Origin of the sequence: Streptomyces nymphaeiformis (genome assembly GCF_014203895.1) — a bacterium.
Lineage (GTDB): Bacteria > Actinomycetota > Actinomycetes > Streptomycetales > Streptomycetaceae > Streptomyces > Streptomyces nymphaeiformis.
In genome coordinates this window covers 229,438-284,990 of sequence record NZ_JACHJY010000005.1, presented here as the reverse complement: position 1 = coordinate 284,990, position 55,553 = coordinate 229,438, and the positions used below count along the sequence as shown (strand labels likewise).

Genomic DNA, 55,553 nt, shown 5'->3' with positions numbered 1-55,553 from the left:
CACACCATGCAGGTCGAGCGCGACGGCAAGATCATCAAGACCATCCCGATCAGCGCGGGCGCGCCGTCCACGACGACGTACAACGGGCAGATGGTCATCAGCGAGAAGTACAAGGTGACCCGCATGAACGGGGCCACCGTGGGCTTCGGCGGCGAGTACGACATCAAGGACGTGCCGCACGCGATGCGCCTGTCCAACTCGGGCACCTTCGTGCACGGCAACTACTGGGGCTCCCCGGGGATCTTCGGCACCACCAACACCAGCCACGGCTGTGTCGGCCTGCAGGACGCGCGGGGCGCGGGCGACAGCTCGATGCCGGCGGCCTGGTTCTACGACCGCTCGCTCATCGGTGACGTGGTCGTCGTGAAGAACTCCAAGGACAAGCAGATCCAGCCGGACAACGGCCTCAACGGCTGGAACATGGACTGGTCGGAGTGGATCGCCTAGTCGTACGCGACTGAGCGCGGGCCCGGTGCTGTGAGCAACAGCACCGGGCCCGTCGGCGTTAACGGACACTAACCTTTCCCCATGACTGTGAACCTCGAAGTCGCCGAAGGCGTCGGCACGATCCGCCTCGACCGCCCCCCGATGAACGCCCTGGACATCGCCACCCAGGACCGGCTGCGCGAGCTGGCCCAGGAGGTGACGGACCGCGACGACGTGCGGGCCGTGGTCCTCTACGGCGGCGAGAAGGTGTTCGCGGCCGGCGCGGACATCAAGGAGATGCAGGTCATGGACCACGTGGCCATGGTCAAGCGCTCGCGCGCGCTCCAGGACGCCTTCACCGCCGTCGCCCGCATCCCCAAGCCGGTCGTCGCCGCGATCACCGGGTACGCGCTCGGCGGCGGCTGCGAGCTCACGCTCTGCGCCGACTACCGCATCGCCGCCGACAACGCCAAGCTGGGCCAGCCGGAGATCCTGCTCGGCCTCATCCCCGGCGCGGGCGGCACCCAGCGCCTGTCCCGGCTGATCGGCCCCTCCAAGGCCAAGGACCTCATCTTCACCGGCCGGATGGTGAAGGCCGACGAGGCCCTGACGCTCGGTCTGGTCGACCGGGTCGTCCCCGCCGCCGAGGTGTACGAGCAGGCGCACGCCTGGGCCGCCAAGCTGGCGCAGGGCCCGGCCGTCGCCCTGCGGGCCGCGAAGGAGGCGATCGACCAGGGTCTGGAGGCCGACATCGACACCGGTCTCGCCATCGAGCGGACCTGGTTCTCGGCCCTGTTCGCCACCGAGGACCGCGAGACCGGGATGCGCAGCTTCGTCGAGGAGGGCCCCGGGAAGGCGAAGTTCGCCTGACGATCCTTCACGGGTGGGGGCCGATTCCATCGGAACGGCCCCCGCGGAAGGCTCGTTGCCTCCATGATGGGGGGCATGGCGGGCCTGGAGGGTAGGGAACAACCGCGGCAGCGCGCGAGCGCGGCCGCGCCGCGGTGGTCACCGGCCGTGGACGACGAACAGGCCGCCGAGCAGGTGGAGTTGTACGGCAACCCGGCCGAGGAGGACGTCCGGCTGCCGTCCCGCCCGGAGTCCGCGTGGGTGGCCCGCAGGCTCGCCAAGGACGTCGTGCTGCGGCAGTGGGGCCTCGGCCCGCAGCTCGCCGAGCACGCGGTGCTCCTCGTCTCGGAGCTCGTCGGGAACGCCGTCCGGCACACGGGGGCCCGTGTCTTCGCGCTGCGGTTACAGCGGCGCCGCGGCTGGATCCGGATCGAGGTGCGCGACCCCTCGCGGGGGCTGCCCTGTCTGATGCCGGTGCACGAGCTCGACATCAGCGGCCGCGGCCTCTTCCTCGTCGACAAGCTCGCCGACCGCTGGGGCGTGGACCTGGCGCCGCGCGGCAAGACGACCTGGTTCGAGATGCGGGTCGTGGACCGCTCCTGACACCGCCGCCCCGAGCCGCCCCCTGATGCACGGAAGCCCCCGTGCGCCTGTGGTGAGGCGCTTGGGGGCTTTCGTGTGGTGCGCCGTGGACGGGGGGGTGTATCCACGGCTGCTATGTCGACCTGGCCCGGGTCAATGGGGGTCGTGTCTCCGACTATGGCAGACAGGGGGCCTTGCCGCCAAAAGTCCCTACCTGGGCAAGATGGGTTAAAAGCGGACAGTTCGATGATGAATCGTTGGTGACGTGCAGCACCCACCTTGTAAACAGTGAATGGCTATGCGGTTCATCGGGTGTTTCCCGGGCTCGTCCGTATGCTGGACGGCTGGAGTGGCGCCGCAAACGTCCTGAATTGGCCTAATCGTGACCAATCGGGCGACATCCCTCTTAAATGGTCGCGTGAAGCCGACCGACCGCCGAGGAGCCCTCCGCGCGGGCGCGGCCGCAGCCCTCGCGGGAGCCCTCGCCACCGCCTGCGGCACGGAACCCCGCCCCGCCCCCGTCGCCGGGCACCACCCCGCCTCCGCGCCCGCCTCCGCCGCCGGGCACCACCCGGCCCCCGCGCCGGTCGCCGCCCCGGCGCCCCGCCGCTTCCCCGGGCAGCCGGACGAGATCACCCACGGCCCCCGCGACCGGCCCCGGGTCGCCCTCACCTTCCACGGCCAGGGCGACCCCGCCCTCGCCGGCCGGCTCCTCGCCCAGGCCGAGAAGGCCGGCGCCCGCGTCACCGTCCTCGCCGTCGGCGGCTGGCTCGACGAGCACCCCGACATGGCCCGGCGCGTCCTAGACGGCGGCCACGACCTCGGCAACCACACCCAGCACCACATCGACGTCAACGCCATGACCGAGGACGCCGCCCTCGCCGAGATCGAAGCCTGCGCCGCCCGGCTGCGCCGGCTCACCGGCTCCGTCGGCACCTGGTTCCGCCCCTCCCGCACCCCGCACGCCGGCCCCGCCGTCCTGCGCGCCGCCCGGCGTGCCGGATACCCGCACGTCCTCTCGTACGACGTCGACTCGCTCGACTACACCTCGCCCGGCGCCGCGGCCGTCGTCCGCAACGTCACCGGGACGGTCCGCGCCGGATCCGTGGTCAGCCTGCACTTCGGCTACCCCGACACCGCCGTCGCGCTGCCCCTCCTCCTCGCCGAACTCGACCGCCGCGGCCTGAGCGCGGTCACCACCACGGAGCTGCTGAGCTGATGGCACACCTCGACAAGAGATCCCGGATCCTCCTCGCCGCCGCCCTCCTCGTCGGCCTCGCCGGCTGCGGCGGCGCGAACCACCCCGAGGGCGCCGCCCCCGTGAAGAAGGCCGCCGCCCCCGCCGTACCCAAGAAGGCCACCGTCCCCGCCGGGCTCCCCGGGATGCCGCCCCTGCTCGACCCGCACGACGTCTACGCCGCCGACCGGCCGAACCGGCTCTCCCCGGTGGTGAAGAACTTCCCCTCCCGGGTCTACGTCCCCAACACCAACTCCAACACCGTCTCCGTCATCGACCCCGCCACCTACCAGGTCGTCGAGACCATCCCGGTCGGCCTCCAGCCCCAGCACGTCGTCCCCTCCTGGGACATGAAGACCCTCTGGGTCAACAACGACCGGGGCCACACGCTCACCCCCATCGACCCGGCCACCGGCGTCGCCGGCAAGCCCGTCGAGGTCCACGACCCGTACAACCTCTACTTCACGCCGAACGGCAAGTACGCCGTCGTCATGGCCTCGCTCGACCGCGAGCTCGTCTTCCGCGACCCGCACACCATGGAACGGAAGAAGTCCGTCCCCGTCAGCTGCTACGGCGTCAACCACGCCGACTTCTCCGCCGACGGGCGGTACTTCATCGTCTCCTGCGAGTTCTCCGGCGAACTCCTCAAGGTCGACACGGAGAAGATGGAGGTGATCGGCCAGCAGAAGCTGCCCTTGGAGGGCGCCATGCCGCAGGACGTGAAGATCTCCCCGGACGGAAAGACCTTCTACGTCGCCGACATGATGGCCCACGGCATGTGGGTCCTGGACGGCGAGAAGTTCACCACCCCCACCCTGCTCCCCACCGGCAAGGGCTGCCACGGCCTTTACATCAGCCGCGACTCGCGCGAGATGTACGTCTCCAACCGCGGCGAGGGCACCGTCTCCGTCTTCGACTTCCAGCAGAACAAGCTCACCAAGAAGTGGAAGCTCCCGAACGGCGGCTCCCCCGACATGGGCGGGGTCTCCGCCGACGGCAAGGTCCTGTGGCTCTCCGGGCGGTACGACGCCGAGGTGTACGCGATCGACACCACGACCGGCAAGCAGCTCGCCCGCATCCCCGTCGGCAGCGGCCCCCACGGCCTCGCCGTGTACCCCCAGCCGGGCCGCTACTCCCTCGGCCACACGGGCATCTTCCGGTAGCGGCTCAGCCGGCGATCAGGAGCGCCTCGGAGGCCACCGGGCGGTAGCCCGCCGCCTGGAAGACCCGGACGCTGCGGGCGTTGCCCGGGGACTGCTGGGCCCACACCACCTCGCCCGGGGTGAGGTGGCGCGCCGCCGTCGCCAGGGCCCGGCCCAGGCCCCGGTGGCGCACCTCCTCGTCCACCTCGATCGCCGCCTCCCAGCGGCCCGCGACGCCCCGTCCCAGGACGAGGACCCCGCCGTCGGCCGCCCACACCCGGACGTCGTCGCGGAACTTCAGCGCCCGCGCCACCCGGGGGTGCTCCGGGTCGTCGATCTCGCGGAGCTCCAGCGGGGGAGGGCCCGGCAGCGCGTCCGCCACCGTGAGCAGGTCGATGGTGTTCATGTGGCGGCCGGTGCGGGCCATCAGGGCGAGGAGGAAGGCCGGGTTCATGCTCGCGGCGAGCGGATCGCTCGACGTGGCCGCCAGCCGGTCCCGTACCCACTCCGGGTCGGCGTCCGTGAAGACCACCGAGTGGGCGGTGAAGGCGAGCACCCCCGCGTCCCGGGGGCCCGGCTGCGGCACCACCGTCGTCGAGCCGTCCGGGGGCGGGAACGCCCCGCGTGCCGCCGCCGCCAGGATCCGTGCCACCTCGTCGTTCATGCCCCCATCATCCTGCAGCGCGCGGCCAGCTAATCTGACCCCCGTCAGAAAAGCACCAAGAAGGGGCGGACGCAGTGGCGGACATCGACTCGGCACGCACGGCATTCAACAAGTTCGACGTGGACGGCGACGGTTTCATCACCGCCGCCGAGTACAAGCACGTCATGGCGCAGCTGGGCGACTTCCACGTCACGGAGTCGGTCGCCGAGGCGCTCATCAAGCAGCGCGACGACAACGGCGACGGCGTGCTGTCCTGGGACGAGTTCTGGGCGCACTACAGCAAGGCCTGAGCCTGACCCCGTGGGTCCGGGTGGGCGGAGCGACCTGAGTCGCCGCCCGCCCGGACCTCGGTGTGTCCCCCGCGTCAGCCCCGCAGGGTGACGTGGAAGGACGTGCCCCAGAGCACGAGCGCCGCGCCCAGGCCCACCACCGCGCGTACGGTCTCCGCGCCGGCGCCGGCCGCGAGGGCGGCGAGCCCGACCGGGATGAGCTCCGGCCGTCCCGAGGCGTTCGACGCGGCGATCACGGCGAAGACCGCGACCAGTCCGGCCGCGTCGACCAGACCGACCCCGCGGTTCCATTTCTCCGGCAGCCGTACGGTGCGCGTCACCGGCCCGGCGGTGCCCCGGAACGCCCGCTCCGCCGCGGCGATCGTCACCGCGAGCGCCACGACCGTGACCGGTGTCGCGAAGGACGTCCCCGAGCCGCCCGCGAGCGCCCAGACCAGGCCGAAGACGGCGAGGACGAGCCCGCCCCGACGCCGCGGGGTCCGCGTCGGACCGACGCACGAGGCGTCCACGTGTTCGACGGTCATGGCGCGGACACTACAGCGGAAACCCGACGGCCGAGCCGGTTTCCGGCGACCTCCGACGGATTGGCCTAGACCTATTGTGCGCCACTGTCCGTGACGGTACGGTCATCCACGGCTGCGCAGCCGGACTTTCCGCACCACATCGCATCGTCACGCACTCCGCCGGGGCATCCCGGCGTTTTCAGGAGGCAATGCCATGTACCGCCGCACCGCAGCCGTTCTCGCCACCGCCGTGTCCGCCGGAGCCCTCGCGCTCGGCGCCGCCGGCGCCGCCCAGGCCAGCCCGGGCCCGGGCTACTACGCGAACAGCTCCTACACCTCGTACGCCGACTGCCAGGCCGCGGGCCGGGCCGGCTACCGGACCTGGGGCCCGATCTTCTCCTGCGAGCCCTTCAGCGCCGACCGCCAGGACATCATCGTCCTCTGGGTCCGCGGCTGAGCGTCCGCACAGGGGAACGGCCCGCCCCGGGACTCCGGGGCGGGCCGTTCCGTGCGGGGTCTCAGCACTCGATGATGTTCACCGCGAGACCGCCGCGGGCGGTCTCCTTGTACTTGACGCTCATGTCGGCGCCCGTCTCCTTCATGGTCTTGATGACCTTGTCGAGGGAGACCAGGTGGCTGCCGTCGCCGCGCATCGACATCTTCGCCGCCGTGACCGCCTTGACCGACGCCATGCCGTTCCGCTCGATGCACGGGATCTGGACGAGGCCGCCGACCGGGTCGCAGGTCAGGCCCAGGTTGTGCTCCATGCCGATCTCGGCCGCGTTCTCCACCTGCTCCGGGGTGCCGCCGAGGACCTCGGCGAGCGCGCCCGCCGCCATCGAGCAGGCCGAGCCGACCTCGCCCTGGCAGCCGACCTCGGCGCCGGAGATCGAGGCGTTCTCCTTGAAGAGCATGCCGACCGCGCCCGCCGCGAGCAGGAAGCGGACGATGCCGTCCTCGTCGGCGCCGGGCACGAAGTTCATGTAGTAGTGCAGGACCGCCGGGATGATGCCGGCCGCGCCGTTCGTCGGGGCGGTGACCACCCGGCCGCCCGCCGCGTTCTCCTCGTTCACGGCCATCGCGTACAGAGTGATCCACTCCATCGCGTGCGCCGTCGGGTCGCCCTCGGAGCGCAGCTTGCGGGCCAGGGTGGCGGCGCGGCGGCGGACCTTCAGGCCGCCCGGCAGGATGCCCTCGCGGGACATGCCGCGCGCGACGCAGGCCTGCATGACCCGCCAGATCTCCAGGAGGCCCGCGCGGATCTCGTCCTCGGTGCGCCAGGCCTTCTCGTTCTCCAGCATCAGGGAGGAGATCGACAGGCCGGTCTCCTTGGCGAGGCGGAGCAGCTCGTCGCCGGTGCGGAAGGGGTACTTCAGGACGGTGTCGTCCGGGATGATCGGGTTCTCGCCGGCCACCGCGTCCCCGTCGACGACGAAGCCGCCGCCGACCGAGTAGTACGTCTTCTCCAGGACGAGCCCGCCCTCGGCGTCGTACGCGAAGCACGTCATGCCGTTGGCGTGGTACGGGAGCGCCTTGCGGCGGTGCAGGATCAGGTCGTCGTCGAAGGAGAACGGGATCTCGTGGGCGCCGAGCAGGTTGATCCTCCCGCTCGCCTTGATCCGCTCGAACTCGTCGTCGGCGGTCTCCACGTCGACGGTGCGCGGCGAGTTGCCCTCCAGGCCGAGCAGGACCGCCTTCGGGGTGCCGTGGCCGTGGCCGGTCGCGCCGAGCGAGCCGTACAGCTCCGCTCGTATCGCCGCCGTGTGGGCGAGCAGGCCCTCGTTCTTCAGGCGGCGGGCGAACATCCGGGCAGCCCGCATCGGGCCCACCGTGTGGGAGCTCGACGGACCGATGCCGATCGAGAACAGGTCGAAGACCGAGATGGCCACGGAAGGACTCCTTGTGGGGGCTAGACGCCGTTGTCTGCCGGGGTGGAGCAGAAAGGCTGAGCATGGATCGGGGCACCACGCTCACTGTCCAGTGTGCGTGGTGCCCCGGAGCTTCGTCCGAACGAAACCGGAACTAAAGCGTACGAAATTACTTCAGGCCGGGGTACAGCGGGTGCTTCTCCGCCAGAGCGGTCACCCGGGCCTTGAGGGCCGCGGCCTTGTCGGCGTCGAAGCCCGGCTTCAGGGTCTCGGCGATGACGTCGGCGACCTCGGCGAAGTCCTCGGCCTGGAAGCCGCGGGTCGCGAGGGCCGGCGTGCCGATGCGCAGACCGGAGGTGACCATCGGCGGGCGCGGGTCGTTCGGAATGGCGTTCCGGTTGACCGTGATGCCGACCTCGTGGAGACGGTCCTCGGCCTGCTGGCCGTCGAGCTCGGAGTTGCGCAGGTCCACCAGGACCAGGTGCACGTCCGTGCCGCCGGACAGGACGGAGACACCGTGGGCGGTGACGTCGTCCTGGACCAGGCGCTCGGCCAGCGCGCGGGCGCCGTCCAGGGTGCGCTGCTGGCGCTCCTTGAACTCCTCCGAGGCCGCGACCTTGAAGGAGACGGCCTTGGCCGCGATCACGTGCTCCAGCGGGCCGCCCTGGAAACCGGGGAAGACCGCGGAGTTCAGCTTCTTCGCGAACTCCTTCTTCGCCAGGATGATGCCGCCGCGCGGGCCGCCGAGCGTCTTGTGCGTGGTGGAGGTCACCACGTCCGCGTACTCGACCGGGTTCGGGTGCAGACCGGCGGCGACCAGGCCCGCGAAGTGGGCCATGTCGACCCACAGGTAGGCCTCGACCTCGTCGGCGATCCGGCGGAACTCGGCGAAGTCCAGCTGGCGCGGGTAGGCGGACCAGCCCGCGATGATCACCTTGGGGCGGTGCTCCTTGGCGAGGCGCTCGACCTCGGCCATGTCGACCAGACCGGCCTCGTCCACGTGGTACGGGACCACGTTGAACTGCTTGCCGGAGAAGTTCAGGCGCATGCCGTGGGTGAGGTGGCCGCCGTGCGCCAGGTCGAGACCCAGGATCGTGTCGCCGGGCTGGGCGATCGCGAAGAGGGCGGCCTGGTTCGCCGAGGCGCCGGAGTGCGGCTGCACGTTGGCGTACTCGGCGCCGAACAGGGCCTTGATCCGGTCGATCGCGATCTGCTCGGCCACGTCGACGTACTCGCAGCCGCCGTAGTAGCGGCGGCCCGGGTAGCCCTCGGCGTACTTGTTGGTGAGGACGGAGCCCTGGGCCTCCATGACCGCGACCGGAGCGAAGTTCTCCGAGGCGATCATCTCGAGGGTGGACTGCTGACGGTGGAGCTCGGCGTCGACGGCGGCGGCGACGTCGGGGTCCAGCTCGTGGAGGGGAGTGTTCAGAAGCGACATGAATCGATCCCTAGGGGGTCTCGGGCCCGGTCTCAGTTCCCGGCGGTGAGCTCGGTGTACTGGTCGATGGAGAGCAGGTCCTTCGGCTCCTCGGAGATCCGGACCTTGAACAGCCAGCCGCCCTCGAACGGAGCGGTGTTCACCAGGGAGGGGTCGTCCACGACGTCCTGGTTGGCCTCGACGACCTCGCCGGAGACGGGGGAGTAGAGGTCGCTGACGGACTTGGTCGACTCCAGCTCGCCACAGGTCTCACCCTCGGTGACGGTCTCGCCGACCTCGGGGAGCTGGGCGTAGACGACGTCACCGAGCGCGTTGGCCGCGAACTCCGTGATGCCGACCGTCGCGACGCCGTCGACGGCCTCCGACAGCCACTCGTGCTCCTTGGTGTAGCTCAGCTGCTGGGGGTTGCTCATGACCTGATTCTCCTGGATCGGGGGAGTGCTGATGAACGTGGGTCTTACGGGGTGAGACGAGGAGTGAGACGACTTCGTCACTTCTGGCGCTTGTAGAACGGCAGCGCCACGACCTCGTAGGGCTCGTGGGTGCCGCGAATGTCCACACCGACGCCTTCGGTCCCGGGCGTGGCGTGGGCCGCGTCCACGTACGCCATGGCGATCGGCTTTCCGAGGGTCGGGGACGGGGCGCCGGAGGTGACCTCGCCGATGACCACGCCGTCCTTGACGACGGAGAAGCCGGCGCGCGGGACGCGGCGGCCCTCGGCGATCAGGCCGACGAGCTTGCGCGGCGGGGCGGTCTCGGCGCGCTCGGCGGCCTTCTCCAGCGCCTCGCGGCCGACGAAGCGGCCCTCGTTGGTCGTCTTCTCGAACTTCACGACGCGGCCCAGGCCGGCGTCGAAGGGGGTGAGGGCGGTGGTCAGCTCGTGGCCGTACAGCGGCATGCCCGCCTCCAGGCGGAGCGTGTCACGGCAGGACAGGCCGCAAGGGATCAGGCCGACGCCCTCGCCCGCCTCGGTCAGCGCCTTCCAGACGCCCTCGGCGTGCTCGGGCTTCAGGAACAGCTCGAAGCCGTCCTCGCCGGTGTAGCCGGTGCGGGCGATCAGCGCGGGGACGCCGGCGACCGTGCCGGGCAGGCCGGCGTAGTACTTCAGACCGTCCAGGTCGGCGTCGGTGAGCGACTTCAGGATGCCGGGGGACTCCGGGCCCTGGACCGCGATCAGGGCGTAGGCGTCGCGGTCGTCGCGGACCTCGGCGTCAAATCCCCCGTTATCTGCCGCGCGGGCGATCAGGGCGTCCAGGACGACCTGGGCGTTGGAGGCGTTGGCGACGACCATGTACTCGGTCTCGCCGAGGCGGTAGACGATCAGGTCGTCGAGGATGCCGCCGTCCTCCTGGCAGATCATCGTGTAGCGGGCGCGGCCGTTGCCCACGGTCGAGATGTTGCCGACGAGGGCGTGGTCGAGGAGCTCCACGGCCTGCGGGCCCGTGACGGTGATCTCGCCCATGTGGGAGAGGTCGAAGAGGCCGGCCTTGGTGCGGACGGCGTTGTGCTCGTCGCGCTCGCTGCCGTAGCGCAGCGGCATGTCCCAGCCGGCGAAGTCGGTCATGGTCGCGCCCAGCGAACGATGCAGGGCATCGAGGGCGGTCAGGCGGGGGGCAGTGCTCATGGGGTGGCTCCCGGGTCCCAAGGGCGTGATCGGTGACGAAAACACATGACGGGCGAGGACGTCCTCCCCATCTGTCATGGAACCTGAGAGGTTCACCGAGGGCATCCCGGCGCCGAGGAAACGGCGCCGAGTGGTCGGCTTGCACCTTGGGTGGGGACACACGGGGTGTCCCGCTTTTCAGATCTGCCTCATCCACGCGGTACGGGGCCTGAGAGATTCAAGGGAGGGTCTTGCTCCTTCGGCGCCCGGACGCGCTCGGCGGTCCGGAACTCTCCCGCGCGGATTCGAGCGGCCGGTATGCGGTTGTACGGCGACTGTGCGCGCCTGGCGCGCACATCATCGCACGCGGTGTCGGCGGGGCAAATCGCTTGTGCCGCATTACCGTTTCTTTACACTTCTTGGGCAAGGGTCTCCTCAAGTCTCCTGAGGCCCGACAGGGGGAGAGCGACGATGATCCAGCACACCGGCGCATATGCGGCGAGTACCGGCATACCGTCCCAGCGGGCCCGCGCCCGGAGCCGCGGCCGCCTTCTGCGGGACCTGCGCGAGCGCGGCGGCCGAGGCCCCCGCACCCTCACCTTCGCCGCCGGCGACCTCGTCGTCGTCTCCGGGCTGCCCGGCAGCGGCAAGTCCACCCTGATGAAGCGCGCCGCCCAGGGCAGCGGCATCGACTCCCAGGACGCCCGCGAGCGCTGGGAGGCCCGCATGCCGCGCCTCCTCCCGTACGCCGTCTACCGCCCCCTCGTGCGGATCGCCCACTACGCCGGACTGCGCCGCGCCCTGCGCTCCGGCGCGAGCCTGATCGTCCACGACTGCGGCACCCAGTCCTGGGTGCGGGGCTGGCTCGCCCGCGAGGCGCGGCGGCGCGGCCGCGCGCTGCACCTGCTCCTCCTCGACGTCACCCCGGACACCGCGAAGGCCGGCCAGCACGCCCGGGGCCGGGGCGTCTCCGCGTACGCCTTCGCGCGGCACCGGCGGGCCGTCGGCCGGCTCCTGCGGGCCGCGGAGTCCGGCACCCTGCCGCACGGCTGCGCCTCGGCGACCCTCCTCGACCGGGACGCCGCCGACGTCCTCCGCAGGATCGGCTTCCGGCAGGCGGCCTGAGAGGCCTCCGGCGGGCGGACCGGGAGACCTTCCGGCGGGCGGCCCGGGAGGCCCGGGAGCGTCCCGCGGGTGTCCCGGGACGCCCGTACCCTTCCCTTCTGGCCACGGCGGTGCCACGGCGGCGTTAGGGTGCTGCCGGGCGGCCGGTGCGGCAGGCCGTGCGAGAAGGGGAAACGCGACCGTGGACGTGACGTGGCCGGGCAACGAGCTGGAAGAGGTCCTTGCCGCCTCCCTGGGCAACCCCGAGGCCGGGGGACGCCTCGTCGAGGTGCTGGGCCGCAGCCAGGTCTGGGTGCCCCTGCCCAACGGCGGCGGCCCCGACAGCCAGGGCCTCGACCTCGCCACCATGGAGATCGAGGGCGCGGCCTTCGTCCCCGTCTTCAGCTCCGAGCAGCAGTTCCTCGCCTGCGTCGGCGACCACATGTCGTACACCGTCGCCCCCGCCCGTGACTTCGCCCGCGGCCTGCCCCCGCAGCTCGGCATCGTCGTGAACCCCGGCGGCACCGTCGGCGTCCCGCTGCCCCCGCCCGCCGTCGCCGAGCTCTGCCGCGTCGGCCGCACCCCGCTCGACGGCCCCGCCAGCGGCGGCCGCGTCCGGCTCTTCGAGCCCGACTGGCAGGACGACCCGGTCGACTTCCTCACCGCCGCCTCCGCCGAGTTCGAGGCCATCGGCACCGTCGCCACCGCCCGCCGCGCCCTCGCCAGCGTCGAGGGCACCGAACCGGCCCTCTTCATCGGCGTCCAGCTCTCCCACTGGGAGGGCGCCGACCGCACCGCGCCCCTGGACGCCCTCGGCCGCGCCCTCGGCAAGGTCGAGGTCGCCTGGCCGGTCAACCTCATCCTGCTCGACATGGCGCAGGACCCGGTCGGCGACTGGATGCTGGAGCGGGTGCGCCCCTTCTACCAGCGCGCCGCCGTGTGACCGGCCCCCTGTTTAAGCTGAACTGACCGAGTCGCTGAACTGACCGCGGCGCTGGAAGACGTACGCGGTGGACGGAAGAGGGGCGGGACCCAGGGTGAGCACGACCGCTGCGGCCGGGGGACGGGTCGAGCACACGCTGCGCCAGGTGGCACCCGGACGCTACGACGCGTACGAGCAGCTGCTGCACGCCCTCGCCGACGGCGAGCTCTGGATGCTGCTGTGGCAGGGCGCCCCCGGCTCCCCCGACGCCCAGTACGGGAACATGGAGGTCGACGGCTTCGGCTACGCGCCCTGCGTGACCTCCGCCCAGGAGCTCGCCGCCTCCGGCTGGAACCGCGCCCACGAACTCGTCACCGGCCGCGACATCGCCCGCGCCCTCTACCCCGACCGCTGGGGCGTCTGGCTCAACCCGCACGCCCCCGGCGGCGGCCTCGGCATCCCCTGGGCCGACCTGCGCCGGATCGCCACCGGTCTGGACCGGATGCCCGCCGGGCCGCTGCGCGTCACCGAGCCCGCTCTGGAGATCCCGCAGTTCTACGCCCTGCTCACGCAGAACGCCCACCGCACCCCGACCGTCCGCGCGCTGCGCCGCGGGTGGGTGCAGCCGGCGCTCGGCTCCCCGTACCTCGCCATCGGTCTCGACCTGTACGACACGTCCCCGGCGGCCGTCGACCAGGTCCGCTCGATGATGCGCCAGTCGATCGGCGCCGTCCCCGACGGGCTGCCCGTCTCGACGGTCGCGCTCTCCGACGCGTACGACCCGGTGGCGCTGTGGCTGCGGGCGAACGCGCGCCCGTTCTACGACCGCGAGGCGCACGCCGGGCGCGGCTCCGCCGCCGTACCGGGGTACGGATATCCGCCACCGGCGCCGTCCGGATACTGAGACGCCCCTCGTGTCCCACTTGTCGGCAAAGGCCTCCGGAGTCCGCTCCGGAGGCCTTCATTCACCCCAATTCGACAGCTCGCGACACCAGTTGAGCGACATGTCCGATTGCGGGCGAGAGGGACCCGGTTGGTCCGCTCAGGTGATCACGACGTCCGGATAACGGAAGTCGCAGCACCGCATCACGTTTGAGCAAACATTGCCCTTCAGGTCTGGCGGGTGATCGCAAGCGCATTGAAGACTCCCCGGAACACAGGACGTTCGACTCCTTTCGAGCCGATGTCCAGCAGGTTGTTCCACCGAGCCGCTACCCGCGGCGGGCAAGGGCCGGCTACCGGCGGCCGAGAGGGGTCCTCACCACGATGACGGCACCACTGCACGAGGCGAGTGCGGGCGAGGCGACCGCCACCGTCGACGGCGCGCCCGACGCATCCGGCACTCCGGGCGATTCCGGCACGGGCGGCAAGACGATCGAGGGGCGCTCGCCCTGGAAGATCGCCTGGACCCGCCTCAAGCGCGACAAGCTGGCCCTCGCGGGCGCGTTCGTCGTCGTCTTCCTGATCCTCGTCGCGATCTTCGCGCCGGTCATCGTGAGCCTCCTGGGCCACCCGCCGGACGAGTTCCACGAGGACCAGATCGACCCGCTGTTCGGCACGCCGATCGGCTCCTGGGGCGGCGTCAACGGCGACTTCCTCTTCGGCGTCGAGCCGGTCAACGGCCGCGACGTCTTCAGCCGCGTCGTCTACGGCGCCCGGATCTCGCTGCTCGTCGCCTTCCTGGCGGCGGTCTTCGCGGTCTTCCTCGGCACCGTCCTCGGCGTCATCGCGGGCTACTTCGGCGGCTGGGTCGACGCGGCCCTCAGCCGGATCATGGACGTGATGCTCGCGTTCCCGCAGCTGCTCTTCACGATCGCCCTGGTCTCGGTGCTGCCCAACGAGTTCCTCGGTCTGGACGGGTCGGGCGTCCGCATCGCCGCACTGGTCCTGGTGATCGGCTTCTTCGGCTGGCCGTACGTCGGCCGCATCGTCCGGGGACAGACCCTCTCGCTGCGCAACCGCGAGTACGTCGAGGCCGCCCAGAGCCTGGGCGCCGGCCGCTTCTACATCCTGCGCCGCGAGCTGCTGCCCAACCTGATCGCCCCGATCATGGTCTACGCGACCCTGATGATCCCCACCAACATCCTCACCGAAGCGGCGCTCAGCTTCCTCGGCGCGGGTGTGAAGCCTCCCACCGCTTCCTGGGGCCAGATGCTGTCGACGGCCATCACCACCTACGAGTCGGACCCCCTGTTCATGGTGATCCCCGGCCTCGCGATCTTCATCACCGTTCTGGCGTTCAACCTCTTCGGCGACGGCGTGCGCGACGCGCTCGACCCGAAGGGCTCCCGCTGACCGTTCGCCGACGACACGCAAGACCCGCCCCTGCCGCTGGCGACAGGAGGCCCATCCCCAATCGGCGGACCGCCGTAACGGCCGCCACTATCCCGGAGGTTGCTGGACCCATGCTGAAGAGCTCTCAGCGCAGAATCGCCGCGGGCGCGCTGCTTGCCGCGGCCACGATGGTCGTCACGACCGCGTGTGGCGGCGGCAACGGCGACGGTGGCAGCAAGGGCGCGGCCGGCGCGGCCGGCTTCAACGCCGCGGTGAACAAGGTCGCCAACGCCTCCGACAAGAAGGGCGGCGAGCTGAAGTTCATCGGCTCGCAGGAGGCCGACTCGTGGGACCCGCAGCGCGGCTACTACGGCTTCGTGTGGGACTTCGCCCGCTACTACACGCGCCAGCTCGTCTCCTTCAAGGCCGTGCCGGGTGCCGAGTCCACGGAGCTGGTCCCGGACCTCGCCACCGACGCGGGCAAGGTCTCGGCCGACGGCCTCACCTACACGTTCACGCTGAAGGACGGCGTGACGTGGGAGGACGGCAAGCCGATCACCTCCAAGGACATCAAGTACGGCATCGAGCGCATCTGGGCCCAGGACGTCATCTCCGGCGGCCCGATCTACCTCCAGCAGGTCCTCGACCCCAAGGGCGAGTACAAGGGTCCGTACAAGGACACCACCACGGACAAGCTCGGCCTGAAGGCGATCGAGACCCCGGACGACAAGACCATCATCTTCAAGCTGCCGGTCGCCAACGGCGACTTCCTGCAGATGCTGGCCATGCCCGCCGCCTCCCCGGTCCGCCAGGACAAGGACACCAAGGCCAAGTACGGCCTGAAGCCCTTCTCCTCCGGCCCGTACAAGTGGCAGTCGTACACGCCGAACAAGTCGATGAAGCTCGTCCGCAACGACAAGTGGGACGCGAAGAGCGACACCATCCGCAAGGCGCTCCCGGACACCATCAGCGTCACGTTCACCACGAACGCCGACGACATGGACAACCGTCTGGTCGAGGGCGAGTACGACCTCGACCTCAACGCGACCGGTGTCGGCGCCGCCGCCCGCCAGAAGGTGCTCCAGCAGCACAAGGGCAACGTCGACAACCCGCAGACGGGCTTCATCCGCTACGCGGTCTTCCCGCAGACGGTGATCTCCAACGTCGAGTGCCGCAAGGCCATCATCTACGCGGCCGACTCCAAGTCCCTCCAGACCGCCCGTGGCGGCCCGCAGGCCGGTGGCGACATCGCCACCAACATGCTGCCGCCGGCGATCAAGGGTGCCGACCCGAAGGCCGACCCGTACGGCAAGCTCGCGGGCGCCCCCGACCTGGCCAAGGCCAAGGAGGCGCTGAAGAAGTGCGGTAAGCCGAACGGCTTCAAGACCACGATCGCGGTCCGCAACAACAAGAAGATCGAGATCGCGACCGCCGAGTCCCTCCAGCAGTCGCTGAAGGCCGTCGGCATCGACGCCCAGATCGACCAGTTCGACGGCGCCCAGACCTCGGGCATCATCGGTTCGCCGAAGGTGGTCAAGGAGAAGGGCTACGGCATCATCATCATGGGCTGGGGCGCCGACTTCCCGACCGGTCAGGGCTTCCTCCAGCCGCTGGTCGACGGCCGCTTCATCCTGCAGAGCGGTAACAACAACTTCTCCGAGCTGAACGACAAGGCCATCAACGGCCTGTTCGACCAGGCGCTGAAGGAGACCGACCCGACCAAGGCCGGCGAGCTCTACAAGCAGATCAACACGAAGGTGTCGGAGGCCGCGGTCTACCTGCCCTTCACCCACGAGAAGAACATCATCTGGCGCAGCTCCCGGCTGACCAACGTCTACACGGCGGACGCCTACAACGGCCGCTACGACTACGCGTCGCTCGGCGTCGTCAAGTAATCCGACCCGCTTCACCGGCGCACCACCCGCCGCCAGGTCCGAAGGGCAGGTGATGGCCGACGGCGGCGGCCGGGGAACCCGATCGGGATCCCCGGCCGCCGCCCGGCCGACCGCATGCTTGCATACATAATCCGACGGCTCTTCTCAGTCGTCGTGATGCTGCTCGTCGTCACACTGGTGACGCTCAGCATCTTCTTCCTCATCCCCAAGATGACCGGCAGCGACCCTGCCGCGATGTTCGTCGGCAAGCAGGCGGATCCGGCTTCCATCGAGGCCATCCGGCAGAAGCTGGGCCTGGGCGATCCGATCCTGGTGCAGTTCTGGCACTTCGTCTCGGGCATCTTCGTCGGCCGCGACTACACCGGCGGCGGCGACACCATCCACTGCGCCGCGCCCTGCTTCGGCTACTCGTTCCGCACCGAGCAGGACGTCTGGACGATGCTGACCGACGCCTTCCCGGTCACCCTGTCCATGGTCCTCGGCGCCGCCGTGCTGTGGCTGGTGCTCGGCGTCACCACGGGCGTGGTCTCCGCGCTCAAGCGGGGCACGATCGTCGACCGCGCGGCGATGATCACCGCGCTCGCCGGCGTCTCGCTCCCCATCTTCTTCACCGCCATGCTCTCCATGCTCGTCTTCCGCACGCAGCTGGGCTGGCTCAAGTCCTCGTACACCCCGATCACCGAGTCCTTCGGTGGCTGGTTCGGCGGTCTGCTCCTTCCCTGGGTCACCCTCGCCTTCCTGTACGCGGCGATGTACGCGCGCCTCACCCGCGCCACCATGCTGGAGGTCCTCGGTGAGGACTACATCCGCACCGCGCGGGCCAAGGGCCTCCCGGAGTCGGTCGTGCTCGGCAAGCACGCCATGCGCTCCACCATGACCCCCATCCTGACCATCTTCGGCATGGACCTCGGCGCCCTCGTCGGCGGCGCGATCCTGACCGAGACCGCGTTCAGCCTTCCGGGCCTCGGCCAGGCTGCCTACCGGGCCGTCAGCGAGCGGGACCTGCCGCTGATCCTGGCGGTCACGCTCATCACGGCTGCCGCCGTGGTCATCGCCAACCTCGTGGTGGACCTTCTGTACGCGGTGATCGACCCCCGAGTGAGGCTCGCATGACGGACAACCTGACGAAGACCGGTGCGGCGGTCGGCGAGCCCGTCGAGACCGGGAAGTCCGCCCCCGGCGACACCTTCCTCGACGTCCGCGACCTGAAGATCCACTTCCCGACCGACGACGGTCTGGTCAAGTCGGTCGACGGCCTCAGCTTCCAGCTGGAGAAGGGCAAGACCCTCGGCATCGTGGGCGAGTCCGGCTCCGGCAAGTCGGTCACCTCGCTCGGCATCATGGGCCTCCACACCGTCGGCCAGTACGGCCGGCAGAAGGCCCGGATCTCCGGCGAGATCTGGCTGAACGGCCGCGAGCTGCTCTCCGCGGACCCCGAAGAGGTCCGCAAGATGCGCGGCCGCGAGATGGCGATGATCTTCCAGGACCCGCTGTCCGCGATGCACCCGTACTACTCGGTCGGCAACCAGATCGTCGAGGCGTACCGCATCCACAACGACGTCGACAAGAAGACGGCGAAGAAGCGGGCCGTCGAACTCCTCGACCGGGTCGGCATCCCCGAGCCCGCCAAGCGGTTCGACAACTACCCGCACGAGTTCTCCGGCGGCATGCGCCAGCGCGCGATGATCGCCATGGCGCTCGTCAACAACCCCGAGCTGCTCATCGCCGACGAGCCCACCACGGCGCTCGACGTCACCGTGCAGGCGCAGATCCTCGACCTGATGCGTGACCTCCAGAAGGAGTTCGGCTCCGCGGTCGTCATCATCACCCACGACCTCGGCGTCGTCGCCGAGCTCGCCGACGACATCCTCGTCATGTACGGCGGGCGCTGCGTCGAGCGCGGACCGGCCGAGTCCGTCTTCTACGAGCCGCAGCACCCCTACACCTGGGGCCTGCTCGGCTCGATGCCGAGGATCGACCGCGAGCAGACCGAGCGGCTCATCCCGGTCAAGGGCAACCCGCCCAGCCTCATCAACGTCCCCAGCGGCTGCGCCTTCAACCCGCGCTGCCCGTACGCGGACGTCCCCAAGGGCGGCATCACGCGCACCCAGCGCCCGGAGCTGACGCTCGTCGGAGAGCGCCACCACTCCGCCTGCCACATGCCGCAGGAGGAGCGCACCCGCATCTGGACCGAAGAGATTGCGCCGAAGCTGTGAGCGAGACTATGGAACCCCTCCTCAAGGTCACCGGCCTGCAGAAGCACTTCCCCATCCGGAAGGGCCTGCTCCAGCGCCAGACCGGTGCGGTCAAGGCGGTCGACGGCCTCGACTTCGAGGTCTACCCCGGTGAGACCCTCGGCGTCGTCGGCGAGTCCGGCTGCGGCAAGTCCACGATGGGCCGGCTGATCACGCGTCTGCTCGAACCCACCGGCGGGAAGATCGAGTTCCAGGGCACGGACATCTCGCACCTCGGCGTGTCGGGCATGCGTCCGCTGCGCCGGGACGTCCAGATGATCTTCCAGGACCCGTACGGCTCGCTGAACCCGCGCCACACGGTCGGCTCGATCGTCTCGGCCCCCTTCAAGCTCCAGGGCGTCGAGCCCGAGGGCGGAGTGAAGAAGGAGGTCCAGCGCCTGCTGGGCCTGGTCGGCCTGAACCCCGAGCACTACAACCGCTACCCGCACGAGTTCTCCGGCGGCCAGCGCCAGCGCATCGGCATCGCCCGCGCCCTGGCCCTCAAGCCGAAGCTCGTCGTCGCGGACGAGCCGGTCTCCGCCCTGGACGTCTCCATCCAGGCACAGGTGGTCAACCTCCTGGACGACCTCCAGGAGGAGCTGGGCCTCACCTACGTGTTCATCGCGCACGACCTCTCGGTCGTGCGGCACGTCTCGGACCGCATCGCGGTGATGTACCTCGGCAAGATCGTCGAGCTCGCCGACCGCAAGTCCCTGTACGAGTCCCCGATGCACCCGTACACCCGGGCCCTGATGTCCGCGGTCCCGATCCCGGACCCGCGCCGCAAGGGCGTCAAGGGCGAGCGCATCCTGCTCAAGGGCGACGTCCCGTCCCCGATCGCCCCGCCGTCGGGCTGCCGCTTCCACACCCGCTGCTGGAAGGCCACGGAGGTCTGCAAGACCCAGGAGCCCCCGCTCCTGGAACTCCGTCCGGGCCAGCGCGTGGCGTGCCACCACCCGGAGGACGCGGAGGGGGTGACGATCCCGTCGGCGCGCGAGTCGGTGGAGGTCACGATCACGAAGTCCCCGGAGTCGCCGAAGGCACCGGAGGCCCCGGAGCCGGTGGAGGCCCCGGAGCCGGAGGCCCCGGCCTCGGCCGAGGCCACGGAGTCCACGGAGCAGGCTGACGCCCCGAAGTCGGGGGAGCCGGCCGAGGCCACGGAGTCGCCGGAGGCCCCGGAAGGGGCCGAGTCGGTCTCCAAGCCGGCCGCGAAGGACGACGCCGCGGGGGAGTGACCCCCGCACCGGACCGGAGGCCCCTGCCGTCATGCGACGGCAGGGGCCTCCGGTCTCCCCTGGTCTTCCCCCACCGGAACAACCGGAACAATGGGGGCGTGCTCCACGAATTGTTCACCCCCTCCGTTCAACACGCCCTCGACCTCGTCGGCATCTTCGTCTTCGCCATCTCCGGCGCCCTCCTCGCCGTCCGCAAGAACTTCGACGTCTTCGGCATCGCGGTCCTCGCCGAGGTCACCGCGCTCGGCGGAGGTCTCTTCCGCGACCTGGTCATCGGCGCCGTACCCCCCGCCGCGTTCACCGACCTCGGCTACTTCCTGATGCCGCTGGTCGCGGCGGTCCTCGTCTTCTTCCTGCACCCGGAGGTCGAGCGCACCCAGACCGCGGTGAACGTGTTCGACGCGGCCGGTCTCGGCCTGTTCTGCGTGACGGGGACGACGAAGGCGTACGACTACGGCCTCGGGCTCACCTCCTCCGCCGTGCTGGGCCTCGCGACGGCCGTCGGCGGCGGTGTGCTGCGGGACGTGCTCGCGAACGAGGTGCCGTCGCTGCTGCGCTGGGACCGGGACCTGTACGCCGTCCCGGCGATCGTGGGCGCGACGATGGTCGTGCTGTGCATCCGGTTCGACACGCTCAACGCGTTCACGAGCGGCGCCGCCGTCCTGACCGCCTTCGCGCTCCGCCTGCTCGCGATGCGCTTCCACTGGCGGGCGCCCCGCGCCTGGAACCGCCGTTCCTCCGCGCGCGAGGAGCCGGAAAAAGCTACCGCTCAGTAGCTAGCTGCGGTACCGTCGAGAACATGAGCACGAGCACCGAGACGGCGACCACCGCCGTGCATGAGTTCGACCGCGACACCGCCGTCATCCTCCGGGAACCCGGCGTCTACGACGCCGACCTCTCCGCCGGCTGGACGATCATCCACGCCGTCAACGGCGGCTACCTCCTCGCCCTGCTCGGCCGCGCCCTCGGCGACCACCTGCCGCACCCGGACCCGTTCACGATCTCGGCGCACTACCTGACGCCGTCCGTGCCGGGCCCTGCGGTGATCCGGACGGAGACCGTCCGGACCGGCCGGACGCTCTCCACGGGCACGGCGTCGCTCTTCCAGTACGCCGAGGACGGCACCGAGGTGGAGCGCATCCGCGTCCTCGCCTCGTACGGAGACCTCGACGCGCTCCCGGACGACGTCCGCACCACGGCGACGCCGCCGGCGATGGCGGCCATCGAGAACTGCTTCAGCGCGGCGGACAACCCGGCCCCGAGGATCCCCGGCTCCTCGGCGATCGCGGACCGCCTCGACCTCCGGCTCGACCCGTCCTGCGTGGGCTGGGCGGTCGGAGCGCCGTCCGGGAAGGGCGAGATGCGGGCCTGGTTCGGCCTGGCGGACGGGCGCGAGCCGGACGCCCTGTCGCTGCTCCTCGCGGTGGACGCGCTGCCGCCGACGTCGTTCGAGCTGGGCCTGCAGGGCTGGACGCCGACGGTCGAACTGACCACCCACGTCCGCTGCCGCCCGGCCCCCGGCCCGCTCCGGGTCTCCATCACGACCCGCAACCTGGCGGGCGGCTTCCTGGAGGAGGACGCGGAGGTCTGGGACACGGCGAACCGCCTGGTGGCCCAGTCCCGCCAGCTGGCCCGAGCCCCGCGCGCCTGACCCGCACCCGTGCGGGCGGTGCCCGCACGGGGTGGGCCGGGGCACCGCACGCACGGCACGGGGGCGCCGCCCCGCGCGGGCGTGGGTGCGGGCACCCGGCCGGGGCGTGGACGCGCGGCGGGCGGTGCGGCCGAGAACCGCCCACGGAGCCCGGCCGAAACGGGACGCCCCGCAGGCGCCGCGCGGCGGGCTCGTAGAATCGACCCACCATGGCTTACCTCGACCACGCCGCGACCACGCCCATGCTGCCCGAGGCGATCGAGGCGATGACCGCCCAGCTCGCCGTCACGGGCAACGCCTCCTCCCTGCACGCCGCCGGCCGCCGCGCCCGGCGGACCGTCGAGGAGGGGCGCGAGACGCTCGCCGCCGCGCTCGGCGCGCGGCCGAGCGAGGTCGTCTTCACCTCCGGTGGCACGGAGGCGGACAACCTCGCCGTGAAGGGCCTGTACTGGGCCCGCCGCGACGCCGACCCCCGCCGTACCCGCGTCCTGGCCAGCCCGGTCGAGCACCACGCCGTCCTGGACGCCGTCGACTGGCTGGCCACGCACGAGGGCGCCCAGGTCGAGTACCTGCCCGTCGACCGCCACGGCCGCGTCCACCCGGACGCGCTCCGCGAGGCGATCGCCCGCGACCCGGAGTCCGTGGCCCTGGCCACCGTCATGTGGGCGAACAACGAGATCGGCACGATCATGCCGGTCCGTGAACTCGCCGACGCCGCCGCCGAGTTCGGCGTCCCCCTGCACGCGGACGCCGTCCAGGCCGTCGGCCAGGTCCCGGTCGACTTCGCCGCCTCCGGGCTCGCCGCGATGACCGTCTCCGGCCACAAGATCGGCGGCCCGTACGGCATCGGAGCCCTGCTCCTCGGCCGCGAGCACACCCCCGTACCGGTCCTGCACGGCGGCGGCCAGGAGCGGCACGTCCGCTCCGGCACCCTCGACGTGCCCGCCGTCGCCGCCTTCGCCGTCGCCGCGCGGCTCGCCGCCGAGCGGCAGGAGGAGTTCGCCCGCGAGGTCGGCGCCCTGCGCGACGAGCTCGTCACCGCCGTCCGGGCGCTCGTGCCCGACGCGATCCTCGGCGGCGACCCCGTCGAGCGGCTCCCCGCCAACGCCCACTTCACGTTCCCCGGCTGCGAGGGCGACTCCCTGCTCCTGCTGCTCGACGCGGCCGGCATCGCCTGCTCCACCGGCTCCGCCTGCACCGCCGGCATCGCCCAGCCCAGCCACGTCCTGCTCGCCACCGGCACCGATCCGGACCTGGCCCGGGGCACCCTGCGCTTCTCGCTCGGCCACACCTCCACGAAGGAGGACGTGGCGGCGGTCGCGCAGGCGATCGGCCCGGCCGTGGAACGGGCGAGGACCGCCGGCCTCAGCTGAGCGGTCGGCCGCGGCCGGCCGCCGACCGCCGGCCCAGGGCCTCAGCCGATCGCCGCCCGCGCCCTCCGCACGAGCCGCATGTACCGGTCCCAGTCCCAGTGGGGACCGGGATCGGTGTGGTCCGTGCCGGGCACCTCCACGTGCCCGATGACGTGCTCCCGGTCCACGGGTATCCCGTACCGCGCGCATATGTCGGCCGTGAGCCGCGCCGAGCCCTCGTACATCGCCGCCGTGAAGTCCTGCGGCCGGTCGACGAAGCCCTCGTGCTCGATGCCGATGCTCCGCTCGTTCATGTCGCGGTTCCCGGCGTGGAAGGCGACGTCGAGCTCGCGGATCATCTGCGCCACATGACCGTCCTTGCGGACCACGTAGTGCGCGGCGGCCCCGTGCGCCGGGTCCTTGAAGACCTTCAGGGCGGACGCGTAGCTGCCCTGGACGACGTGGATCACGACCCGGTCGATCACGTAGTCGTCCGGCCGGTCCGCCCGCCGCCAGTTCGCGCGCGACGCCGACGTCCACTCGGCGCCCTTGTGGTCGAGCTCTCCCTCGACCCGCTTCTTCTCCATCCCCGGCAGCCGCCAGTACAGGCGCCCCAGCTCGTCCCTGGCCAGCGCGACCGTGCCCACCGCGGCGGCCGCACCGCCGATCAGCACGGCCCGCCGCCCCATCCGACGACTGCCCGCACCGGTCCCCGCGCCCTTCGACTCACTCCCCATGTCACGGAGAACGCCGACGACCGCGACCGCGGTTCCCGGAGCCCCGTACCCTGGGAGGGCTATGACTAAGACTCTCCGTGTTCTCGCCGCCATGTCGGGCGGAGTGGACTCCGCCGTCGCCGCCGCCCGCGCCGCCGAAGCCGGTCACGACGTCACCGGCGTGCACCTGGCCCTCTCCGCGAACCCGCAGTCGTTCCGTACGGGAGCGCGCGGCTGTTGCACGATCGAGGACTCGCGCGACGCGCGCCGGGCGGCCGACGTCATCGGCATCCCGTTCTACGTGTGGGACCTCGCCGAGCGGTTCCGCGAGGACGTCGTCGACGACTTCGTCGCGGAGTACGAGGCGGGCCGCACCCCCAACCCGTGCCTGCGCTGCAACGAGAAGATCAAGTTCGCGGCGCTCCTCGACAAGGCGCTCGCCCTCGGCTTCGACGCGGTCTGCACCGGCCACTACGCCACCGTCGTCCTGAACGAGGACGGCACCCGCGAGCTGCACCGGGCCTCCGACATGGCCAAGGACCAGTCGTACGTCCTCGGCGTCCTCGACGAGAAGCAGCTCGCGCACGCGATGTTCCCGCTCGGCGACACCCTCACCACCAAGGACGAGATCCGGGCGGAGGCCGAGCGGCGCGGGCTCGCGGTCGCGAAGAAGCCCGACAGCCACGACATCTGCTTCATCGCCGACGGCGACACCCAGGGCTTCCTGGCGACCCGCCTGGGCAAGGCCGAGGGCGACATCGTCGACGAGGCCGGCACCAAGCTCGGCACCCACGAGGGCGCGTACGGCTTCACCATCGGCCAGCGCAAGGGCCTGCGGATCGGGCACCCGGCCGCGGACGGCAAGCCCCGCTACGTCCTCGACATCTCGCCCGTGAACAACACGGTGACCGTCGGCCCCGCCGAGGCCCTCGACGTCACCGCCCTCACCGCGATCAAGCCCCGCTGGTGCGGCACCGCCCCCGAGGGCCCCGGCCGCTACACGGCCCAGCTCCGCGCCCACGGCGGCGAGACGCCGGTGAGCGCGGCGATGGAGGACGGCGAGCTGAAGGTCGTCTTCGACGAGCCGGTCCGCGGCGTCGCCCCCGGCCAGGCGATCGTCCTGTACGACGACACGCGCGTGGTGGGCTCGGCGACGATCGCGACGACCACGCGCCGCACGACCGCGACCGCCTAGGGCCTGCCCGGCGGATCAGGGCCGGACAGGCCCTAGACCGGCTCGTCGAGGAACTCCTCCAGGACCGGCGCCAGGACGTGCGGGGCCACCTCGTGCGTCTGGCCCGTCAGGGTGCGGTGCCGGGCCCGGGGGAGTGCCGCCGTCAGGGCGCGGGCCGCGTGCCGGGTCTCCACCGGGCTCGCGCCCCCGTCGACGACGAGCACGCGCGCGTGGACCGCCGCCACGAGCCCGTCCGCGAGGGGCTCCGGCTCGTACACCGACACCGTGTCCACCGGCAGTCCGGCCGCGGCCCCCGCGAGCGCGAGGACACCGCCCGTCTCCGTGCCGTGCACCGCCGCCCCCGGCCCCGCCGCCTCCAGGACGGCCGCCAGGTCCTCGATCTCCCGCTCCACCGCGGCCGTCGCGCGCCGCTCGTACGTCACGACGGAGAAGCGCCGGGCGAGCAGCCCGGCGAGCGCCCGCCCGCTCCCGTCGGCGCCGCCGACCAGGACGACGGCCCGCCCGTCCCCGTACCGCTCGTACGGGATCTCCGTACCGTCCCGCGACACGACCCGGCCCCGGACCCCGCTCATCGTGGTGCATACCTCGTCCATGGCAGTGCAGACCGGAGCCCCCGCCGGAACTCATCGCCGCCCGCCGGACTTTCTTCCACGACCCCCTACGGTGGAGCCCATGAACATCTGCGTCTTCCTCTCCGCCGCCGACCTCGACGAGCGGTACACGGCCCCCGCCCGCGACTTCGCCACGCTCCTCGGCAAGGCAGGCCACACCCTCGTCTGGGGCGGTTCCGACACCGGCCTGATGAAGGTCGTCGCGGACGGCGTCCAGGAGGCGGGCGGCCGGCTCGTCGGCGTCTCCGTCGACTTCCTCGCCCACAAGGCCCGCCCGAACGCCGACGAGATGGTCGTCGCCGGCGACCTCGCCGAGCGCAAGGCGCTGCTCCTCGCCAAGTCCGACGCGATCGTGGTCATGGCCGGCGGCACGGGCACCCTCGACGAGGCCACCGAGATCCTGGAGCTGAAGAAGCACGGCAAGCACTCCAAGCCGGTCGCGTTCCTCAACACCGCCGGTTTCTACGACGGCCTCAAGACCCAGTTCCAGCGCATGGAGTCGGAGGGCTTCCTCCCGCTCCCCCTCGCCGCCCTCGCCCTCTTCGCGGACGACGGCCAGACCGCCCTCGCCCACCTGGAGGCGGAGATCGCCTCCCGCTGATGCGAGCATGGTGCGCATGGCTACACATGTGATCACCGGAGCGGGTTCCGGCATCGGCGCGGCCGTCGCGCGCCGTCTGCACGCGCGCGGGGACGAGCTCGTGCTCCACGCGCGCGACGCGGGGCGGGCCAAGGAGCTCGCCGCCCAGTTCCCCGGGGCGCGGACGCTCGTCGGGGACCTCGCCGACCCGGACCGGCTGTCCTGGGCGTTCTCGCACCAGAGCCTGCCCGACCGGGTGGACTCCCTGCTGCACATCGCGGGTGTCGTCGACCTCGGGCCGATCGGGGAGCTGACCCCGAAGACCTGGCACCACCAGCTGAACGTCAACCTGGTCGCCCCGGCCGAGCTGACCCGGCACTTCCTGCCGCAGCTGCGGGTCTCCCAGGGCCACGTCGTCTTCGTGAACTCGGGCGCCGGGCTCAACGCGCACGCCGAGTGGGGCGCGTACGCCGCGTCCAAGCACGGCCTCAAGGCCCTCGCGGACTCCCTGCGGCACGAGGAGCACGCCAACGGGGTGCGGGTGACCTCGGTCTACCCGGGCCGCACCGCCAGCCCCATGCAGGCGAAGGTCCACCAGCAGGAGGGCAAGGAGTACGACCCGTCGAGGTGGATCGACCCCGAGTCCGTCGCGACGGCGATCATCACCGCGATCGACCTGCCGCGTGACGCGGAGATCAACGATCTGACCGTGCGCCCGGGGCGATAGGGCATGGACGAGATCAAGCTCTGGGGGCCGGCCACCGGCGTCGGCTCCCTGCCCGGCGGCGACGCGCGCGAGGCGGCGAAGACGGCCACCGGGTCCTTCGAGGACTTCCCGTTCCTTCCCGAGCTGCCCGCGCGCGGGCCCGGCGCCGACATGATCGGCCGGACGATCGGCATGCTCGTCGACCTGTACGCGCACGTGGAGCCGAGCGGCTGGCGGATCAGCGACCGGCCCGGCCGCGACACCAAGCGGGCCCGCTCCTGGCTCGGCGAGGACCTGGACGCCCTGGAGGAGTTCACCCAGGGGTACGAGGGTCCGCTCAAGGTCCAGGCCGTCGGCCCGTGGACGCTCGCCGCGGCCCTGGAGCTGCGCGGCGGCGAGGCCGCCCTCGGCGACGCGGGCGCGTGCCGCGACCTGGCCGGCTCGCTCGCCGAGGGCCTCCACACGCACCTCGCGGAGCTGAAGAAGCGCGTTCCGGGGGCCCGCCCGGTCCTCCAGCTCGACGAGCCCTCGCTCATCGCCGTGCTGCGCGGGCAGATCCGTACCGCCAGCGGCTACCGCACCCACCGGGCCGTGGACCGGCAGGTCGTGGAGAGCGCCCTGCGGGACGTCATGGCCGTCCACGACGGGCCGGTGATCGTCCACTCCTGCGCGCCCGACGTGCCGTTCGCGCTGCTGCGCCGCGTCGGGGCCGCGGGCATCTCGTTCGATTTCTCGCTCCTCACCGAACGTGACGAGGAGTCGATCGGCGAGGCCGTGGAGGCCGGGACGAAGCTCTTCGCCGGTGTGGTGCCGTCCACTGACACCGCGTTGTCGGACCCGGGCGGTAGCGTCATGGGTGTCAGGACGCTGTGGCGCAGGCTGGGGCTGAATCCGGGGACTCTCGCGGAGTCCGTCGTGGTCACGCCCTCGTGCGGTCTCGCGGGTGCTTCGCCCGCTTATGCCCGGGCGGCGCTCGCCCATTGCGTCAGAGCGGCACGGTCGCTCGCGGACAACCCTGAGTAACGGGAGGACGAAACGGTGGCAGTCGAACAGGGGGCCCTGCCCGCCGAGGCACGGGAGAAGCACGCCGAGCTGGCCGAGCAGGTCGAGGAGCACCGCTTCCGGTACTACGTGAAGGACCAGCCGGTCATCAGCGACGGCGAGTTCGACAAGCTCCTGCGCGCGCTCGAAGCGCTGGAGGAGGAGTACCCGGAGCTGCGGACTCCGGACTCGCCGACCCAGAAGGTCGCCGGGCAGTACGCGACCGAGTTCACCGCAGTCGAGCACCGGGAGCGCATGCTCTCCCTGGACAACGCCTTCGACGACGAGGAGCTCGCCACCTGGGCCGAGCGGGTCGCGCGGGACGTCGGCAGCCCCGACTACCACTACCTGTGCGAGCTGAAGGTCGACGGCCTCGCGGTCAACCTCACCTACGAGCACGGGCGGCTGACCCGCGCCGCCACCCGCGGCGACGGCCGCACCGGCGAGGACATCACGCCCAACGTCCGGACGATCGCCGACATCCCCGAGCGGCTGCGCGGCGAGCGCATCCCGGAGCTCGTGGAGATCCGCGGCGAGGTCTACTTCCCGATGGAGGGCTTCGAGGCGCTCAACGCCCGCCTGGTCGAGGCCGGCGACAAGCCCTTCGCCAACCCGCGGAACGCGGCCGCCGGTTCGCTGCGGCAGAAGGACCCGAAGGTCACCGCCTCCCGCCCGCTCCACATGGTCGTCCACGGCATCGGCGCCCGCGAGGGCTTCGAGATCTCGCGGCTCTCGGAGACGTACGAGCTGCTGCGCGAGTGGGGCCTGCCCACCGCCCGGCACAACAAGGTCGTGGACTCGCTCGCCGGTGTGCGGGAGTTCATCGCGTACTTCGGGGAGAACCGTCACTCCGTCGAGCACGAGATCGACGGGGTCGTCGTCAAGCTCGACGAGATCCCGCTCCAGGGCCGGCTGGGCTCCACGGCGCGCGCCCCGCGCTGGGCGATCGCCTGGAAGTACGCGCCGGAGGAGGTCAACACCAAGCTGGTCGACATCAAGGTCGGCGTCGGCCGCACCGGCCGCGTCACCCCGTACGCCCAGGTCGAGCCGGTGACGGTGGCCGGCTCCGAGGTCGAGTTCGCCACCCTCCACAACCAGGAGGTCGTGAAGGCCAAGGGCGTGCTGATCGGCGACACGGTCGTGCTGCGCAAGGCCGGCGACGTGATCCCCGAGATCCTCGGGCCGGTCGCCGACCTGCGGGACGGCACCGAGCGGGAGTTCGTGATGCCCGCCGAGTGCCCGGAGTGCGGGACGCCGCTGAAGGCGATGAAGGAGGGCGACATCGACCTCCGCTGCCCGAACGCCCGGACGTGCCCGGCCCAGCTGCGTGAACGTCTCTTCTTCCTCGCCGGACGGCAGTGCCTCGACATCGAGAACTTCGGCGCCGTGGCCGCCGCCGCCCTGACCCAGCCCCTGGAGCCGGCCGAGCCGCCGCTCAAGGACGAGGGCGACCTCTTCGACCTCACCATCGAACAGCTCCTGCCGATCAGGGCGTACGTCCTCGATGCGGCCAGCGGGCTGCCGAAGCGCGACCCGAAGACCGGCGAGGAGAAGATCGTCACGGTCTTCGCCAACCAGAAGGGCGAGCCGAAGAAGAACGCGCTCGCGATGCTGGAGAACATCGCGGCGGCGAAGACCCGTCCGCTGGCCCGCTTCATCAACGGGCTCTCCATCCGGCACGTGGGGCCGGTCGCGGCCGAGGCGCTGGCCCGTGAGTTCCGCTCCCTGGAGCGGATCGAGCAGGCGAGCGAGGGGGAGCTGGCGGCCGTCGACGGCGTCGGCGGGATCATCGCGGCCGCCGTGAAGCAGTGGTTCTCCGAGGAGTGGCACCGCGAGATCGTGCGCAAGTGGCGCGCCGCCGGGGTCGCCCTGGAGGACGAGGGCGCCGGGGAGGACGAGGGCCCGCGTCCGCTGGAGGGCCTCACCGTCGTGGTGACCGGCACCCTGGAGAAGTTCACCAGGGATGGCGCAAAAGAATCGCTCCAGGCGCTCGGAGCGAAGGTGACCGGTTCCGTTTCGAAGAAGACCAGCTTCGTGGTGGTCGGTGAAAACCCTGGTTCGAAGTACGACAAGGCGATGCAGCTGAAGGTTCCGGTTCTGGACGAGGAGGGCTTCTCCGTCCTGCTCGAACAGGGGCCCGACGCAGCTCGGGAGGCCGCGGTACCCGTCGCCGAGTAACCTCCCGGCACAGCGCGGAAGCTCACCCGTTCGGCGCATACCAGATCGTTAGGGGTGGGCTGGTCGCATTCGGGCAAGAGAGGGAGAGCGCTGCCCGTCGGAGCCCTCGGCGGCCTAGTGTGGTGACCGTGCGTCCAGTCCTGCACGCCCATGCGAGGGCTCTGCCGGTCATGGCGTCAGGACATCGGCCCGTGGTACCAGGAGCGGCCGCCCGACAGCGGCCGCACGACGGACGACGTACGGCCGGACGACGGACGGCCGCGTCACCGCGGCCCATCGCACACCGACGGCACCGCCGCCTGTGAGAGGGACGGGAATGGAACCGACCGAGAGCGCCGCCCCGGTCCCACGGCCGCACGGCCGTGTGGTCCCCCTGGGCTTCCCCTCCCGGCTGCCCGCAGCCGTGGTGGGCATCGCCGCCGTCGTGCTCGCCGTCGGGCTCCAGCGAGCCCTGAGCGCCGGCCACGGACTCTTCCCCGGCGGCGCCGCCGGCTGGTCCCTCGCCGTCCTCACCGGCCTCATCGTCGGCCACCTGGTCGCCCTGGGCCGGGACCGCTGGTGGGGCGGCACCGGCTCCGGCGCCGCCCTCACCCTCGCCGTCCTCCTGCTGTACGGCTGGGTGCCCGCCGGACTCGTCTCGCTGACCGTCGTCGCCCTCGTCGGCGCCGCCCGCCGGCACCGCTGGCGCCAGAGCCTCCTGCACGCCGCCGCCGACATCCTCGGGGTCGGCGCCGCCGCCCTCGCCCTCGCCGCCTTCGGGGACGTACCGACCGTCGACCAGCCCTGGCAACCGCTCGACTGGACCATCGGGGACGTCCCGGAAGTCGTCCTCGCCGCGGGCCTCTACCTCGTGGTCACCCGCCTCCTCCTGTGGTACACGCTCGCCCCCCAGGGTCGCGGCCTGCCCACCATGGCCCGCACCGCCCTCCTCAGGCAGGGGCTCGTCGCCGTCGCCCTGCTCGGCATCGCCCCCCTCATCTGCGTCGTCGCCGCCACCCGGCCGATCGTCCTGCCGCTCTTCGCCGTCCCCCTCATCGCCCTCGACTCCACCCTCTGGATCGCCCGAGCCCGCGCCGAGGAGCAGCTCCGCGACCCGCTCACCGGGCTCCCCAACCGCCAGTGGCTCCTGGAGCGGGCCTGGACCGCCCTGGAGGAGGCCGAGGGCGAAGGCGTCCGCGCCGCCCTCGTCCTGATCGACCTCGACCGCTTCCGCTCGGTCAACGACACCCTCGGGCACCTCGCCGGCGACCGGCTGCTCCTCCAGATCGCCGAACGGCTCCGCCTCGCCCTGCCCCGCGGCGCCGAGGCCGCCCGGCTCGGCGGCGACGAGTTCGCCGTCCTGCTGCCCACCGCCGACTCCACCACCAGCGCCCAGCGCGTCGCCCGCCACCTCGTCGCCGAGCTGTCCTCCCCGCTCGACCTGGACGGGCTCACCCTCGTCCTGGAGGCCAGCGCCGGCGTCGCCGTCTTCCCCGACCACGCCCTCGACGCCGAAGGCCTGCTGCGCCGCGCCGACGTCGCCATGTACCAGGCCAAGCGCGACCGCACCGGCGTCGAGGTCTACGAGTCCAAGCGCGACTCCAACACCCCCGACCGGCTCGGCCTCCTCGGCGACCTCCGCCGCGCCCTCGACGCCGGCGAGGTCGAACTCCACTACCAGCCCAAGGTCCGCTTCGACGGCCAGGTCGCCGGCCTGGAGGCGCTCGTCCGCTGGGTCCACCCCGAGCGCGGCAAGGTCCCGCCGGACGAGTTCATCGCCATCGCCGAGTCCTCCGGCCTGATGCCGCACCTCACCGAGTACGTCCTGGAGACCGCGCTCGCCCAGGTCGCCCGCTGGCGCGCCCAGGGCCTCAACGTCCCGGTCGCCGTCAACGTCTCGCCGCGCGACGTCCACACCCCCGGCTTCGCCGGCGCCGTCGCCGCCCGGCTCGCCCGCCACGGCGTCCCGGCCGGATCCCTCCAGCTGGAGATAACGGAGCACGTGCTCCTGGAGGACCCCCAGCGGGCCGCCGACACGCTGAACGGCCTCACCGGCCACGGCGTGAAGATGTCCCTCGACGACTTCGGCACCGGCTACTCCTCCCTCGTCCATCTGCGCCGGCTGCCCGTCAGCGAACTGAAGATCGACCGCTCGTTCGTGGCGCGGCTCGCCGTCGACACCGAGGACGCCGAGATCGTCCGCTGCACCGTCGACCTCGCCCACTCCCTCGGCCTCCTCGTCGTCGCCGAGGGCGTCGAGGACGACGAGACCTGGGAGCGCCTGCGGGACCTGGGCTGCGACGCCGTCCAGGGCTGGCTGGTCGCCGCCGCGATGCCGCCCGGCGAGGCCACCGCCTGGCTCCTGGCCCGCGGCGAGCACGGCTGGCGCCGCCCCGCCGACATCGCCGCCGAGGTCGACCTGGACCACCCTTCGGGCCAGGTCGTGCAGTGACCCGCCCCTGACTCACCCCCTCAGGGGGCAAACCGTTTAACGGGCAGCGGCACCGGCGCCATAGGATGGTCCAACACCATCAAGCTCACCCCGTGAGGATCCGCATGCCTGGCATCACGCGCGAGGAGGTCGCCCACCTCGCACGGCTGGCGCGTCTGGAGCTGAAGGGCGAAGAACTCGATCACTTCGCCGGCCAGCTCGACGACATCATCGGCGCGGTCGCCCGCGTCTCCGAGGTCGCCGACCAAGACGTACCGCCGACCTCCCACCCGCTGCCGCTGACCAATGTCATGCGCGCGGACGAGGTCCGTCCGTCGCTCACCCCCGAGCAGGCGCTCTCCGGCGCCCCGGCCCAGGAGCAGCAGCGTTTCAAGGTGCCGCAGATCCTGGGGGAGGACTAAGAAGTCATGACGGACAACACCATCATCAAGCTCACCGCGGCCGAGATCGCCGGGAAGATCGCCGCCGGCGAGCTGACCGCCGTCGAGGTCACCGAGGCCCACCTCGCCCGCATCGAGGCCGTCGACGAGAAGGTCCACGCCTTCCTGCACGTCGACCGCGAGGGCGCCCTCGCGCAGGCCCGCGCCGTCGACGAGAAGCGCGCCCGCGGCGAGAAGCTCGGCCCGCTCGCCGGTGTGCCGCTCGCGCTCAAGGACATCTTCACCACCGTCGGCATGCCGACGACCGTGGGCTCGAAGATCCTCGAGGGCTGGATCCCGCCGTACGACGCGACCCTGGTCAAGAACCTGAAGGCCGCCGACGTCGTCATCCTCGGCAAGACCAACATGGACGAGTTCGCGATGGGCTCCTCCACGGAGAACAGCGCCTACGGCCCCACCGGCAACCCCTGGGACCTCACCCGGATCCCCGGCGGCTCCGGCGGCGGCTCCTCGGCCGCCCTCGCCGCGTACGAGGCCCCGCTCGCCATCGGCACGGACACCGGCGGCTCCATCCGCCAGCCCGCCGCCGTCACCGGCACCGTCGGCGTCAAGCCGACCTACGGCGGCGTCTCCCGCTTCGGCATGGTCGCCTTCTCGTCCTCCCTCGACCAGGGCGGCCCCTGCGCCCGTACGGTCCTGGACGCGGCCCTCCTCCACGAGGCGATCGCCGGGCACGACCCGCTCGACTCGACCTCCATCGACGCCCCGGTCCCGCCGGTCGTCGAGGCCGCGCGCAACGGCTCGGTGGCCGGCATGCGCGTCGGTGTCGTCAAGCAGTTCCGCGGCGAGGGCTACCAGGCCGGCGTCGTGCAGCGCTTCGACGAGTCCGTCGAGCTGCTGAAGTCGCTGGGTGCCGAGATCGTCGAGCTGGACTGCCCGACCTTCGACCTCGCCCTTTCGGCGTACTACCTGATCGCGCCGTCGGAGTGCTCCTCCAACCTGGCCCGCTTCGACGCCATGCGCTACGGCCTGCGGGTCGGCGACGACGGCACGCGGTCCGCCGAGGACGTCACCGCCCTCACCCGTGAGGCCGGCTTCGGCGACGAGGTCAAGCGCCGCATCATCCTCGGTACGTACGCGCTGAGCTCCGGCTACTACGACGCCTACTACGGCTCGGCGCAGAAGGTCCGCACCCTCATCACCCGCGAGTTCGAGAAGGCCTTCGAGGAGGTGGACGTCATCGTCTCCCCGACGACCCCCACCACCGCCTTCCCGATCGGCGAGCGCGCCGACGACCCGATGGCGATGTACCTCGCGGACCTGTGCACCATCCCGACCAACCTGGCCGGCAACGCCGCCATGTCGCTGCCCTGCGGCCTCGCGCCCGAGGACGGTCTGCCGGTCGGCCTGCAGATCATCGCCCCCGCCATGAAGGACGACCGGCTGTACAAGGTCGGCGCCGCCGTCGAGGCCGCCTTCGTGGAAAAGTGGGGTCACCCGCTGCTCGAGGAGGCTCCGTCGCTGTGAGTTCCACCAGTGCACTGCAGAAGGCCAAGGGCTTCAAGAAGTCCAAGACCGGTACGTACCTCTCCATGGGTACCACCGCGTTCGGCGCCATCGCTGTGACGAAGCAGATCAAGAAGGCCCGCGCCGAGCACGACACGCTCAAGCTCGTCGACGCCGTCGTGTCCGCCGCCGCCATCGTCACCGGCCTCGCCATCCTGTACCGCGAGCTGAAGCGGCTCGGCGACGACGACGTCCTGCTGGGCTGAGAGGGAAGTTCCACCGTGACTGTCACTGAACTGCTGTCGTACGAAGCGGCGCTCGCCGAGTACGACCCCGTCATGGGCCTGGAGGTCCATGTCGAGCTCGGCACCAAGACGAAGATGTTCTGCGGCTGCTCGACCGAGCTGGGCGCCGAGCCCAACTCGCAGACCTGCCCGACCTGCCTCGGCCTGCCCGGCTCCCTGCCGGTGGTCAACGCGATCGGCGTCGAGTCCGCGATCAAGATCGGCCTCGCGCTGAACTGCGAGATCGCCGAGTGGTGCCGCTTCGCCCGGAAGAACTACTTCTATCCGGACATGCCGAAGAACTTCCAGACCTCCCAGTACGACGAGCCGATCGCCTTCAACGGCTACCTGGACGTCCAGCTGGAGGACGGCGAGGTCTTCCGCGTGGAGATCGAGCGCGCCCACATGGAGGAGGACACCGGCAAGTCCACCCACATCGGTGGCGCGACCGGCCGCATCCACGGCGCCTCGCACTCGCTGCTCGACTACAACCGGGCCGGCATCCCGCTCATCGAGATCGTCACCAAGCCGATCGAGGGCGCGGGCGAGCGGGCCCCCGAGGTCGCCAAGGCGTACGTCGCCGAGCTGCGCGAGCTGATCCGTGCCCTGGGCGTCTCCGAGGCGCGCATGGACAAGGGCCAGATGCGCTGCGACGTGAACCTGTCGCTGCGCCGCAACGGCACGAAGGCCTTCGGCACCCGCTCGGAGACGAAGAACGTCAACTCGCTCCGCTCCGTGGAGCGCGCGGCGCGCTTCGAGATCCAGCGCCACGCGGCCGTCCTCGCCTCCGGCGGGACGATCATCCAGGAGACCCGTCACTTCCACGAGGACGACGGCTCCACCACCTCCGGCCGCATCAAGGACAACGCCGAGGACTACCGGTACTTCCCGGAGCCCGACCTCGTCCCCGTCGCCCCGGCCCGCGAGTGGGTCGAGGAGCTGCGCGCCGGTCTGCCCGAGCTGCCGCGCGTGCGCCGCAACCGGCTCCGCGAGGAGTGGGCCGTCTCCGAGCAGGAGATGCAGTCCATCCTCAACGCGGGCGCGGTCGACGCGATCGTCGCCACCACCGAGGCGGGCGCCGACGCGGCGTCGGCCCGCAAGTGGTGGATGGGCGAGCTCGCCCGCAACGCCAACGAGAAGGGCGTCTCCCTGGAGGAGCTGCCCATCACGCCGGCGGACGTGGCCCGGGTGTCGGCCCTGGTCGCCTCCGGCGACCTGAACGACAAGCTGGCCCGCCAGGTCATCGAGGGCGTCCTCGCCGGCGAGGGCACCCCGGACGAGGTCGTCGAGAAGCGCGGCCTGAAGGTCGTCTCCGACGACAGCGCGCTCGGCGCGGCGGTCGACGAGGCCATCGCGGGCAACGCGGGCATCGCCGACAAGATCCGCGGCGGCAAGGTCGCGGCGGTCGGCGCCCTGGTCGGCGCGGTCATGAAGGCCACCCGTGGCCAGGCGGACGCGGCGAAGGTCAAGGACCTGATCCTGGAGAAGCTGGGCGTCAGCGAGGGCTGATCCTCTTCTCGTACGCGCATCACAGCGGCCCCGCACCGGAGTTCCGGTGCGGGGCCGTTCGCCGTCGTACGGTGTGCGTCCACGTGGCCGGGGGAGCCGTCGGCGTTAGGGTGAGGGGCCGGTGCAGGCGCGCGGAGACACGAGGAGCAGAGCCCAGGATGATCACCCAGATCCGGATCGACGGCTTCAAGTCGTTCCGCCGCTTCAGCCTCGACGTGCCGCCGACGCTGATCATGCTGGGTGCGAACGGGGCGGGGAAGTCGAACCTCTTCGACGCCCTCCGGCTCGTCGCGGGAACCGCGGACCGCGGCTTCCAGGAGACGGTCCGCAAGGACCGGCGACTGGCGCCCGTCGACCTGTTCCACCGGAGCAAGGGGGAGGAGCGCCGGGAACTGACCATCACGGTCGGATCGCTGGTGGCGACCGCCTACGGGCCGCTGCCGCTGCGGATCCGGATCAGCGTGGTGCGTCTCGGGACGGGCCGGGTGGTACTCGGGCGCAACTGCGGTGTCTGGGTCAGCAGGCTCGATCAGACCGACTGGATGGACGGCGTCGGCCTGGACGAGGAACAGCGGAGTGCCGTGGCGCGGGCACGCGCGGAGTTCGTCGAGCACGAGAGCGAGTTCGTGCCCTTCCACGGGCCCTTGGGCAGCCCGCTGTCCATCGAGGACGAGGAGTCCGTCCGGTCCGACGGCAACGACGCCCTCTTCGAGGAACCGGGCACGGAACTGCGGTTGCTGGCCGCGCGGGAATGCGCGTCGTGGGCGCCCTTCCTCCTCGAACCGGAGGCGCTGCGCCGACCGTCCCCCGCCTTCGTCCACGGCCGGCTTGACTCGGACGGCGGGAACCTGGCCGAGGTGCTCCACCGCATCGAGGAGCGTCCGCCGCTCTGGCGCCGGTTCGTCGCGGACATGGCCGCGCTCGTCGAAGGAGTCGAGGACGTACGGGTCGTCTACGACGAGCGGCGCCAGGAGTTCGACTTCGAGGTGCACTTCAGCAACACGGGGTGGTTGTCGCCGCCCACCCTGTCGGACGGCACGCTGCGCATGGCGGCCCTGCTCGCGATGGCCGCCGACCCGGCCTGGCCCGGCGGGATGTGCGTCGAGGAGATCGAGAACGGGATGAACCCCGAGCGCGTCGCCGACCTCGTGCGCCGGCTGCGGCGCGGTACCGGGGTGATGCCGAAGGCGTCCGCGTACCGGCAGCTCATCGCCACGACCCACTCGCCGGCCCTCCTCGGCGCGCTCAAGCACGACCTGTCCGGCAGCCTCGTCTTCCTGGAGCAGGCGGACCGGGTCGATCCGGCCGACGGGACGATCTCCCGAGCGACCGTGGCCCGGCCGCTGCGGGCCTTCGACCCGGAGCGGGAGCCGGGCGAGAGCGTGTCTCCCGAGCAGGTGGAGCGACTGCTGCGGAAGCTGAACAGGGGCGGGGAATGAGGACGTTGCTGCCGGGTCTGCTCGTCGAGGGCAGTGACGGGCCCTATCTGAAGAGCCTCGTCGAGCGACAGCTCGACGAGCTCGTGCTCGCGGGCAGCTCGCAGACGGTGGACGTCCTCCGCTGCGAGGTCTCCCCGGTCCGGTCCAACGACCGGCCGGATCTCGTCCTGGCGGCGGCCGAGGAGCTCGCGGCCGACTGCGACATCGTCTTCGTCCACGGAGACCAGGACGCCGTGGAGGCCCGCCACAAGCTGGTCGCCGCGCTGGAGAAGCGGAGGGCCGCCGCCCCGCGCGCCGGGGTGTCCGTCCCGCTCGTGCCCGTCCTGATGACCGAGTCCTGGATGCTGGCCGACCGGAAGGCCCTGCAATCGGTGGTGGGCGAACTCGCGGACTACCCGTATCCCGGGCCCTCGGCGGTGGAGAAGCGGGTGGCGCTCAAGGGCGGCAAGGACAGGCTGGCCCCCAAGGAGGTCTGGAAGGCCCTGTTGGGGAGCGACGGGCCCGAGGTGCTGCACGACAGCGCGGAACTGCTCGTGCGCCGTACGGACCTCGCCGTGCTCGCGCAGGTGCCCTCGTACCGGACGTGGTGCGAGGACACCGAACGAGCCCTGCGCGAGCGGCGCTTCCTGTAGGGCCTAGGAGGCCGCCTCGGCGACGAAGTCGCCCCAGGCGGCGGGGGAGACGGTGAAGACGGGGCCGGCCTCGCCGAGCTTGGAGTCCCGGACGTGGACGGCGGCGGGGTGGGCGGCCACCTCGACGCAGTTGCCGCCCTCGTCGCCGCTGTAGCTCGACTTGCGCCAGTCGTAGGCGACTTCGAGGCAGTTCCCACCCTCGCTGCCGCTGTAGCTGGACTTGAACCACGAAAGTGCTGCTGCGCTCATGTCACTCCTGCCAGACGTTCCAGCAGGCCCATGGTGTCCTCGGGCGTCAGGGCCTGTGACCGCAGCATTCCATACTTGGCCTGGAGGATGCCGACCTCGTCGGGGTCGTCGATGAGGAAGCTGACCCGCTGCCCCTCGATGTAGGCGACGTGTTCGTGGTCGGGTGTTTCGATGAGTACCAGGGGCCCATTGAGTCCCGCGTGCTTCGTCCGCGCCTTCGGGATGATCTGGAGTCCGAGGAAGGGGAGTTCAGCCATCTCGCGCAGGTGGAGGATCTGCCCCCGCAGCACTTCCCGCCCGCCGATCGGCCTTTCCAGGACGGATTCGTCCAGGAGGAAGGACATCATCGGCGGCCATGGCTTCTGCTTGAAGATCCCCTGGCGATCGAGCCGGTCGAGCATCCGGTCCTCCGCCTCCTGGGGAGTGATCGGCGGGTACAGGCAGTCGAAGACCGCGCGGGCGTATTCGGGAGTCTGGAGCAGACCGGGGACCACCGCGTTCTCGTACGAGCAGATGCTGAGCGCCTGCGCCTCCAAGTCGATGAACTCCTGGACGAACGCCGGGTACCGCTCCTTCTTCGGCGCCTTCCCGACCGCCACCGCCAGCGCGCCGCCCGTGTTCAGGATGCCGTCCAGCTCACCCGCGAGTCCGAGCCGCAGCGCCCTCCGCCCCTGCTCGATCGAGCCCAGCGTCTCCAGGGCCACGCACGCCTGCGTGGCCAACTGGGGCTGGGTCAGGCCCGCTTGCTTCCGGTAAAGGGCCAGAAGGGCGCCGACCACTTCCCATGAGGGGACCTTCTTCCTGGAGTTCGTGCCGCGTTGCATGAGCGGTGCCTTCCCCGGTCCGTACGTACTCGACGCGTTCCGGACCCGTACAAAGAATTTGTACGGCTCGATGCCCTGGGGCGCGTGGGGCGCGAGGCGCCACCGTGATCGCCATGAGCGACCAACTCCCCCTGTTCCGCGAGGCCTTCTACCGTCGCGAGCGCCGTTCCGTCCCCCTCGCCCGCGACTTCGCCCGCAAGGCGCTGGCCGACTGGGGGCTGGACGCACGCGCGGACGACGTACTGGTGTGCGTGAGTGAGCTCGCGACCAACGCCCTCCTGCACGGCGTCCCGCCCGGTCGCGGTTACCGCCTGCACCTCTACCTGGAGCGCCCCGGCCCGCTCCGTATCGAGGTGCACGACAGTGGAGACGGCACCCCGGCCGTCCGCGAGCCCTCGGAGGAGTCCGGCCGTGGCCTCCTCCTCGTCGACGCCCTGGCCGACCGCTGGGGTGTGGGCGCGCGTAACCCCGGCAAGATCGTCTGGTGCGAGTTCGCCGGTTCGTGTCTCTAGCCGGCGAGCAGCGCGAGCAGCCGGCGGACCGCCTCCGCCACCGGGACGCCGACCTCGCCGACGAGGGCGGCGACGCCGGAGACGGTGCCGAGGGCCCGGCGGAAGGCACCGGGCGGTGCCTCGTCGCCCTGGCGGATCGTTTCCAGGGAGGTGTCGAGGACTTCGCGGTCCTCGGCGGACACCTGGCCCCTGAGGGTCTCGATCGCGCGGATCACGGCCTCGTAGACGGCCTGCGGGTCCTGCGCGCCGTGCTGGTGGAACTCGATGCGGCCGACGGCCCCGTCGCCGGTCGCGTGGTAGAAGTCGCGCATGTTGCCGATGTGGAAGTCGCCGTTACCGGTCACTGCCCATCCTCCCCACGCTGCCCGCACCGGACGCGTTGTAGAAGTCCCGCATGCTGCCGATGTTGTAGGTGGTCATCTGCTTGACGAAGCCGGGGAACGCGGGGTCGTCGATGGCCCGCATGATGTCGCGCACGAGCTCGTGCACCTCGTTGCGGTCCACGCTGGCCAGCACCGTGCGCGGGTTTCCCGAGGTCTCGATGACCAGCGCGTAGTACGTCCTCGTGACCAGGACGACGATCAGCTGGAGGAGGAAGGCCGCCCCGAGCACGCTCGCGGTGACGGTCACCCCCTGGGTGATCAGTTCCCGGTCGCTGTCCGTCACCTCGCCGGACCGGGCGACGGCGAGCCCGCCGACCGCCAGGAGCGCCGTGATCAGCACGTACTTCAGGAAGCGCCCCACGGCCCGCGCCCGTGGGGGTTTGATCCTGACCGTCGTCGCCCGGGCGATGTTCTGCAGGGGATACGCCTCGGCGCCGATCCAGAGCACCCGCTTGCTGACTCTGACCGTGATGACCTTGCGTCTGGCCATACGACTTCCCCTCATGCCGCGCCGTGGCCGTGCGTCGCGCTCAGGATGCTCGCGAACCCCACCCGCCAAACAAGGGAAAACCGCGATGACGCCCCGCGCCGCCATGTGAGAGGCTCCGCTCCGCTCTGTCGATCCCTGGCAGGGCAGGGGAGGGAACAGAACATGTCGGTGGAACCCACGGATTACGTCGCCCGGTTGCGCGCGCAGGCGAGCGATCCCGGACGCGAGGAGGCGCTGCGGCGGGACAGGGCGGTACGGCGGCGCAAGATCGCGCTCGCGGCCGGTGCCGGGGTGCTGCTGCTCGGCGGGTTCGGGTACTGGCTGACCGACGTGACGGGGGAGCGGCCGCCGTACGAGCCGTACGCCGCGCGGACGGTCAGCGAGGAGCTCTGGCCCCTGGAATGGCCGTACTCGGTCGACATGCCGTTCCGGAACTCGCCCGCGTCCGGCTGGGCGGAGGGGGCCGACGGGATCCACGTCCCCGAGGCCGTGCCGTCCGGCGGGCTCACCGCGAAGGACGTGACCGCCGCACTGGACGGCGTGAAGACCCTGCTCGTCGCGACCAACCTCTCGGAGGACACCCTGGCCGGTGCCGAGCCCACGGCGGCGCTCGCCCTGCTCGATCCGCGTGGAGTCGACGACGCCGTACGCAAGGACATGGTCACCCGCTTCGACCCCGAAGAGGTGTACCTGCACAGGACCACCGGCATCAGGACGCGCGGCGCGATGACCTACGAGGTCTCGGCGGCGGGGGAGCTGGTCGTCCACGCCGACTACACCTTCGTCTATCCGCTCGTCCGGGCCGACCTCCGCCACGAGATCGTCCCCGGCCTCGCCGAGGCGGCACGGATCGCCGTACGACGCCAGATGGCGTTCACGGCGAGGGGCGGGAAGCTCGTGCTCGGCGACTACGCGAGCGAGGTCGCCAACCACGACTGCTCGGCGCCGAAGGACGGGGTCCTCCACCCGCTCTTCGCCGAGGGGCGGTGGAAGGCGGGCCGGGCGGCCGAGGGGGCGCAGGTCGCCATGGCCGACCTGTACGACGAGAAGCGGGTCCTGCCGCCCGGCCCCGGCCACTGCGTCGTCCCGACCGGGACCTGACGCCCCACCAGGCGACGGCGGTCGCGCGGATCGCCGTCGTGGTCTGACGGACGTTCACCACCGCGCCGCCGTCGGGCCGCCTTTCGGTCACCCGGTCTCATTACCGTCCCCGGCGAACCACCCAATGGCTCGAAGGCGAACCATTGGTCGTCGACTGGAGGTCGGTCTTGTCCCCCGAGAAGTCCCAGATGTCCCGCCGAAGGCTCCTCGCACTGGGCGGGGGCGCCCTCGGTGTCGCCGCGGCGGGCTCGCTGCTGCCGCCGTCGCTGCAGGAGGCGATGGCCGCGGAGCCCCCGACCGGGGGCATGGAGGCCATCCGGCACGTGGTGATCCTCATGCAGGAGAACCGTTCCTTCGACCACTACTTCGGCACCCTCCGCGGCGTCCGCGGATTCGGTGACCGCAACGCCGTCGAACTGCCCTCGGGAAAGTCCGTCTTCGAGCAGCCGGCCGCGCTCGGCCGCACCGTGCTGCCCTTCCCGATCCGCGGTGCCGCCGAGACCCAGCAGAAGGACCTCCAGTACATCGGCGCCCTCGACCACTCCTGGAGCGGCGGCGCCAAGGCCTGGCGCGACGGCTGGATGGACGGCTGGGTCTCGGCCAAGACCGCCGCCACCATGGCGTACTACGACCGCCGGGACATCCCGCTCCACTACGAGCTCGCCGACACCTTCACCATCTGCGACGCCTACCACTCGTCCACCCACACCTCGACGAGCCCCAACCGCAACCACCTCTGGTCCGGCTGGACCGGCTTCGAGGCCGACGGCAGCCGGGCCGTCACCAACGCCGCCTACGCCGAGGACACCCACCCCGGCTACGGCTGGTCCACCTACGCCGAGCGGCTCGAAGCCGCCGGGCGGAGCTGGAAGACGTACACCGAGTGGGAGAACTTCACGGACAACAACATCGAGTTCTTCACCTCCTTCAAGAAGATCGCCCGCAAGGCGCTCGCCCTCACCGGCGGGCCCGGGGCGGCGGCGCACACCTTCATGGAGTCCTTCTACGCCGCCGTCCGCGACACCGGGGACCTCGCCGAGCGGGCCAGGCTGCTCGGGCTCCTGGAGGAGGGCGTCGCGACCCTCACCCCCGCCGAGCGCTCCCTCTTCGAGCGCGGGCTGCGCCGCGTCGAGAGCGGCACCCTCGCCGACGCCTTCCGCGCCGACGTCGCCGCCGGCACCCTCCCCGAGGTCTCCTACCTCGTCCCCTCCGCGATCGACTCCGAGCACCCCGGCTCCTCCTCGCCGATCGCCTCCGCGACCCTCGTCTACAAGGTCCTCGACGCCCTCGGCGCGCACCCGGACGTCTGGCGGCACACCGTCGTCCTGATCAACTACGACGAGAACGACGGCTTCTTCGACCACGTGCCGCCGCCCGTCCCGCCCGCCGGCACCACGGAGGAGCGCTGGAAGGGGCTGCCCACCGGCCTCGGCATCCGCGTGCCGCTGCTCGTCGTGTCCCCCTGGTCGGTCGGCGGCTACGTCTGCTCCGAGACCTTCGACCACACCTCCGTGATCCGCTTCCTGGAGGAGCTCACCGGCGTCCAGGAGCCCAACATCACGGCCTGGCGCCGGGCCGTCACCGGTGACCTCACCTCCGCCTTCGACTTCAGGCGGACCCGGCGGCAGCCGCCCGTCGAGCAGCCCGGCCCGGTCCCGCCGTTCACCGGCCGCTGGCGGCCCCAGCCGCCGGCCGTCCAGGCGATGCCCGTCCAGGAGCCCGGCACCCGGCCGGCGCGAGCGCTGCCGTACCAGCCGGACGCCTCCGCGACGACGGGTGACGGTTCCGTGACGGTCGCGCTGAGCAACCGGGGCAGGGCGAGCGCGCACTTCGCGCTCTACCCGTACGCCGGCGAGTTCGCCGTCCCGCAGCACCAGGACGTCAGGGGCGAGGGGGAGTGGACCGTCCCCGTTCCGGGTGATCACTACCGCTTCACGGTCACCGGCCCCAACGGCTTCCGGCGCGAGTTCGAGGGCCCCGCGACGGGCGGCGCCGAGCTCGCCACCCGGATCGACCACCACGACCGTGACGTGCACCTCACCGTCCGCAACACCGGCTCCGCCCCGCTCGAGTTCCACGTCCGGCCGCTCGGCTACGTCGACGAGGACGACCTCGCCGACTGGACCCGCACCGTCACCGTGAAGCCGGGGAAGACCCGTACGGTCGTCCACTCCGCCGCCGACGCGCACGGCTGGTACGACGTCGAGGTGACCGCACCCGGTGGCTTCCGCCGCCGGCTCATGGGCCACATCGAGAACGGCCGCCCGAGCGTCTCCGGCTGAGCCCGCGCGGGGCCGGGCAGCAGGGTTCCCGGCCCCGCGACGCACCCTGTGAGGATCGCCACGAAACGGGCAAACGATCACGTTTGGCTGTAACAGTGGGGCGCGAGTACAGATCCAGTCAGGAGTACGTCCTTGGCCGCAATCGCACGGTGGTGTGTCCGTCACCGTCTCGTCGTCGTTCTCCTCTGGCTCCTCGCGCTCGGCGGGACCGCCGCCGGCGCGACCCTCGCCGGCAGTGCGTACTCCAACGACTACGAGGCCCCGGGCACCGAGTCCGGCCGGGCCACCGCCCTCCTCGACCGGGGCTTCCACGGCCTCGGCGGTGACAGCGACACCATCGTCTGGCACACCGACCGGGGCAGCGTCCGCGCCGACGCCGTCGAGGACCGCATCGGCGGCATGCTCGACGAGGTCGCCGAGCTGCCCGGTGTCGCCGCCGTCACCTCGCCGTACGACGACGCCAGGGGGCAGGTCAGCGAGGACGGCCACACCGCCTACGCCACCGTCACCTTCGACGCGCAGTCCGACGACATCCCCGAGGCCCAGGCCAAGGCCCTCGTCGACACCGCCAAGGCCGCCGCCACGGACGACCTCCAGGTCGAGCTCGGCGGCAGCGCCGTCGCCCTCACCGAGGCCCCCGGCGGACACATCGCCGAGATCGTCGGCGTCGCCGTCGCGGCCGTCGTCCTCTTCCTCGCCTTCGGCTCGCTCGCCGCCTCCGCGCTCCCGATCGCGACCGCGCTCGTCAGCGTCGGCATCGCGTACTCCGGGATCGTGCTCCTCGGCCATCTGATGACCGTCGCCGACTTCGCCCCCATGCTCGGCATGCTCGTCGGCCTCGGCGTCGGCATCGACTACGCCCTCTTCATCGTGACCAGGCACCGAAGAGGCCTCAAACGCGGCCGCTCCGTCGCCGAGGCCGCCGAGACCGCAGTCGCCACCACGGGCCGCGCCGTCGTCTTCGCCGGCGCCACCGTCTGCATCGCCCTGCTCGGCATGCTCATCCTGCGGCTCAGCTTCCTCAACGGCGTCGCCATCGCCGCCTCGCTCACCGTGCTCCTCACGGTCGCCGCCTCCGTCACCCTGCTCCCCGCGCTGCTGTCGTTCATCGGTACGAAGGCGCTGTCCCGGCGCGAACGCCGGGTGCTCGCCGAGCGCGGCCCGCAGCCCGAGCTGCCCACCGGCTTCGCCGCCCGCTGGTCCGCCTTCGTCGAGCGGCACCCCAAGCTCCTCGGCGGGGTCGCCGTCCTCGTCATGGCCGTCCTCGCGCTGCCGACCCTCTCGCTCCACCTCGGCACCTCCGACCAGGGCAACAACCCGGCCACCGCGACCACCCGCAAGGCGTACGACCTGCTCGCCGACGGCTTCGGGCCCGGCGTCAACGGCCCGCTCACCCTCGTCGCCGGCCTCGACGGCGCCGACGACCGGGTCGCCCTCGACCAGCTGCCGGCCGCGCTGGGCGCGACCAAGGGCGTCGCGTCCGTCTCCCCCGTCACGTACAACAGCGCGGGCGACACCGCCGTCCTCACCGTCGTGCCCGACTCCTCGCCGCAGTCCAAGGCGACCAGCGAGCTCGTCGACCGGCTCCGCGACGACGTCATCCCGAAGGCCGAGGCGGGCACCTCCCTGGACGTGCTCGTGGGCGGCGTCACCGCCTCGTACGACGACTTCGCCGGGATCATCGTCGGCAAGCTGCCGCTCTTCGTCGGCGTCGTCATCGCCCTCGGCTGTCTGCTGCTCCTGCTCGCCTTCCGGTCCCTCGGCATCCCGCTCAAGGCCGCCGCCATGAACGTCGCCGCCGTCGCCGGCGCCTTCGGGATCGTCGTCGCGATCTTCCAGTGGGGCTGGGGGAGCGAGCTGCTCGGCCTCGGCAGCGCCGGACCGATCGAGCCCTTCCTCCCCGTGATCATGGTCTCCGTCCTCTTCGGACTCTCCATGGACTACCAGGTCTTCCTGGTCAGCCGGATGTACGAGGAATGGCTGGAGACCGGGGACAACCGGCGGGCGGTCCGGGTCGGCCTCGCCGAGACCAGCCGCGTGATCAACTCCGCCGCGGTCATCATGATCTCCGTCTTCCTCGCCTTCGTCCTCAGCGGCGACCGGGTCATCGCGATGTTCGGCATCGCGCTCGCGGCGGCCGTCGCCCTCGACGCCTTCATCCTGCGGACCCTCCTCGTCCCGGCCCTGATGCACCTGCTCGGCGGCGCGAACTGGTGGCTGCCGAAGTGGCTCGACCGGGTCCTGCCCCGGATCAGCATCGAACCGCCCGAGTGCCGCGAGGCGGCGGACGCGCGTGCGAAGATCCCCGTACAGCGCGTGACGGTTCCGACTGCGGAGGAGAACGACGATGTTCGCGATATCGCTGGGTGACGACGGCGCCGAGCTCAGGCCCCTGGAGCCCTGGCAGGCCGAGGAATTCCTGACCCACATGGACCGGGGCCGGGAGTTCGTCGGGCAGCACATCGGCCTCCCCGACGTCGTCGCGGACCTCGACTCCGCCCGCGCCTACCTCACCTCGTACGCCGAGAAGGCCGCGAGTGACACCGGCCGGCTCTACGGCATCTGGTCCGAGGGCACCCTCGTCGGCGGCGTCCTCTTCCGGACCTTCGACGCCGCGAACGGCACCGCCGAGGCCGGCTGCTGGCTGGAGCCCTCCGCCGCCGGGAAGGGCCTGATCACGCGGGCCTGCCGGGTCATCATCGACTGGGCGATCGAGGAGCGCGGCCTCCACCGCGTCGACTGGTACGCCTCCACGAAGAACCTGCCGAGCATCGCCGTCGCCCGCCGCCTCGGCATGACGAAGGAGGGCGTGCTGCGGGAGAACTACCTGTACCGCGGCAGCCGCTCGGACACGGAGATCTGGTCCGTCCTCGCCCCCGAGTGGCGCGCGGCGAAGGCGTCTTAAGCCGCCTCTCATGTGGGCCGCCTAGCGTGCGCCGCATGGACACCAAGACGACCGAGAAGACCGCCACCTCGAAGACCGACGAGGTGGCGGCGGGCACGAGCGCCGAGGCCGCCGAGGCCGCCGGGACCACCCAGGACGCCGGGACCACCCAGGACGCCGGGACCACCCAGGACGCCGGGACCGCCGCAGAGGCGGGGACCGTCGAGGACACGGCCGCCGAGCTGCTCGACGCGCCGGACGACGAGCTGGACGGCGGGCTGGACGGCGAGCTCGACGGCGAGGAGGCCCTCTCGCCGGAGGCCACCGGCATCGGCGCCGCCGCCGCTGCCGTCGTCTCCGCGGCCCTCTCCGCCGTCGCCCTCACCGGCACCTGGACCGGCAAGGTCGTCGCCGAGCGCGAGACGCTCATCGGGCAGATCAAGACCTCCGCCGGCGGCACCCCGGCCCAGCAGATCAACGAGATCTACGGCGACGCCTGGCACAGCACCGCCCTCGTCAACGGCGTCTTCGCGCTCCTCGCCGTGATCGTCGGCGTCCTCGTGCTGACCCTGCCCCGGCGCCCCCTCTGGGTCCGCGCGGTCGCCGTCGCCGGCGCCGTCCTCGGCGGGCTCGGGCTGCTCCTGTCGGTCGGTACCTACTTCGACCTGTTCCTGAGCCTCCCGACCACCGGGTCCTGAGCACCCGGGGACCCCGCCTAAGGCCCCCCTAGGACCCTCCTAAGGACCCCCGTACCCCGAACATGCGGCACTCGCCCGATGTGACGGCACCCCCTGGGAAACGAAAGTAGAGGCATCGCAAGAGAGCGATACCGAAACCGAAGAAACCCAGGGAGCACACGATGTTCGAGTACGAACTCCACACCATGCACCACGCCGAGCTCGTCGCCGAGGCCGCCGCCCACCGCCTGGCCCACGAGGCCGCGGCGACCCACAAGGGTCTGCGCATCCTCGGCATCCGGATCGGGGGCCACCACGCCGAGGTCCAGGCCGCCGACGGCGGTCGCGGTCTCTTCACCAAGGCCGCGTGACCCCCGTATGAGCGACGGCATGGAAGTCTGTGCGATGCTCGGCGCCGTGGAGACCAGGTCAGTCAGCCCCGTGTTCGTCGGCCGCGCCGGCGAACTCACCGCCCTCACCGAGGCGCTCTCCCGCGCGACCGCGGGAGAGCCCCAGGCCCTGCTCATCGGCGGGGAGGCGGGCGTCGGCAAGACCCGGCTCATCGAGGAGTTCCTCGACACGGCCTGCGACCAGGGCGCCGTCGTGGCGCTCGGCGGCTGCGTCGAACTCGGCGCCGACGGCCTGCCGTTCGCACCCTTCGCCGCCGCTCTGCGCGCGCTCCACCGCCACCTGCCCGGCGAACTCGCCGCCGCCGCCGAGGGCCACGAGGGCGAGCTCGCCCGCCTGATGCCCGAGTTGGGCGACCCCGGCAGCCACGAGCCCGCCGACGAGGACTCCACCGCCCGGCTCTTCGAACTGACCGTACGCCTCCTGGAACGGCTCGCCGCCGACCGCACGATCGTGCTCGTCCTGGAGGACCTGCACTGGGCCGACGCCTCCACCCGGCACCTGCTCACCTACCTCCTGCGCACCCTGCGCCGCGGCCGGATCACGGTCGTCGCCAGCTACCGCGCCGACGACATCCACCGCCGCCACCCGCTGCGCCCGCTCCTCGCCGAACTCGACCGGCTCCGCACCATCCGCCGCATCGAACTCTCCCGCTTCACCCGCACCGAGGTGCACCGCCAGCTCACCGGCATCCTCGCCGCCGAACCCGACCCCGGACTCGTCGAAGAGGTCTTCGAACGCTCCGACGGCAACGCCTTCTTCGTCGAGGAGCTCGTCGTCTCCCACGAGGCCGGCTGCGCCCCCGGCCAGCTCAGCGACTCCCTGCGCGACCTCCTGCTCGTCCGGGTCGAGATGCTCCCCGAAGGCGCCCAGCGGGTCGCCAGGATCGTCGCCGAGGGCGGCTCCACCGTCGAGTACGGGCTGCTCGCCGCCGTCGCCGGGCTCCCCGAGGACGAACTGATCGAGGCGCTGCGGGCCTGCGTCGGCAAGAACATCCTGCTCGCCGTCCCCGACGGCGACGGCTACCGCTTCCGCCACTCCCTCGTCCGCGAGGCCGTCAGCGACGACCTGCTGCCCGGCGAACGCTCCCGCCTCAACCGGCGCTACGCCGAGGCCCTGGAGGCCGACCCCGGACTCGTCCGCCCCCACGAGCGGACCACCCGGCTCGCCACGTACTGGTACCACGCGCACGCCCCGGAGAAGGCCCTCCCCACCGTCCTCCAGGCCTCCGTCGAGACCCGCAAGCGGCATGCGTACGCCGAGCAGCTCAGCCTCCTCGAACGGGCCCTGGAGCTGTGGGACAAGGTCCCGGCCGAGGCCCGCCGCTCCCTGCGGCCCATCGACTACGCCGACGCCTACCCCGCCTGCGCCCTCGACCCCGAGGCCGACTCGCTGCGCTACCTCGACCTGCTCGCCGAGGCCGCCGTCGCCGCCCGGCTCGCCGGAGAGCGGGAGCGGGCCGCGAAGATCTGCCGCACGGCGCTCCGGATCCTCGACAGCGTCGAGAACGACCCCCTGCGCGCCGCCTGGTTCTGGACCGAGATGGCCCGGCTCCAGTCCAACCTCGGCAAGGGCGACGGCTGGCCGGAGATCGCCCGCGCCCAGGAACTCGTCAAGGGCCTCCCGCCGTCCGCCGTCCACGCCACCGTCCTGGTCGGCGCGGCCGGCTGGGGCATGCTCCGCAACCCCGGCCCCGAGACGCTCGCCGCCGCCGAACGCGCCGTCGAGTACGCGCGGTTCGTGAAGGCCGAGCCGATCGAGCTGAACGCCCGGATCACCCTCGGCACCATCATGGTGTCGGCGGGAGACGCCGAGGGCGGCCTCGCCGCGCTGCACGAGGCGCGCGAACGGACCATCGCCCTCGGCCAGTTCCACGAGGCCGCCCGCGCCCACATCAACCTCTCCTCCTCCATGGAGGCGCTCGGCCGCTCCGCCGAGGCCGTGGAGATCGCCGTCACCGGAATCGAACTGGCCCGCTCCCGCGGGCTCGTCGACAGCGCGGGCTGGATCCGCGCCAACCTCGCCGAGTCGCTCGTCTCGCTCGGCGAGTGGGACCGCAGCAAGGAGGAGGCCGAGCTGCTGCTCCGCTCCGGGGCGAGCAGCACCAAGCCGGGCGGCACGGCCCTGCTCCAGCTCGCCCACCTCGCCACCTTCCGCGGCGAGCCGGCCAGGGCCGCCGAGCACCTCGCCGAGGCCCGCGCGCGCTACGGCACCCGCGACCCGATCCCGCAGTACACCCTGCCCATGGAACAGGCCGCCATCGCCATCGCCGCCGCCGAGGGCCGGCTCGCGGACGTACGGGAACAGCTCGCCGCCACGGCGGAGACCGGCTTCCCGCCCGGCACCCACCGCTACGGCTGGCCGCTCGTCCTCACCGCCGTCACCGCCGAGGCCGACAGCCGCGGGCTGCCCGCCGCCGACGAGGGGCGCGCCGCGGCGCTCGACCTGGTCCGCCGCTGCGTCCGCGGCCTCGCCACGCCGGCCCCGATCTGGCAGGCCTACTCCCAGCAGGTCTCCGAGGAGCTCGCCCGCGCCGAGGGCCGCGAGACCGCCGCCCGCTGGGCCGAGGTCGTCGCCGCCTGGGAGCCGCTCGAACGCCCGCACCAGCTGGCCCGCGCCCGGCACCGGCTCGCCGACGCCCTGCTCGTCGAGGGCGGCCGGCGCGAGGAGGCCGCGGCGCTGCTCCGCGAGGCCCACGCCACCGCCGTCCGTCTCGGCGCCCGCCCGCTCCGCGAGGACGTGGAGCTCCTCGCGGCCCGGGCCCGCCTCTCCCTCGTCCAGGAGAAGCAGGCCCCCGCCGCGACGGAGCCCGGGGACGACAGCTTCGGCCTGACGCCCCGGGAGCAGGACGTGCTGCGCCTGGTCGCGGTCGGCCGCACCAACCGCCAGATCGCCGAGGAGCTGTTCATCTCACCGAAGACGGCCAGCGTCCACGTCTCCAACATCCTCGCCAAGCTCGGCGTCGCCGGCCGGGGCGAGGCCGCCGCCCTGGCCCACCGCCTGCACCTCCTCGACACGCCCCTCTGAGCCGGGGGCGTCGGGCCGGGTCCGGGGGACACGTATCGTCACCCGGCCCGAGGACAGGTCCACCGGACCGCGGGCCGGGTCGGCGTCCCCCGGGTCCTCCCTGGTCAGGGCCTCCCTGCGGCGCTCCTCCTCGACGTGCCTGCGCGACGGCGCGAAGAACTCGTCCAGGCCACCGAACACGGTCACCGCCTCCTTCACCTCACCTCCAGCCGGAGGATCCGGTCGTCACCGGGGCCGGGCGTGCCCCGGGTGTCGGTCTCGCTCGTCACCAGCCAGAGCCGGTCGCCGCCCGCCGCGAGGACCGTGCGCAGGCGTCCGTACCCACCCTTCAGGAACGCCTCGGGCTCCCCGGAACGTTCCGCGCCGGAGAGCGGCACGCGCCACAGCCGCTCGCCCCTGAGCGCGGCCATCCAGATCGCGCCCCGGGCGTACGCGATGCCGCTCGGGGAGGCCTCCGAGGTCGGCCACTGGGCCACCGGGTCCACGAACCCGGCGCGCCCGGCCCGGCCCTCCACCACCGGCCAGCCGTAGTTCCGCCCCGGCTCGATCAGGTTCAGCTCGTCCCAGGTGTCCTGCCCGAACTCCGACGCCCACAGCCGGCCCTGCGGGTCCCAGGCGAGGCCCTGCACATTGCGGTGGCCGTACGAATAGACCACCGAGCCGGGGAAGGGATTGCCCGGCGCCGGCCTGCCCTCCGGTGTCATCCGCAGGATCTTCCCGCCCAGCGACGAACGGTCCTGGGCCAGACCGGTCCGGCCCGTCTCGCCGGTCCCCGCGTACAGCATGCCGTCCGGGCCGAACGCGATCCGCCCGCCGTTGTGCACGAACCCCTTCGGGATGCCGGTGAGCACCGGCTCCGGCGGGCCGAGCCGGTCGCCCTTCCCGCCGCCGTACCGCATGCGCACGATCCGGTTGTCGGAGGCGGTCGTCATGTACGCGTACACCCGGCCGTCCCGGACGGCGAGCCCCAGGAGCCCGCCCTCACCGCCCGGCACCACCCCCGGCACCGTGCCGAGGAGGGTCTTCGCGCCGGTCCGCCCGTCGACCCGGGTGATCGTCCGCTCGTCCCGCGAGGAGACGAGCAGATCCCCGCCGGGCAGCTCCGCGAGCCCCCAGGGGGACTTCAGGCCCTCGGTGAGCGTCCCCGCCACGGACACCCGCCCGACGGCGGACGCCGTCGGGGACACCGATGCCGGGGCGGTCGTACGGGGGTGCTCCGAGGGCTGCTCCCCGCCGCCTCCCGACCCCGAGGAGCAGCCGGCCACGAGCACCAGCGCGACGGCGCCCCACAGGGCCTTCTGCACGACAGGACGGCGCATGGGCCGGTCCCCCTTCGACGAGGCGGGCGGTGTACCACCTCCTTGATACCCCGCGCGGCACTCAGTCCCAGGACCCGCGCGGCGCCGGAAGCGCCGCGATCTCCGTCAGGTCCTCGGCCGTGAGGCGCAGCGCGGCCGCCCGGGCGTTCTCCGCGACCCACCGCTCCCGCTTCGCGCCCGGCACCGGCACGACGTGCCGCCCGAGGCCGAGCACCCACGCGAGCGCCACCTGCGCCGGGGTGACGTCCGCGCCGTGCCGCGCGGCGACCCGGCGGAGGCCCGCCACGATCGGCTGGTTCGCCGCCATCATCTCGGCCGTGAACCGGGGGTGCCGGGCCCGCGGGTCGTCCGGCTCGAAGCCGCCGCCCGGGGTCAGCGTCCCGGTCAGATAGCCGCTGCCCAGCGGCATCGCCGCCAGGAAGCCGACCCCGCGCGCCGCGCACCAGGGCAGCAGCCGCGCGAGGGCCTCACGCGACCACACCGACAGCTCGGCCTCCACCGCCGCGACCGGGAACACCTGCTGGACGCGGTCGAGTTGGCGGATCGTTCCCTCGTGCAGATCGGCTCCGCGCCGCACCGCCCGCGCGCCCACGGCGCACAGGCCGAGGGCCCGCACCTTGCCCGCCGACACCAGCTCGGCCATGGCGCCCCAGGTCTCCTCGACCGGCACCTCGGGGTCCGCCCGGTGCAGCTGGTAGAGGTCGATCACATCGGTCTGGAGCCGGCGGAGCGAGGCGTCGCAGGCCCGACGCACGTATCCCGGCCTGCCGTTGGCGACGACGTGCTGGTCGCCGACGAGCAGTCCGCACTTCGTCGAGACGAACGCCTCGGACCGCCGCTCCTTCAACGCCCGCCCGACGAGCAGCTCGTTGGTGAACGGCCCGTACATGTCGGCGGTGTCGAGCAGGTTCACCCCGGCGTCGAGCGCCGCGTGCACGGTCCGCAGCGAGCGGTCCCCCCGCTGTTCCGAACGGCTGTACGCCCAGCTCATCGGCATGCACCCCAGGCCGATCGCACCCACGTCGAGCGCCGTCGCCCCGATAGTCCTGCGCTCCACCTGCCGGTACCCCTCCCTGTGCCGCCTCCCAAAGTAACCAATGAGGCACGGGATTCTTCGCATAGCCTCCCGGTCATGAGATTCGAAGACACGACCGCTGACGTGTGGCTTCCCATCCCGGCGGACGAGATCGAGGGGCTCCCGGCGCCGGGCGGGGCGGGCCTGAACTACCGCTTCTGGGACGGCGGTCCCGAGTTCCCCGCCGATCCGGCGCGCTGCGCGTTCTACGTCGTCCCGTACATGAAGGGCTCGGAGATCGCCGTACGGCCGCTGGCCGGGATGACCTCCCTCCGGGTGGTGCAGACCCTGTCCGCCGGCATCGACCACGTCACGCCGGGCATCGGCTCGCTGCGGCCGGGGGTCGCCCTCTGCAACGCGAAGGGCGTCCACGAGGCCAGCACCGCCGAGCTGACGCTCGCCCTGATCCTCGCCTCGCTGCGCGGCATCCCGGGATTCGTGCGCGGCCAGGACGCCGAGGAGTGGCGGGCCGGCTTCTACCCGGCCCTCGCCGACAAGTCCGTCCTCATCGTCGGGTACGGATCGATCGGCGCCGCCATCGAGGACCGGCTCGCGCCCTTCGAGTGCGCGCGGGTGGCGCGCGTCGCACGCTCCGCGCGCACCACGGAGCGCGGCCCGGTGCACGCCCTGACGGACCTGCCGGCGCTGCTCCCGGAGGCGGACGTGGTCGTGCTGTCCACTCCGCTCACGCCCGGGACCACGCATCTCGCCGACGCCGGGTTCCTCGGACGGATGAAGGACGGGGCGCTCCTCGTGAACGTCGCCCGGGGGCCGGTCGTCGACACGAACGCACTGCTCAAGGAGGTCGAGGGCGGCAGGATCAAGGCGGCGCTCGATGTCACCGACCCGGAACCGCTGCCGGCCGGGCATCCTTTGTGGCACGCTCCCGGTGTCCTGATCAGTCCCCATGTGGGTGGTTCCACTTCGGCCTTCATGCCGAGGGCGAAGCGGCTGATCGCGGGACAGCTGCGGCGGTTCGCGGCGGGCGAGGAACTGGCCAACGTCCTGCTCACCACCGGCTGACCGGAGGATCGCGTTCGGCCGGGCGGGTGAAGCACGCCCCCGACACGCGCCGCACACAAGCCCCCTGGTCGTCACGGAGAGTACTGCGGCCCTGTCCCTGAGTGACGGTCCTGGTGTATCGTCCCGTGTCGGGGGACTGCGTCGAGTACGGGCTGACGCTGGGGAGCGAAGTGACGGGTCATCAGATTCCGAGGGGGGCGACGGGTGGAGCACGGCCGGAAGACCGACGATCCGACGCGGCGACACCGCCGCCGCGCCTCGCACCCTCGGTGCCGGACCAGGCGGCACCGCGCCGACCGCCACGCGCCGCGACCCCGCCGGACGGCGGCCGGGACGCGCAAGACCGCGATGTCGCCGCCGCGACGCCGGACACCGGGCGCGACGCCCACGGCCGTGATGTCGCCGCCGCGGCGCCGGACGCCGGGCCGGGTCGTCACGGCCGCGCCGCCGCCGCGCCGAGGGGCCCCGGGCGGGGCGCCACGACCGGAGCCGACGGCGCCGCGCCGCCACACCGGGCCGCCGACGCCCGCGCGGCCGGCCGGCCGCCCGTCCCGCCCGCCGTACGGGACTCCGCCCGCCCGCACGGCTGCGACGGGCACGCCCCCGGGCGGGGCGACGAACCGGCGGCGCGGCCGCACGACGCGGTCGGGTGCGGCGGGCCGGCACCGGAGGAGCCGGTGAGCGCGCCCGGGGCGGTCCTCACGCGCCGCCCCGCCACCGGCGGCTCCGGCCACCCGGACCCCGGGCGCCCCCGCCTCGGCGGGGCCGTCGCCCAGGTCGCCCTCGGACTCCTCTGCGCGGGCTACACCACCGGTGCGTCCC

At 72.0% G+C, this 55,553-nt stretch carries 55 protein-coding genes and 2 riboswitches (2 of these 57 only partly in view); of the genes, 40 read left to right on the top strand and 15 right to left on the bottom strand.

Annotated features, from left to right (window positions below; translation table 11 throughout):
- The 5 genes from GGE06_RS18890 to GGE06_RS18870 form a co-directional block, all read left to right on the top strand.
- Positions 1-447 carry the end of a L,D-transpeptidase gene (locus tag GGE06_RS18890; RefSeq protein ID WP_181924500.1) on the top strand. Its footprint begins 810 nt before the window's first position, so only the last 447 of its 1,257 coding nucleotides appear in the window; its start codon lies off the left edge, out of view; its stop codon occupies positions 445-447.
- An 81-nt stretch (positions 448-528) separates the two neighbouring features.
- On the top strand, positions 529-1,296 hold the full coding sequence (locus GGE06_RS18885) for an enoyl-CoA hydratase/isomerase family protein (protein ID WP_116158737.1): 768 nt from the start codon (positions 529-531) through the stop codon (positions 1,294-1,296).
- Positions 1,297-1,359: 63 nt separating this feature from the next.
- Positions 1,360-1,878: an ATP-binding protein gene (locus GGE06_RS18880; protein ID WP_181924499.1), complete on the top strand. Its 519-nt coding sequence runs from the start codon at positions 1,360-1,362 to the stop codon at positions 1,876-1,878.
- A 397-nt stretch (positions 1,879-2,275) separates the two neighbouring features.
- A complete protein-coding gene (locus GGE06_RS18875; protein WP_184931311.1) occupies positions 2,276-3,076 on the top strand; it encodes a polysaccharide deacetylase family protein in 801 nt (266 codons plus the stop codon).
- Positions 3,076-4,257: a YncE family protein gene (locus GGE06_RS18870; RefSeq protein WP_116158734.1), complete on the top strand. Its 1,182-nt coding sequence runs from the start codon at positions 3,076-3,078 to the stop codon at positions 4,255-4,257. Before GGE06_RS18875 ends, GGE06_RS18870 begins: the two co-directional genes overlap by 1 nt.
- Positions 4,258-4,261: 4 nt before the next feature.
- Here the strand turns inward: GGE06_RS18870 and GGE06_RS18865 are convergent, their stop codons facing one another.
- Positions 4,262-4,900, bottom strand: a complete 639-nt coding sequence (locus tag GGE06_RS18865) for a GNAT family N-acetyltransferase (protein WP_116158733.1) — start codon at positions 4,898-4,900, stop codon at positions 4,262-4,264.
- 74 nt (positions 4,901-4,974) lie between these two features.
- Between GGE06_RS18865 and GGE06_RS18860 the strand changes: the two genes are divergently transcribed.
- Positions 4,975-5,190: an EF-hand domain-containing protein gene (locus GGE06_RS18860; protein ID WP_093873994.1), complete on the top strand. Its 216-nt coding sequence runs from the start codon at positions 4,975-4,977 to the stop codon at positions 5,188-5,190.
- Positions 5,191-5,264: 74 nt separating this feature from the next.
- Here GGE06_RS18860 and GGE06_RS18855 read toward each other — a convergent pair whose 3' ends face one another.
- Positions 5,265-5,714 (bottom strand): hypothetical protein, encoded by a 450-nt coding sequence (locus tag GGE06_RS18855; RefSeq protein ID WP_184931310.1) that lies wholly within the window; start codon positions 5,712-5,714, stop codon positions 5,265-5,267.
- Positions 5,715-5,907: 193 nt separating this feature from the next.
- Here GGE06_RS18855 and GGE06_RS18850 point away from each other — a divergent pair, with 193 nt between their 5' ends.
- Complete coding sequence (locus tag GGE06_RS18850; RefSeq protein ID WP_116158731.1) at positions 5,908-6,150, top strand: hypothetical protein; 243 nt, start codon at positions 5,908-5,910, stop codon at positions 6,148-6,150.
- Between the two features lie 61 nt (positions 6,151-6,211).
- Here the strand turns inward: GGE06_RS18850 and GGE06_RS18845 are convergent, their stop codons facing one another.
- The 4 genes from GGE06_RS18845 to gcvT form a co-directional block, all read right to left on the bottom strand.
- Entirely contained in the window at positions 6,212-7,582 is a 1,371-nt protein-coding gene (locus GGE06_RS18845; protein ID WP_116158730.1) for an L-serine ammonia-lyase, read from the bottom strand.
- A gap of 148 nt (positions 7,583-7,730) precedes the next feature.
- Entirely contained in the window at positions 7,731-8,999 is a 1,269-nt protein-coding gene (gene glyA, locus GGE06_RS18840) for a serine hydroxymethyltransferase (protein ID WP_116158729.1), read from the bottom strand.
- A 32-nt stretch (positions 9,000-9,031) separates the two neighbouring features.
- Positions 9,032-9,412: a glycine cleavage system protein GcvH gene (gene gcvH, locus GGE06_RS18835; protein ID WP_116158728.1), complete on the bottom strand. Its 381-nt coding sequence runs from the start codon at positions 9,410-9,412 to the stop codon at positions 9,032-9,034.
- Between the two features lie 77 nt (positions 9,413-9,489).
- Positions 9,490-10,623 carry a glycine cleavage system aminomethyltransferase GcvT gene (gene gcvT, locus GGE06_RS18830; protein ID WP_116158727.1) on the bottom strand — a complete coding sequence of 378 codons (1,134 nt, stop codon included), beginning with the start codon at positions 10,621-10,623 and terminating at the stop codon, positions 9,490-9,492.
- Between the two features lie 61 nt (positions 10,624-10,684).
- Positions 10,685-10,809, bottom strand: a riboswitch (glycine riboswitch).
- A 1-nt stretch (position 10,810) separates the two neighbouring features.
- Positions 10,811-10,910: riboswitch (glycine riboswitch) on the bottom strand.
- Between the two features lie 163 nt (positions 10,911-11,073).
- Between gcvT and GGE06_RS18825 the strand changes: the two genes are divergently transcribed.
- The 11 genes from GGE06_RS18825 (at position 11,074) to GGE06_RS18775 (ending at position 23,290) form a co-directional block, all read left to right on the top strand.
- Entirely contained in the window at positions 11,074-11,727 is a 654-nt protein-coding gene (locus GGE06_RS18825) for an AAA family ATPase (RefSeq protein WP_116158726.1), read from the top strand.
- 181 nt (positions 11,728-11,908) lie between these two features.
- Positions 11,909-12,649, top strand: coding sequence for an enhanced serine sensitivity protein SseB (locus tag GGE06_RS18820; RefSeq protein WP_116158725.1), 741 nt, complete (start codon positions 11,909-11,911; stop codon positions 12,647-12,649).
- Positions 12,650-12,743: 94 nt separating this feature from the next.
- Entirely contained in the window at positions 12,744-13,532 is a 789-nt protein-coding gene (locus tag GGE06_RS18815) for an enhanced serine sensitivity protein SseB C-terminal domain-containing protein (RefSeq protein ID WP_116158724.1), read from the top strand.
- 362 nt (positions 13,533-13,894) lie between these two features.
- Positions 13,895-14,923 (top strand): ABC transporter permease, encoded by a 1,029-nt coding sequence (locus GGE06_RS18810; RefSeq protein WP_116158723.1) that lies wholly within the window; start codon positions 13,895-13,897, stop codon positions 14,921-14,923.
- A gap of 110 nt (positions 14,924-15,033) precedes the next feature.
- Positions 15,034-16,797, top strand: a complete 1,764-nt coding sequence (locus GGE06_RS18805; RefSeq protein ID WP_116158722.1) for an ABC transporter substrate-binding protein — start codon at positions 15,034-15,036, stop codon at positions 16,795-16,797.
- Between the two features lie 114 nt (positions 16,798-16,911).
- A complete protein-coding gene (locus GGE06_RS18800) occupies positions 16,912-17,910 on the top strand; it encodes an ABC transporter permease (RefSeq protein WP_116158721.1) in 999 nt (332 codons plus the stop codon).
- Positions 17,907-19,013 carry an ABC transporter ATP-binding protein gene (locus GGE06_RS18795; RefSeq protein WP_184931309.1) on the top strand — a complete coding sequence of 369 codons (1,107 nt, stop codon included), beginning with the start codon at positions 17,907-17,909 and terminating at the stop codon, positions 19,011-19,013. Before GGE06_RS18800 ends, GGE06_RS18795 begins: the two co-directional genes overlap by 4 nt.
- Positions 19,014-19,021: 8 nt before the next feature.
- Positions 19,022-20,266 carry an ABC transporter ATP-binding protein gene (locus tag GGE06_RS18790; RefSeq protein WP_184931427.1) on the top strand — a complete coding sequence of 415 codons (1,245 nt, stop codon included), beginning with the start codon at positions 19,022-19,024 and terminating at the stop codon, positions 20,264-20,266.
- A 98-nt stretch (positions 20,267-20,364) separates the two neighbouring features.
- Positions 20,365-21,042: a trimeric intracellular cation channel family protein gene (locus tag GGE06_RS18785; protein ID WP_116158718.1), complete on the top strand. Its 678-nt coding sequence runs from the start codon at positions 20,365-20,367 to the stop codon at positions 21,040-21,042.
- A 23-nt stretch (positions 21,043-21,065) separates the two neighbouring features.
- On the top strand, positions 21,066-21,917 hold the full coding sequence (locus GGE06_RS18780; protein WP_181924497.1) for a thioesterase family protein: 852 nt from the start codon (positions 21,066-21,068) through the stop codon (positions 21,915-21,917).
- A 209-nt stretch (positions 21,918-22,126) separates the two neighbouring features.
- Positions 22,127-23,290 carry a cysteine desulfurase family protein gene (locus GGE06_RS18775; protein ID WP_184931308.1) on the top strand — a complete coding sequence of 388 codons (1,164 nt, stop codon included), beginning with the start codon at positions 22,127-22,129 and terminating at the stop codon, positions 23,288-23,290.
- A gap of 41 nt (positions 23,291-23,331) precedes the next feature.
- Here GGE06_RS18775 and GGE06_RS18770 read toward each other — a convergent pair whose 3' ends face one another.
- A complete protein-coding gene (locus GGE06_RS18770; RefSeq protein ID WP_116158716.1) occupies positions 23,332-24,006 on the bottom strand; it encodes an N-acetylmuramoyl-L-alanine amidase in 675 nt (224 codons plus the stop codon).
- A 61-nt stretch (positions 24,007-24,067) separates the two neighbouring features.
- Here GGE06_RS18770 and mnmA point away from each other — a divergent pair, with 61 nt between their 5' ends.
- Positions 24,068-25,180 (top strand): tRNA 2-thiouridine(34) synthase MnmA, encoded by a 1,113-nt coding sequence (gene mnmA, locus GGE06_RS18765; protein ID WP_184931307.1) that lies wholly within the window; start codon positions 24,068-24,070, stop codon positions 25,178-25,180.
- 32 nt (positions 25,181-25,212) lie between these two features.
- Here the strand turns inward: mnmA and GGE06_RS18760 are convergent, their stop codons facing one another.
- Positions 25,213-25,752 (bottom strand): alpha/beta fold hydrolase, encoded by a 540-nt coding sequence (locus GGE06_RS18760; protein ID WP_376773561.1) that lies wholly within the window; start codon positions 25,750-25,752, stop codon positions 25,213-25,215.
- Positions 25,753-25,852: 100 nt separating this feature from the next.
- Between GGE06_RS18760 and GGE06_RS18755 the strand changes: the two genes are divergently transcribed.
- From GGE06_RS18755 to GGE06_RS18705, 11 genes are all read left to right on the top strand, one after another.
- Positions 25,853-26,392, top strand: coding sequence for an LOG family protein (locus GGE06_RS18755; RefSeq protein ID WP_116158713.1), 540 nt, complete (start codon positions 25,853-25,855; stop codon positions 26,390-26,392).
- 7 nt (positions 26,393-26,399) lie between these two features.
- On the top strand, positions 26,400-27,098 hold the full coding sequence (locus GGE06_RS18750) for an SDR family oxidoreductase (RefSeq protein ID WP_116158712.1): 699 nt from the start codon (positions 26,400-26,402) through the stop codon (positions 27,096-27,098).
- A gap of 3 nt (positions 27,099-27,101) precedes the next feature.
- Entirely contained in the window at positions 27,102-28,100 is a 999-nt protein-coding gene (locus tag GGE06_RS18745; protein ID WP_116158711.1) for a methionine synthase, read from the top strand.
- A 15-nt stretch (positions 28,101-28,115) separates the two neighbouring features.
- Positions 28,116-30,296 carry an NAD-dependent DNA ligase LigA gene (gene ligA, locus GGE06_RS18740; RefSeq protein ID WP_116158710.1) on the top strand — a complete coding sequence of 727 codons (2,181 nt, stop codon included), beginning with the start codon at positions 28,116-28,118 and terminating at the stop codon, positions 30,294-30,296.
- A gap of 316 nt (positions 30,297-30,612) precedes the next feature.
- Positions 30,613-32,727, top strand: coding sequence for a putative bifunctional diguanylate cyclase/phosphodiesterase (locus GGE06_RS18735; protein ID WP_116158709.1), 2,115 nt, complete (start codon positions 30,613-30,615; stop codon positions 32,725-32,727).
- Positions 32,728-32,831: 104 nt separating this feature from the next.
- Positions 32,832-33,128 (top strand): Asp-tRNA(Asn)/Glu-tRNA(Gln) amidotransferase subunit GatC, encoded by a 297-nt coding sequence (gene gatC / locus GGE06_RS18730; RefSeq protein WP_015036350.1) that lies wholly within the window; start codon positions 32,832-32,834, stop codon positions 33,126-33,128.
- Positions 33,129-33,134: 6 nt separating this feature from the next.
- On the top strand, positions 33,135-34,634 hold the full coding sequence (gene gatA / locus GGE06_RS18725) for an Asp-tRNA(Asn)/Glu-tRNA(Gln) amidotransferase subunit GatA (protein ID WP_030693797.1): 1,500 nt from the start codon (positions 33,135-33,137) through the stop codon (positions 34,632-34,634).
- Positions 34,631-34,879, top strand: a complete 249-nt coding sequence (locus GGE06_RS18720) for a hypothetical protein (RefSeq protein WP_078908511.1) — start codon at positions 34,631-34,633, stop codon at positions 34,877-34,879. The genes gatA and GGE06_RS18720 overlap by 4 nt, the downstream gene beginning before the upstream one ends.
- A 15-nt stretch (positions 34,880-34,894) precedes the next feature.
- On the top strand, positions 34,895-36,406 hold the full coding sequence (gatB, locus tag GGE06_RS18715) for an Asp-tRNA(Asn)/Glu-tRNA(Gln) amidotransferase subunit GatB (protein ID WP_116158708.1): 1,512 nt from the start codon (positions 34,895-34,897) through the stop codon (positions 36,404-36,406).
- Positions 36,407-36,564: 158 nt separating this feature from the next.
- The gene (locus GGE06_RS18710) at positions 36,565-37,845 is read left to right on the top strand and encodes an AAA family ATPase (protein ID WP_184931305.1); all 1,281 of its coding nucleotides are present in this window, start codon (positions 36,565-36,567) and stop codon (positions 37,843-37,845) included.
- A complete protein-coding gene (locus tag GGE06_RS18705; RefSeq protein ID WP_147321064.1) occupies positions 37,842-38,477 on the top strand; it encodes a hypothetical protein in 636 nt (211 codons plus the stop codon). Before GGE06_RS18710 ends, GGE06_RS18705 begins: the two co-directional genes overlap by 4 nt.
- Before the next feature lie 3 nt (positions 38,478-38,480).
- On the opposite strand, the gene GGE06_RS18700 is transcribed toward GGE06_RS18705, so the two are convergent.
- Entirely contained in the window at positions 38,481-38,726 is a 246-nt protein-coding gene (locus GGE06_RS18700; RefSeq protein ID WP_184931304.1) for a DUF397 domain-containing protein, read from the bottom strand.
- Entirely contained in the window at positions 38,723-39,550 is an 828-nt protein-coding gene (locus tag GGE06_RS18695) for a helix-turn-helix domain-containing protein (protein ID WP_184931303.1), read from the bottom strand. Before GGE06_RS18695 ends, GGE06_RS18700 begins: the two co-directional genes overlap by 4 nt.
- 113 nt (positions 39,551-39,663) lie before the next feature.
- Between GGE06_RS18695 and GGE06_RS18690 the strand changes: the two genes are divergently transcribed.
- Entirely contained in the window at positions 39,664-40,062 is a 399-nt protein-coding gene (locus GGE06_RS18690; RefSeq protein ID WP_184931302.1) for an ATP-binding protein, read from the top strand.
- On the opposite strand, the gene GGE06_RS18685 is transcribed toward GGE06_RS18690, so the two are convergent.
- The gene (locus tag GGE06_RS18685; RefSeq protein WP_116158703.1) at positions 40,059-40,406 is read right to left on the bottom strand and encodes a hypothetical protein; all 348 of its coding nucleotides are present in this window, start codon (positions 40,404-40,406) and stop codon (positions 40,059-40,061) included. The genes GGE06_RS18690 and GGE06_RS18685 overlap by 4 nt on opposite strands.
- The gene (locus GGE06_RS18680; RefSeq protein WP_116158702.1) at positions 40,396-40,935 is read right to left on the bottom strand and encodes a DUF6232 family protein; all 540 of its coding nucleotides are present in this window, start codon (positions 40,933-40,935) and stop codon (positions 40,396-40,398) included. Before GGE06_RS18680 ends, GGE06_RS18685 begins: the two co-directional genes overlap by 11 nt.
- A gap of 162 nt (positions 40,936-41,097) precedes the next feature.
- Here GGE06_RS18680 and GGE06_RS18675 point away from each other — a divergent pair, with 162 nt between their 5' ends.
- From GGE06_RS18675 to GGE06_RS18645, 7 genes are all read left to right on the top strand, one after another.
- Complete coding sequence (locus GGE06_RS18675; RefSeq protein WP_184931301.1) at positions 41,098-42,036, top strand: hypothetical protein; 939 nt, start codon at positions 41,098-41,100, stop codon at positions 42,034-42,036.
- A gap of 188 nt (positions 42,037-42,224) precedes the next feature.
- Positions 42,225-44,318, top strand: a complete 2,094-nt coding sequence (locus GGE06_RS18670) for a phosphocholine-specific phospholipase C (RefSeq protein ID WP_184931300.1) — start codon at positions 42,225-42,227, stop codon at positions 44,316-44,318.
- A 132-nt stretch (positions 44,319-44,450) separates the two neighbouring features.
- Positions 44,451-46,688, top strand: coding sequence for an MMPL family transporter (locus GGE06_RS18665; RefSeq protein WP_116158700.1), 2,238 nt, complete (start codon positions 44,451-44,453; stop codon positions 46,686-46,688).
- Positions 46,666-47,223: a GNAT family N-acetyltransferase gene (locus GGE06_RS18660; protein ID WP_116158699.1), complete on the top strand. Its 558-nt coding sequence runs from the start codon at positions 46,666-46,668 to the stop codon at positions 47,221-47,223. Before GGE06_RS18665 ends, GGE06_RS18660 begins: the two co-directional genes overlap by 23 nt.
- A 35-nt stretch (positions 47,224-47,258) precedes the next feature.
- On the top strand, positions 47,259-47,900 hold the full coding sequence (locus GGE06_RS18655; RefSeq protein ID WP_221518267.1) for a hypothetical protein: 642 nt from the start codon (positions 47,259-47,261) through the stop codon (positions 47,898-47,900).
- A gap of 161 nt (positions 47,901-48,061) precedes the next feature.
- Entirely contained in the window at positions 48,062-48,250 is a 189-nt protein-coding gene (locus GGE06_RS18650) for a hypothetical protein (protein WP_184931298.1), read from the top strand.
- 7 nt (positions 48,251-48,257) lie between these two features.
- On the top strand, positions 48,258-51,314 hold the full coding sequence (locus tag GGE06_RS18645) for a helix-turn-helix transcriptional regulator (protein ID WP_184931297.1): 3,057 nt from the start codon (positions 48,258-48,260) through the stop codon (positions 51,312-51,314).
- Here the strand turns inward: GGE06_RS18645 and GGE06_RS43470 are convergent.
- The 3 genes from GGE06_RS43470 to GGE06_RS18635 form a co-directional block, all read right to left on the bottom strand.
- Positions 51,198-51,494, bottom strand: a complete 297-nt coding sequence (locus GGE06_RS43470; RefSeq protein WP_220378588.1) for a DUF6191 domain-containing protein — start codon at positions 51,492-51,494, stop codon at positions 51,198-51,200. The two genes, GGE06_RS18645 and GGE06_RS43470, sit on opposite strands and share 117 nt — an antisense overlap.
- 14 nt (positions 51,495-51,508) lie before the next feature.
- Positions 51,509-52,633: a PQQ-dependent sugar dehydrogenase gene (locus tag GGE06_RS18640; RefSeq protein WP_116158694.1), complete on the bottom strand. Its 1,125-nt coding sequence runs from the start codon at positions 52,631-52,633 to the stop codon at positions 51,509-51,511.
- A 61-nt stretch (positions 52,634-52,694) separates the two neighbouring features.
- Positions 52,695-53,690 (bottom strand): aldo/keto reductase, encoded by a 996-nt coding sequence (locus tag GGE06_RS18635; RefSeq protein WP_116158693.1) that lies wholly within the window; start codon positions 53,688-53,690, stop codon positions 52,695-52,697.
- Positions 53,691-53,765: 75 nt separating this feature from the next.
- Between GGE06_RS18635 and GGE06_RS18630 the strand changes: the two genes are divergently transcribed.
- Both GGE06_RS18630 and GGE06_RS18625 read left to right on the top strand, forming a co-directional pair.
- Positions 53,766-54,731: a 2-hydroxyacid dehydrogenase gene (locus tag GGE06_RS18630; protein ID WP_221518266.1), complete on the top strand. Its 966-nt coding sequence runs from the start codon at positions 53,766-53,768 to the stop codon at positions 54,729-54,731.
- Between the two features lie 677 nt (positions 54,732-55,408).
- A protein-coding gene (locus GGE06_RS18625) for a putative bifunctional diguanylate cyclase/phosphodiesterase (RefSeq protein WP_184931426.1) crosses the window boundary here: on the top strand, positions 55,409-55,553 show its start. 2,687 nt of this gene lie beyond the right edge of the window; the window shows 145 of its 2,832 coding nt (coding positions 1-145); its start codon is at positions 55,409-55,411; its stop codon lies off the right edge, out of view.

What these genes read in the sequence shown, in the direction of transcription:
- GGE06_RS18885 (WP_116158737.1), top strand. Translation starts at nt 529, where the DNA reads ATGACTGTGAACCTCGAAGTCGCCGAAGGCGTCGGCACGATCCGCCTC.
- GGE06_RS18880 (WP_181924499.1), top strand. Translation starts at nt 1,360, where the DNA reads ATGATGGGGGGCATGGCGGGCCTGGAGGGTAGGGAACAACCGCGGCAG.
- GGE06_RS18870 (WP_116158734.1), top strand. Translation starts at nt 3,076, where the DNA reads ATGGCACACCTCGACAAGAGATCCCGGATCCTCCTCGCCGCCGCCCTC.
- GGE06_RS18865 (WP_116158733.1), bottom strand. Translation starts at nt 4,900, where the DNA reads ATGAACGACGAGGTGGCACGGATCCTGGCGGCGGCGGCACGCGGGGCG.
- GGE06_RS18855 (WP_184931310.1), bottom strand. Translation starts at nt 5,714, where the DNA reads ATGACCGTCGAACACGTGGACGCCTCGTGCGTCGGTCCGACGCGGACC.
- GGE06_RS18850 (WP_116158731.1), top strand. Translation starts at nt 5,908, where the DNA reads ATGTACCGCCGCACCGCAGCCGTTCTCGCCACCGCCGTGTCCGCCGGA.
- glyA (WP_116158729.1), bottom strand. Translation starts at nt 8,999, where the DNA reads ATGTCGCTTCTGAACACTCCCCTCCACGAGCTGGACCCCGACGTCGCC.
- gcvH (WP_116158728.1), bottom strand. Translation starts at nt 9,412, where the DNA reads ATGAGCAACCCCCAGCAGCTGAGCTACACCAAGGAGCACGAGTGGCTG.
- gcvT (WP_116158727.1), bottom strand. Translation starts at nt 10,623, where the DNA reads ATGAGCACTGCCCCCCGCCTGACCGCCCTCGATGCCCTGCATCGTTCG.
- GGE06_RS18825 (WP_116158726.1), top strand. Translation starts at nt 11,074, where the DNA reads ATGATCCAGCACACCGGCGCATATGCGGCGAGTACCGGCATACCGTCC.
- GGE06_RS18810 (WP_116158723.1), top strand. Translation starts at nt 13,895, where the DNA reads ATGACGGCACCACTGCACGAGGCGAGTGCGGGCGAGGCGACCGCCACC.
- GGE06_RS18805 (WP_116158722.1), top strand. Translation starts at nt 15,034, where the DNA reads ATGCTGAAGAGCTCTCAGCGCAGAATCGCCGCGGGCGCGCTGCTTGCC.
- GGE06_RS18800 (WP_116158721.1), top strand. Translation starts at nt 16,912, where the DNA reads ATGCTTGCATACATAATCCGACGGCTCTTCTCAGTCGTCGTGATGCTG.
- GGE06_RS18795 (WP_184931309.1), top strand. Translation starts at nt 17,907, where the DNA reads ATGACGGACAACCTGACGAAGACCGGTGCGGCGGTCGGCGAGCCCGTC.
- GGE06_RS18790 (WP_184931427.1), top strand. Translation starts at nt 19,022, where the DNA reads ATGGAACCCCTCCTCAAGGTCACCGGCCTGCAGAAGCACTTCCCCATC.
- GGE06_RS18780 (WP_181924497.1), top strand. Translation starts at nt 21,066, where the DNA reads ATGAGCACGAGCACCGAGACGGCGACCACCGCCGTGCATGAGTTCGAC.
- GGE06_RS18775 (WP_184931308.1), top strand. Translation starts at nt 22,127, where the DNA reads ATGGCTTACCTCGACCACGCCGCGACCACGCCCATGCTGCCCGAGGCG.
- GGE06_RS18770 (WP_116158716.1), bottom strand. Translation starts at nt 24,006, where the DNA reads ATGGGGAGTGAGTCGAAGGGCGCGGGGACCGGTGCGGGCAGTCGTCGG.
- mnmA (WP_184931307.1), top strand. Translation starts at nt 24,068, where the DNA reads ATGACTAAGACTCTCCGTGTTCTCGCCGCCATGTCGGGCGGAGTGGAC.
- GGE06_RS18760 (WP_376773561.1), bottom strand. Translation starts at nt 25,752, where the DNA reads ATGAGCGGGGTCCGGGGCCGGGTCGTGTCGCGGGACGGTACGGAGATC.
- GGE06_RS18755 (WP_116158713.1), top strand. Translation starts at nt 25,853, where the DNA reads ATGAACATCTGCGTCTTCCTCTCCGCCGCCGACCTCGACGAGCGGTAC.
- GGE06_RS18750 (WP_116158712.1), top strand. Translation starts at nt 26,400, where the DNA reads ATGGTGCGCATGGCTACACATGTGATCACCGGAGCGGGTTCCGGCATC.
- GGE06_RS18745 (WP_116158711.1), top strand. Translation starts at nt 27,102, where the DNA reads ATGGACGAGATCAAGCTCTGGGGGCCGGCCACCGGCGTCGGCTCCCTG.
- GGE06_RS18735 (WP_116158709.1), top strand. Translation starts at nt 30,613, where the DNA reads ATGGAACCGACCGAGAGCGCCGCCCCGGTCCCACGGCCGCACGGCCGT.
- gatC (WP_015036350.1), top strand. Translation starts at nt 32,832, where the DNA reads ATGCCTGGCATCACGCGCGAGGAGGTCGCCCACCTCGCACGGCTGGCG.
- gatA (WP_030693797.1), top strand. Translation starts at nt 33,135, where the DNA reads ATGACGGACAACACCATCATCAAGCTCACCGCGGCCGAGATCGCCGGG.
- GGE06_RS18710 (WP_184931305.1), top strand. Translation starts at nt 36,565, where the DNA reads ATGATCACCCAGATCCGGATCGACGGCTTCAAGTCGTTCCGCCGCTTC.
- GGE06_RS18705 (WP_147321064.1), top strand. Translation starts at nt 37,842, where the DNA reads ATGAGGACGTTGCTGCCGGGTCTGCTCGTCGAGGGCAGTGACGGGCCC.
- GGE06_RS18700 (WP_184931304.1), bottom strand. Translation starts at nt 38,726, where the DNA reads ATGAGCGCAGCAGCACTTTCGTGGTTCAAGTCCAGCTACAGCGGCAGC.
- GGE06_RS18695 (WP_184931303.1), bottom strand. Translation starts at nt 39,550, where the DNA reads ATGCAACGCGGCACGAACTCCAGGAAGAAGGTCCCCTCATGGGAAGTG.
- GGE06_RS18690 (WP_184931302.1), top strand. Translation starts at nt 39,664, where the DNA reads ATGAGCGACCAACTCCCCCTGTTCCGCGAGGCCTTCTACCGTCGCGAG.
- GGE06_RS18680 (WP_116158702.1), bottom strand. Translation starts at nt 40,935, where the DNA reads ATGGCCAGACGCAAGGTCATCACGGTCAGAGTCAGCAAGCGGGTGCTC.
- GGE06_RS18675 (WP_184931301.1), top strand. Translation starts at nt 41,098, where the DNA reads ATGTCGGTGGAACCCACGGATTACGTCGCCCGGTTGCGCGCGCAGGCG.
- GGE06_RS18670 (WP_184931300.1), top strand. Translation starts at nt 42,225, where the DNA reads ATGTCCCGCCGAAGGCTCCTCGCACTGGGCGGGGGCGCCCTCGGTGTC.
- GGE06_RS18660 (WP_116158699.1), top strand. Translation starts at nt 46,666, where the DNA reads ATGTTCGCGATATCGCTGGGTGACGACGGCGCCGAGCTCAGGCCCCTG.
- GGE06_RS18655 (WP_221518267.1), top strand. Translation starts at nt 47,259, where the DNA reads ATGGACACCAAGACGACCGAGAAGACCGCCACCTCGAAGACCGACGAG.
- GGE06_RS18650 (WP_184931298.1), top strand. Translation starts at nt 48,062, where the DNA reads ATGTTCGAGTACGAACTCCACACCATGCACCACGCCGAGCTCGTCGCC.
- GGE06_RS18645 (WP_184931297.1), top strand. Translation starts at nt 48,258, where the DNA reads ATGAGCGACGGCATGGAAGTCTGTGCGATGCTCGGCGCCGTGGAGACC.
- GGE06_RS18640 (WP_116158694.1), bottom strand. Translation starts at nt 52,633, where the DNA reads ATGCGCCGTCCTGTCGTGCAGAAGGCCCTGTGGGGCGCCGTCGCGCTG.
- GGE06_RS18630 (WP_221518266.1), top strand. Translation starts at nt 53,766, where the DNA reads ATGAGATTCGAAGACACGACCGCTGACGTGTGGCTTCCCATCCCGGCG.